Annotated in this window: 57 protein-coding genes and 2 pseudogenes (2 of these 59 only partly in view); 47 read left to right on the top strand and 12 right to left on the bottom strand. The window is 63.5% G+C overall.

The window, feature by feature from the left end; genetic code table 11:
• From BLR66_RS09280 to hslU, 10 genes are all read left to right on the top strand, one after another.
• On the top strand, positions 1-1323 hold the 3' portion of the coding sequence (locus tag BLR66_RS09280; RefSeq protein ID WP_093283921.1) for a prolyl oligopeptidase family serine peptidase. The gene continues 810 nt to the left of window position 1, outside the view; only the last 1323 of its 2133 coding nucleotides appear in the window; its start codon lies off the left edge, out of view; the stop codon is at positions 1321-1323.
• Between the two features lie 464 nt (positions 1324-1787).
• Positions 1788-3917 (top strand): S9 family peptidase, encoded by a 2130-nt coding sequence (locus BLR66_RS09275; RefSeq protein ID WP_093283916.1) that lies wholly within the window; start codon positions 1788-1790, stop codon positions 3915-3917.
• 96 nt (positions 3918-4013) lie between these two features.
• A complete protein-coding gene (locus BLR66_RS09270) occupies positions 4014-4403 on the top strand; it encodes a YbaN family protein (protein WP_093283912.1) in 390 nt (129 codons plus the stop codon).
• A gap of 88 nt (positions 4404-4491) precedes the next feature.
• On the top strand, positions 4492-4932 hold the full coding sequence (locus BLR66_RS09265; protein WP_093283907.1) for a hypothetical protein: 441 nt from the start codon (positions 4492-4494) through the stop codon (positions 4930-4932).
• Positions 4933-4991: 59 nt separating this feature from the next.
• Positions 4992-5219, top strand: a complete 228-nt coding sequence (locus BLR66_RS09260; protein ID WP_093283903.1) for an LPS translocon maturation chaperone LptM — start codon at positions 4992-4994, stop codon at positions 5217-5219.
• The gene (dapF, locus tag BLR66_RS09255) at positions 5212-6069 is read left to right on the top strand and encodes a diaminopimelate epimerase (protein ID WP_255402353.1); all 858 of its coding nucleotides are present in this window, start codon (positions 5212-5214) and stop codon (positions 6067-6069) included. The genes BLR66_RS09260 and dapF overlap by 8 nt, the downstream gene beginning before the upstream one ends.
• Positions 6066-6740: a DUF484 family protein gene (locus BLR66_RS09250; protein ID WP_093283898.1), complete on the top strand. Its 675-nt coding sequence runs from the start codon at positions 6066-6068 to the stop codon at positions 6738-6740. Before dapF ends, BLR66_RS09250 begins: the two co-directional genes overlap by 4 nt.
• 112 nt (positions 6741-6852) lie before the next feature.
• Positions 6853-7725, top strand: a complete 873-nt coding sequence (gene xerC / locus BLR66_RS09245; protein WP_176943808.1) for a tyrosine recombinase XerC — start codon at positions 6853-6855, stop codon at positions 7723-7725.
• 163 nt (positions 7726-7888) lie between these two features.
• Complete coding sequence (gene hslV, locus BLR66_RS09240) at positions 7889-8440, top strand: ATP-dependent protease subunit HslV (protein ID WP_093283891.1); 552 nt, start codon at positions 7889-7891, stop codon at positions 8438-8440.
• 81 nt (positions 8441-8521) lie between these two features.
• Positions 8522-9883 carry an ATP-dependent protease ATPase subunit HslU gene (gene hslU / locus BLR66_RS09235; RefSeq protein WP_093283887.1) on the top strand — a complete coding sequence of 454 codons (1362 nt, stop codon included), beginning with the start codon at positions 8522-8524 and terminating at the stop codon, positions 9881-9883.
• Between the two features lie 81 nt (positions 9884-9964).
• Here hslU and BLR66_RS09230 read toward each other — a convergent pair whose 3' ends face one another.
• Together BLR66_RS09230 and BLR66_RS09225 are read right to left on the bottom strand one after the other, a co-directional pair.
• A complete protein-coding gene (locus tag BLR66_RS09230; protein ID WP_093283877.1) occupies positions 9965-10414 on the bottom strand; it encodes an OsmC family protein in 450 nt (149 codons plus the stop codon).
• Positions 10415-10462: 48 nt separating this feature from the next.
• Entirely contained in the window at positions 10463-10915 is a 453-nt protein-coding gene (locus BLR66_RS09225) for a nucleoside deaminase (RefSeq protein WP_093283872.1), read from the bottom strand.
• A 157-nt stretch (positions 10916-11072) separates the two neighbouring features.
• Between BLR66_RS09225 and BLR66_RS09220 the strand changes: the two genes are divergently transcribed.
• The 7 genes from BLR66_RS09220 to BLR66_RS09190 all read left to right on the top strand — a co-directional run bounded on the left by BLR66_RS09220 (position 11073) and on the right by BLR66_RS09190 (position 19128).
• Entirely contained in the window at positions 11073-12671 is a 1599-nt protein-coding gene (locus tag BLR66_RS09220) for a metallopeptidase domain-containing protein (protein WP_143014595.1), read from the top strand.
• Between the two features lie 109 nt (positions 12672-12780).
• A complete protein-coding gene (gene ubiE / locus BLR66_RS09215; RefSeq protein WP_093283862.1) occupies positions 12781-13557 on the top strand; it encodes a bifunctional demethylmenaquinone methyltransferase/2-methoxy-6-polyprenyl-1,4-benzoquinol methylase UbiE in 777 nt (258 codons plus the stop codon).
• A gap of 67 nt (positions 13558-13624) precedes the next feature.
• Positions 13625-14356, top strand: a complete 732-nt coding sequence (locus BLR66_RS09210; RefSeq protein WP_255402352.1) for a 3-keto-disaccharide hydrolase — start codon at positions 13625-13627, stop codon at positions 14354-14356.
• Positions 14357-14631: 275 nt separating this feature from the next.
• A complete protein-coding gene (locus BLR66_RS09205; protein WP_093283852.1) occupies positions 14632-16557 on the top strand; it encodes a M1 family metallopeptidase in 1926 nt (641 codons plus the stop codon).
• Between the two features lie 3 nt (positions 16558-16560).
• Positions 16561-17541, top strand: coding sequence for an alpha/beta fold hydrolase (locus BLR66_RS09200; RefSeq protein WP_093283848.1), 981 nt, complete (start codon positions 16561-16563; stop codon positions 17539-17541).
• Positions 17538-18272, top strand: coding sequence for a hypothetical protein (locus tag BLR66_RS09195; protein WP_093283843.1), 735 nt, complete (start codon positions 17538-17540; stop codon positions 18270-18272). Before BLR66_RS09200 ends, BLR66_RS09195 begins: the two co-directional genes overlap by 4 nt.
• Positions 18273-18660: 388 nt before the next feature.
• Positions 18661-19128, top strand: a complete 468-nt coding sequence (locus BLR66_RS09190) for an aminoacyl-tRNA deacylase (protein ID WP_093283840.1) — start codon at positions 18661-18663, stop codon at positions 19126-19128.
• Between the two features lie 102 nt (positions 19129-19230).
• Here the strand turns inward: BLR66_RS09190 and BLR66_RS09185 are convergent, their stop codons facing one another.
• The gene (locus tag BLR66_RS09185; protein WP_093283835.1) at positions 19231-20163 is read right to left on the bottom strand and encodes a carbohydrate kinase family protein; all 933 of its coding nucleotides are present in this window, start codon (positions 20161-20163) and stop codon (positions 19231-19233) included.
• 553 nt (positions 20164-20716) lie between these two features.
• On the opposite strand from BLR66_RS09185, the gene BLR66_RS09180 reads away from it, so the two are divergent.
• The 16 genes and pseudogenes from BLR66_RS09180 to BLR66_RS09105 all read left to right on the top strand — a co-directional run bounded on the left by BLR66_RS09180 (position 20717) and on the right by BLR66_RS09105 (position 37450).
• Positions 20717-21766: a rod shape-determining protein gene (locus tag BLR66_RS09180; RefSeq protein WP_093283831.1), complete on the top strand. Its 1050-nt coding sequence runs from the start codon at positions 20717-20719 to the stop codon at positions 21764-21766.
• Between the two features lie 164 nt (positions 21767-21930).
• Positions 21931-23037 carry a rod shape-determining protein MreC gene (gene mreC, locus BLR66_RS09175; protein ID WP_093283826.1) on the top strand — a complete coding sequence of 369 codons (1107 nt, stop codon included), beginning with the start codon at positions 21931-21933 and terminating at the stop codon, positions 23035-23037.
• Positions 23034-23513, top strand: coding sequence for a rod shape-determining protein MreD (gene mreD / locus BLR66_RS09170; protein WP_093283821.1), 480 nt, complete (start codon positions 23034-23036; stop codon positions 23511-23513). The genes mreC and mreD overlap by 4 nt, the downstream gene beginning before the upstream one ends.
• A 2-nt stretch (positions 23514-23515) precedes the next feature.
• Positions 23516-25354 (top strand): annotated as a pseudogene (mrdA, locus tag BLR66_RS09165) (penicillin-binding protein 2); the annotation flags it as partial.
• A gap of 251 nt (positions 25355-25605) precedes the next feature.
• Positions 25606-26724, top strand: a complete 1119-nt coding sequence (rodA, locus tag BLR66_RS09160) for a rod shape-determining protein RodA (RefSeq protein WP_093283812.1) — start codon at positions 25606-25608, stop codon at positions 26722-26724.
• A 235-nt stretch (positions 26725-26959) separates the two neighbouring features.
• Positions 26960-28111 carry a lytic murein transglycosylase B gene (gene mltB / locus BLR66_RS09155; protein WP_093283807.1) on the top strand — a complete coding sequence of 384 codons (1152 nt, stop codon included), beginning with the start codon at positions 26960-26962 and terminating at the stop codon, positions 28109-28111.
• Positions 28108-29418, top strand: a complete 1311-nt coding sequence (locus tag BLR66_RS09150; RefSeq protein WP_093283801.1) for a septal ring lytic transglycosylase RlpA family protein — start codon at positions 28108-28110, stop codon at positions 29416-29418. The genes mltB and BLR66_RS09150 overlap by 4 nt, the downstream gene beginning before the upstream one ends.
• A gap of 86 nt (positions 29419-29504) precedes the next feature.
• Positions 29505-30719, top strand: coding sequence for a D-alanyl-D-alanine carboxypeptidase family protein (locus BLR66_RS09145; protein ID WP_093283795.1), 1215 nt, complete (start codon positions 29505-29507; stop codon positions 30717-30719).
• 282 nt (positions 30720-31001) lie between these two features.
• Positions 31002-31973 (top strand): CsgG/HfaB family protein, encoded by a 972-nt coding sequence (locus BLR66_RS09140; protein WP_093283790.1) that lies wholly within the window; start codon positions 31002-31004, stop codon positions 31971-31973.
• Positions 31974-32195: 222 nt separating this feature from the next.
• Positions 32196-32489, top strand: coding sequence for a DUF493 family protein (locus BLR66_RS09135; RefSeq protein WP_093283785.1), 294 nt, complete (start codon positions 32196-32198; stop codon positions 32487-32489).
• Positions 32486-33148, top strand: coding sequence for a lipoyl(octanoyl) transferase LipB (gene lipB / locus BLR66_RS09130; RefSeq protein WP_093284650.1), 663 nt, complete (start codon positions 32486-32488; stop codon positions 33146-33148). Before BLR66_RS09135 ends, lipB begins: the two co-directional genes overlap by 4 nt.
• Before the next feature lie 100 nt (positions 33149-33248).
• Positions 33249-33599 (top strand): VOC family protein, encoded by a 351-nt coding sequence (locus tag BLR66_RS09125; RefSeq protein WP_093283780.1) that lies wholly within the window; start codon positions 33249-33251, stop codon positions 33597-33599.
• 156 nt (positions 33600-33755) lie between these two features.
• Complete coding sequence (gene dusA, locus BLR66_RS09120; protein WP_093283775.1) at positions 33756-34754, top strand: tRNA dihydrouridine(20/20a) synthase DusA; 999 nt, start codon at positions 33756-33758, stop codon at positions 34752-34754.
• Positions 34755-34844: 90 nt separating this feature from the next.
• Positions 34845-35099 carry a hypothetical protein gene (locus BLR66_RS09115; RefSeq protein WP_093283771.1) on the top strand — a complete coding sequence of 85 codons (255 nt, stop codon included), beginning with the start codon at positions 34845-34847 and terminating at the stop codon, positions 35097-35099.
• A gap of 44 nt (positions 35100-35143) precedes the next feature.
• On the top strand, positions 35144-36832 hold the full coding sequence (locus BLR66_RS09110; RefSeq protein WP_176943807.1) for a type IV secretory system conjugative DNA transfer family protein: 1689 nt from the start codon (positions 35144-35146) through the stop codon (positions 36830-36832).
• Positions 36833-36916: 84 nt separating this feature from the next.
• Complete coding sequence (locus tag BLR66_RS09105; RefSeq protein ID WP_176943806.1) at positions 36917-37450, top strand: GNAT family N-acetyltransferase; 534 nt, start codon at positions 36917-36919, stop codon at positions 37448-37450.
• Here the strand turns inward: BLR66_RS09105 and BLR66_RS09100 are convergent.
• Positions 37407-38372, bottom strand: coding sequence for a M61 family metallopeptidase (locus BLR66_RS09100; RefSeq protein WP_093283760.1), 966 nt, complete (start codon positions 38370-38372; stop codon positions 37407-37409). The genes BLR66_RS09105 and BLR66_RS09100 overlap by 44 nt on opposite strands.
• Before the next feature lie 143 nt (positions 38373-38515).
• Here BLR66_RS09100 and BLR66_RS09095 point away from each other — a divergent pair, with 143 nt between their 5' ends.
• A complete protein-coding gene (locus tag BLR66_RS09095; protein WP_093283755.1) occupies positions 38516-39031 on the top strand; it encodes a DUF1993 domain-containing protein in 516 nt (171 codons plus the stop codon).
• Positions 39032-39046: 15 nt separating this feature from the next.
• On the opposite strand, the gene BLR66_RS09090 is transcribed toward BLR66_RS09095, so the two are convergent.
• Positions 39047-39565, bottom strand: coding sequence for an adenine phosphoribosyltransferase (locus BLR66_RS09090; RefSeq protein ID WP_093283752.1), 519 nt, complete (start codon positions 39563-39565; stop codon positions 39047-39049).
• 132 nt (positions 39566-39697) lie between these two features.
• Here BLR66_RS09090 and BLR66_RS09085 point away from each other — a divergent pair, with 132 nt between their 5' ends.
• From BLR66_RS09085 to BLR66_RS18885, 3 genes are all read left to right on the top strand, one after another.
• Positions 39698-41029, top strand: a complete 1332-nt coding sequence (locus BLR66_RS09085; protein WP_093283744.1) for a PQQ-dependent sugar dehydrogenase — start codon at positions 39698-39700, stop codon at positions 41027-41029.
• Positions 41030-41445: 416 nt separating this feature from the next.
• Complete coding sequence (locus BLR66_RS09080; protein ID WP_143014594.1) at positions 41446-42210, top strand: hypothetical protein; 765 nt, start codon at positions 41446-41448, stop codon at positions 42208-42210.
• 17 nt (positions 42211-42227) lie between these two features.
• Positions 42228-42671: a hypothetical protein gene (locus BLR66_RS18885; protein WP_143014593.1), complete on the top strand. Its 444-nt coding sequence runs from the start codon at positions 42228-42230 to the stop codon at positions 42669-42671.
• Between the two features lie 381 nt (positions 42672-43052).
• Here BLR66_RS18885 and BLR66_RS19400 read toward each other — a convergent pair.
• The 3 genes and pseudogenes from BLR66_RS19400 to BLR66_RS09065 form a co-directional block, all read right to left on the bottom strand.
• Positions 43053-43382 (bottom strand): annotated as a pseudogene (locus tag BLR66_RS19400) (terminase family protein); the annotation flags it as partial.
• Positions 43383-43414: 32 nt separating this feature from the next.
• A complete protein-coding gene (locus BLR66_RS09070; protein ID WP_093283735.1) occupies positions 43415-43924 on the bottom strand; it encodes a DUF1993 domain-containing protein in 510 nt (169 codons plus the stop codon).
• 132 nt (positions 43925-44056) lie between these two features.
• A complete protein-coding gene (locus tag BLR66_RS09065) occupies positions 44057-44461 on the bottom strand; it encodes a hypothetical protein (protein WP_093283730.1) in 405 nt (134 codons plus the stop codon).
• Positions 44462-44690: 229 nt separating this feature from the next.
• Between BLR66_RS09065 and BLR66_RS09060 the strand changes: the two genes are divergently transcribed.
• The 6 genes from BLR66_RS09060 to BLR66_RS09035 all read left to right on the top strand — a co-directional run bounded on the left by BLR66_RS09060 (position 44691) and on the right by BLR66_RS09035 (position 48832).
• Complete coding sequence (locus tag BLR66_RS09060; RefSeq protein WP_093283726.1) at positions 44691-44903, top strand: hypothetical protein; 213 nt, start codon at positions 44691-44693, stop codon at positions 44901-44903.
• Positions 44904-44994: 91 nt separating this feature from the next.
• Complete coding sequence (locus tag BLR66_RS09055; RefSeq protein WP_093283721.1) at positions 44995-45213, top strand: hypothetical protein; 219 nt, start codon at positions 44995-44997, stop codon at positions 45211-45213.
• Between the two features lie 132 nt (positions 45214-45345).
• A complete protein-coding gene (gnd, locus tag BLR66_RS09050) occupies positions 45346-46251 on the top strand; it encodes a phosphogluconate dehydrogenase (NAD(+)-dependent, decarboxylating) (protein ID WP_093283716.1) in 906 nt (301 codons plus the stop codon).
• A gap of 165 nt (positions 46252-46416) precedes the next feature.
• On the top strand, positions 46417-47667 hold the full coding sequence (locus BLR66_RS09045; RefSeq protein ID WP_255402351.1) for a sensor histidine kinase: 1251 nt from the start codon (positions 46417-46419) through the stop codon (positions 47665-47667).
• Entirely contained in the window at positions 47660-48427 is a 768-nt protein-coding gene (locus tag BLR66_RS09040) for a LytR/AlgR family response regulator transcription factor (protein ID WP_093283711.1), read from the top strand. The genes BLR66_RS09045 and BLR66_RS09040 overlap by 8 nt, the downstream gene beginning before the upstream one ends.
• Before the next feature lie 117 nt (positions 48428-48544).
• Positions 48545-48832, top strand: a complete 288-nt coding sequence (locus BLR66_RS09035) for a DUF3247 family protein (RefSeq protein ID WP_093283707.1) — start codon at positions 48545-48547, stop codon at positions 48830-48832.
• Positions 48833-48897: 65 nt separating this feature from the next.
• Here BLR66_RS09035 and BLR66_RS09030 read toward each other — a convergent pair whose 3' ends face one another.
• Both BLR66_RS09030 and BLR66_RS09025 read right to left on the bottom strand, forming a co-directional pair.
• A complete protein-coding gene (locus BLR66_RS09030; RefSeq protein WP_176943805.1) occupies positions 48898-50031 on the bottom strand; it encodes a DKNYY domain-containing protein in 1134 nt (377 codons plus the stop codon).
• Positions 50028-50606 carry a hypothetical protein gene (locus tag BLR66_RS09025; RefSeq protein WP_093283698.1) on the bottom strand — a complete coding sequence of 193 codons (579 nt, stop codon included), beginning with the start codon at positions 50604-50606 and terminating at the stop codon, positions 50028-50030. The genes BLR66_RS09030 and BLR66_RS09025 overlap by 4 nt, the downstream gene beginning before the upstream one ends.
• Before the next feature lie 508 nt (positions 50607-51114).
• On the opposite strand from BLR66_RS09025, the gene BLR66_RS09020 reads away from it, so the two are divergent.
• Entirely contained in the window at positions 51115-51585 is a 471-nt protein-coding gene (locus BLR66_RS09020) for a hypothetical protein (protein WP_093283693.1), read from the top strand.
• A 204-nt stretch (positions 51586-51789) separates the two neighbouring features.
• Here BLR66_RS09020 and BLR66_RS09015 read toward each other — a convergent pair whose 3' ends face one another.
• Positions 51790-52836: an oxidoreductase gene (locus BLR66_RS09015; protein ID WP_093284639.1), complete on the bottom strand. Its 1047-nt coding sequence runs from the start codon at positions 52834-52836 to the stop codon at positions 51790-51792.
• A 152-nt stretch (positions 52837-52988) separates the two neighbouring features.
• Here BLR66_RS09015 and BLR66_RS09010 point away from each other — a divergent pair, with 152 nt between their 5' ends.
• Positions 52989-54551 carry a carboxylesterase/lipase family protein gene (locus BLR66_RS09010; RefSeq protein WP_093284636.1) on the top strand — a complete coding sequence of 521 codons (1563 nt, stop codon included), beginning with the start codon at positions 52989-52991 and terminating at the stop codon, positions 54549-54551.
• An 18-nt stretch (positions 54552-54569) separates the two neighbouring features.
• On the opposite strand, the gene BLR66_RS09005 is transcribed toward BLR66_RS09010, so the two are convergent.
• On the bottom strand, positions 54570-55034 hold the full coding sequence (locus BLR66_RS09005) for a hypothetical protein (RefSeq protein ID WP_093283689.1): 465 nt from the start codon (positions 55032-55034) through the stop codon (positions 54570-54572).
• Positions 55035-55289: 255 nt separating this feature from the next.
• On the opposite strand from BLR66_RS09005, the gene BLR66_RS18880 reads away from it, so the two are divergent.
• Positions 55290-55883 carry a hypothetical protein gene (locus BLR66_RS18880; protein WP_143014592.1) on the top strand — a complete coding sequence of 198 codons (594 nt, stop codon included), beginning with the start codon at positions 55290-55292 and terminating at the stop codon, positions 55881-55883.
• Between the two features lie 91 nt (positions 55884-55974).
• Positions 55975-56067, top strand: the 5' end (the start) of a protein-coding gene (locus BLR66_RS08995; protein WP_093283679.1) for a lytic transglycosylase domain-containing protein. The gene runs 726 nt beyond the window's last position; only the first 93 of its 819 coding nucleotides appear in the window; its start codon is at positions 55975-55977; its stop codon lies beyond the right edge, outside the window.

Genomic DNA, 56067 nt, shown 5'->3' with positions numbered 1-56067 from the left:
ATCGCCTTCTACAACGACGAACTGTATCTGCGCGGCAGCGACGGCAAGCTGACCAAGATCGATGTCCCCAACTCCACCGGAAAAGGGGTGGTGCGCGATTGGCTGACCGTGGAACTGCGCGAGCCCTGGGAAGTCGACGGCAAGACTTACAAGGCCGGCTCGCTGCTGGCGACCCGGTTCGACGATTTCATGGCCGGCAAGCGCAAGTTCGACGTGCTGTTCGAACCCACCGACTCCACGTCGCTGGCGGGCGCCACCTGGACCAAGAACCATGTGGTCCTGAACGTGCTGGACGACGTCAAGAACAAGCTGATCGTACTCACCCCTTCGAGCGGCGGCTGGAAGAAAAGCGAATTCGCCGGCGCCCCGGCGTTGGGCACCATCGGCGTCGGCGCGGTGGACAGCGACGACAGCGACGCGGTGTGGTTGACCGTCACCGATTACCTGACGCCCACCACGCTGATGATGGCCGAAGCCGGCGGTCCCGCGTCGGCGGTGGAAGCGCTCAAGACCATGCCCGCCTTCTTCGACGCCTCGAAGGACGTGGTGGAGCAGCACTTTGCCACTTCCAAGGATGGCACCAAAGTGCCTTATTTCCTGGTGCGGCCCAAGGGCCTGAAGTACGACGGCAGCGCGCCCACCTTGCTGTACGGCTATGGCGGCTTCGAGATTTCGCTGACCCCGGGTTACTCCGGCGGCGTGGGCATGGGCTGGCTGGAAAAGGGCGGCGTGTACGCGGTGGCCAACATCCGCGGCGGTGGTGAATACGGCCCGCGCTGGCACCAAGCGGCGCTGAAGCAGAACCGGCACAAGGCCTATGAGGACTTCGCGGCGGTCGCGCAGGACATGATCGCGCGCAAGATCACTTCGCCCAAGCGCCTTGGCATCCAGGGCGGCAGCAACGGCGGCCTGCTGACCGGCAACATGCTGATGCAGTATCCGGAGTTGTTCGGCGCGGTCGTGGTGCAGGTGCCGCTGCTGGACATGAAGCGCTACAACCATCTGCTGGCGGGCGCTTCGTGGATGGCCGAATACGGCAATCCGGACACCGCCGATTGGCAGTTCATCCAGAAGTTCTCGCCGTACCACCTGTTCGACCCGGCCAAGACCTATCCGCCGACGATCTTCATGACTTCCACGCGCGACGACCGCGTGCATCCCGGCCATGCGCGCAAGATGATGGCCAAGATGCTGGACGCCGGCAAGGACGTGCGCTACTACGAGAACATCGAAGGCGGCCACGGCGGGGCGGCCAACAACAAGCAGTCGGCGCACATGAGCGCGCTGGCGTACACCTTCCTGTGGCAGCAACTCAACAAGTGAGCTTGGAAAAGCCGGCGGGAATCTTTCAGAAGTAGCCCTTCCCCTGCTTGCGGGGGAAGGTGCCGAAGGCGGATGGGGGCGCTCTTGGCGTGGTCCATCCGACTAGAGCAGAAGCGTTTCGCGCTTTGCGCGAGTCACTTTTCTTTGAACGGCAAAGAAAAGTAACCAAAAGAAAGCCGCCCTACAGCGCGCCCAACGATGAAGCTGTTGGGTCTGCAGGCGAATCGGGAATTTCCGTAAGGCGCATCCTGCGCCTCCGGAAACGGCGCACATCCTTGTGCGCCGCCCTTCGGGTTTACCCGATTCGCCTGCCGCGCCTCACGGGAGGGCAAGAGCCAGAAGCACAAGCACAAGCACAAGCAAAAATCGTTCCTCCAGGCTGCTTTTCCCTATCGCAAGACGACGATTGATAGTTCAAGATCGCCCCCGACCATTGCGCAGTGCCCAACAAGGACACACTTGTAATGAAACCAACCTATTTCCTGCTTGCGGCCACCCTCCTGATGACCACTTTTCCCAGCTCCGCCCTTTCTCCGGTCGCCACTGCGCCCGATGCCGCCAAGAAGCCGCATGAAGTCAAGGCTCCTTTCGGCGCCACGCGCAACGACGACTACTACTGGTTGCGCGACGACGATCGCAAGAATCCTGAGATGCTGGCCTATCTGAATGCGGAGAACGCCTACGCCGACGCGGTGCTGGCGCCGACCAAGCCGCTGCAGGAGAAGCTCTATAACGAGATCGTCGGGCGCATCAAGCAGGACGATGCCAGCGTGCCGTACCGCGAGCGCGGCTACTGGTACTACACGCGCTTCGAGACCGGCAAGGACTACCCCATCCATGCGCGCCGCAAGGGCAGCATGGAGGCCCCGGAAGAGGTTTTGCTGGACGTCAACGCGATGGCCGAAGGCAAGGGCTACTTCAGCGTCGGCGATGCGCAAGTCAGCCAGGACAACAAACTGCTGGCCTGGGCCGACGATGCCGTGGGCCGTCGCCAGTACGTGATCCGCTTCAAGAACCTGGAAACAGGGGAGCTTTATCCGGATGCGATCAGCGGCGTATCCGCCAACGTGGTCTGGGCCGACGACAACAAGACTTTGTTCTACGTGGAGAACGATCCGGAAACCTTGCTCACGGTGCGGGTGAAGTCGCATGTGCTGGGCACGCCGGTGTCCGCCGACAAGCTGGTTTACGAAGAAAAGGACGACAGCTTCTACATGGGCATCGGCCGCAGCCGCGACGACCAATTCATCTGCATCTCCGTCGAAAGCACGGTTTCCTCCGAACAGCGTTGCGCGTCGGCCAGCGATCCGTCGCGATTCGCCGTGCTGGCGCCGCGCGAACGCGATGTGGAGTACAGCGCCGACCACCTAGACGGACGCTGGGTGATCCGCACCAACTGGAAAGCGAAGAACTTCCGCATCATGACCGCGCCTTCCGGCTCCACCTCGCGCGAGGAGTGGAAAGACTGGGTCGCGCACAGCGATGAGGTCTACATCGAAGGCTTCGAGCTGTTCGACGGTTTCACCGCCGTCAGCGAACGCTCCAACGGCCTGGAACGCCTGCGCCTGCTGCGCGCCAACGGCAAGGAGGAATACGTCAAAGCCGACGAACCGGCGTATTCGATGGGCCTGGACGTGAACTCCGAACACGACACTCCGTGGCTGCGCTACAGCTACACCTCGATGACCACCCCGGCCACGACCTACGAACTCAACGTGGACACCGGAGAACGCAAGCAGCTCAAGCAGCAACCGGTAATCGGCTACGACCCGGGCAAGTACACCACCGAACGGTTGTGGGCGACCGCCCGCGACGGCACCAAAGTGCCGGTATCGCTGGTCTACAAAAAGGGCTTCCAGAAGAACGGCAAGGGCGCGCTGTTCCAGTACGCCTACGGCAGCTACGGTTCTTCGACCGATCCGGGTTTCAATTCGACCATCGTCAGCCTGCTGGACCGCGGCGTGGTGTACGCCATCGCCCACATCCGCGGCGGCCAGGAAATGGGCCGCGACTGGTACGACAACGGCAAGCTGCTGCACAAGAAGAACACCTTCACCGATTTCATCGACGTTACCGACGCGCTGGTCAAGCAGGGCTACGCAGCGCCGGACCGCGTCGCCGCGTCCGGCGGCAGCGCCGGTGGCCTGCTGATGGGCGCCATCGCCAACATGGCCCCGGAGAAATACCGGGTGATCGTGTCGCAGGTGCCGTTCGTGGATGTGGTCACCACCATGCTGGACCCCTCCATTCCGCTGACCACCAACGAGTACGACGAGTGGGGCAATCCGGAGAAGAAGGAATACTACGACTACATTCTCACCTATTCGCCTTACGACAACATAAGCAAGCAGGCGTATCCGGCGATCTTCGTGGGCACCGGGCTGTGGGATTCGCAGGTGCAGTACTGGGAGCCGGCCAAATACGTGGCCAAACTGCGCGATGAGAACACCGGCACGCTGCCGCTCTTGTTCCGCGTCAACATGGAAGCCGGCCACGGCGGAAAATCCGGTCGTTTCCGTCGCTACCGCGAGGCAGCGGAGTATTACGCCTTCGTGCTGGACCAGCTGGGTGTGGCCGAACCGGCGACGAACTAGCTGCCTCTCTTGTAGGAGCGCGCCCTGCCCGCGACGAAGCTTTCCATGTAGAGCTTCGTCGCGGGCAGGGCCCGCTCCTACAGCTATCATGTGGCGATGACCGAAAGTTCGCGTTTCCGCTGGGCTTGGTGGCTGCTGGCTTATGTCAGCCTGGGTCTGGGCATCGTCGGTATTTTCGTGCCGGGCCTGCCGACCACCGTATTCATCCTGGTGGCCGCATATGCGGCCTCGCGCGGGTCCGACCGCCTGCATCGCTATCTGCAGCAGCACGTCCGCTTCGGCCCGATGATTCGCGACTGGCAGGCGCATGGCGCAGTGTCGCGGCGGGCCAAGTGGGCGGCAACCGGGGCCATGCTGGTGTGCGCAGCGGTACTGCTGGCGATCATGCTCTCGACCGGAGCGCATCGCTGGTGGATGGCGGCACTGCCGATCGTCTGCATGGCAGCGGTCGCGGCATGGCTGTGGTTGCGGCCGGAACCGCGCTAGCCGCTGTCGCTGCCGCGCATGGAAATTGTGAGGTGATCGGAGTCGGCGCAATCGCTAGACTGTCTCGCTCAAATATAGGTGAGTCGATATGAAGCCTCGCGGTTATTTCCTGGTGTTGGCCTTGTTGCTTGCCAGCAACGGAGTCTGGGCCGGCAGTGCCGCACAGGAACAGGCGCAGCGCAAGATCGTTTCCCGTTTTTACCAAGCCACCGACGGCATGCTGGAATACTGTCGTGGCGTTCCGGAAGCGCAATGGCTGGCGCACGCGGCCACTGTGCGGGCCTTCTGGCTCAAATACCCCGAATTCGGAAAAAGACTGCGGGACTCGCCCTACTATCCAGCCGCAGTCGCCAGTCAGGCGCAAGCGCAAACGGCAGAGCTGTCGGGCATGGATCCGCATTTTCACAGCAACGAATGCGGCTACTACCAGCAGCTGATCCAGGAATATCTGGATGACCCGGACGGGGACCGGCAGGCCGAGGTCAGGGAGATGACGGAAACGCTGGCCGGCCCAGCAGCTGCCGATTGAACATAATCGGACTTAAATGGAGCTGCCTCGGGGCGGAGGCAACTGACTATACTTCGGCCATGAACAGTTCCCATCGCCTCGCCCTCGCTGCCCCCCTCCTTTTGTTGCTTGCCGCTTGCGGCGCCAAAGGCCCGCTGATCCTGCCGGAGAAGGCGGCGCCGATCGAAGCGCCCGCGGAAACCGCTCCGGAAGCGTCCGTGCCCACCGACGAGACTTCCACGACCCCCGCCGACCAGCAAGCCGAAGAAGCGGTCGACGATCCCGCGCCGCCGGCCGAGAATGACTGACAAGGCTGCCCCGGGCGTGCCAGCGTTGCGTTTCTCCAAGATGCACGGCGCCGGCAACGATTTCGTCGTCATCGATCTGCGCGACGGCACGCCACCGCCGGATGCGGAGCTCGCTTCGCGGCTTGCCGACCGCCATTTCGGCGTCGGTTGCGACCAGATCCTGACCATCGAGCCTCCGCGCAGCGCCGGGGCGGTGGCCTCCTATCGCATCTGGAATTCCGATGGTTCGCCTTCGCAACAATGCGGCAACGGCGCGCGCTGCGTAGCGGCGTGGCTGGTACGCGATGGCGTGGCCCGGGGAAACCGTTTCCGTGTCGATAGCCCGCTGGCGACGCATGAAGTGGAACGGCTGGAAGGCGATCGCTATTCCATCGCCATGGGCGTGCCGCAGTTCGAGCCGAAGCTGATTCCGCTGGCGGGATTTCCCAAGGCCGACAGCTATCGCCAGAACCTCGATGGCGAGGTCGTGGAATTCGGTGCGGTGTCCATGGGAAATCCGCACGCAGTCATCGAAGTGGCCGACGTCGATCTTTCCCCGGTGCTGGTGCAGGGACCGGCGCTGCAGAGCAGCGGGGCGTTTCCGGAGTCGGCCAATATCGGTTTCGCCCAGGTCGTTTCGCGGCAGCGTCTGCGCCTGCGCGTGTTCGAGCGCGGTGTCGGCGAAACGCTGGCCTGCGGCAGCGGAGCCTGCGCGGCGGCAGCCGTGTTGATGCGGCGCGGGCGCATAGACCGCAGCGTGGACATCACCCTGCCGGGTGGCGACTTGCATATCGACTGGCCCGATGACGCCGCCGAGGTCATCATGTCCGGACCGGCGGCATTCGTATTCGAAGGGGAATGGAAACAATGAGCGAAGCACAAGAGAAGCTGGGTGCCCACGAGATCGCGGCCTGGCTGCGCCGGCACCCGACCTTCCTCAAGCAGTTCCCCGATCTGGCCTTGACCCTGATCGTGCCGCGCGAGGAAGGCCCCACCGCCTCGCTGGCCAGCTACCAGCTGGAAGTGCTGCGCGACAAGAACCGCGAACTGTCCAAGCGCCTCAACGACCTGTTCGCCAACGCGCAGGAGAACGAACGCCTGGCGGTGCGTACCCACCAGCTGACCCTTTCGCTGTTGAAGCAGAACACCGCGCAGGACACCTTGCGTGCGATGGCCGCTTCGCTGGCGGAGGATTTCAACGGCGACCTGGTGCGCATCGTGCTGTTCGAACGGATCGCCGGCCTGGACGATGCCGAATGGCTGCAGGTGGTGGCGGAGAACAGCACGCACCTGAATTCGTTCCGCGACTGCCTGAAGGACGGCGAGCCGTTGTGCGGCCGTCTGCAGCCGGAGAAGAACGCCTTGCTGTACGGCGCGCGCGCCGAGGAAGTGCAGTCGTCCGCACTGCTGCCGTTGCCCGGCCTGGGACTGGTGGCGGTGGGCAGCCGCGACGGCAACCGGTTCTATCCGGGCATGGGCACGTTGTTCCTGCGCATGATGGGCGAGGCGCTAGCGGTGGCGATGAAGCGGTTCGATGGCTGACATGTAAGAGCGGGCCATGCCCGCGACGAAGCTGTACCGGTAACGCCCGGTCGCGGGCATGGCCCGCTCCTACAAGATTCCCGTATTTGTTGAGGTCCCGGAGTGGGGAAATATGATCGAAGACTTCCTCTTTCACCTCCAGGTCGAACGCCGCATGTCGGGGCATACGCTCGATGCCTATCGGCGTGACCTGACCGCGCTGGCCGAATGGACTGCGGGGCAGGGCAAGGAAAGCCTGGCCGAACTCGACGCAGAACAACTCCGCGCCTTCGTCGCCGCCGAACATCGCCGCGGCCTCTCCCCTAAAAGCCTGCAGCGCCGGCTTTCGGCATGCCGCAGCTATTTCAACTGGTTGCTTCGGCACGGCCGCATCGCTGCCAGCCCCGCTGCTGCATTGCGTGCGCCCAAGTCGCCGCGCAAGCTGCCGCAGGTGCTGGATGCCGACGAAGCCTCGCGCCTGGTGGAAGTGCCCACCGACGTACCGTTGGGGTTCCGCGACCGCGCCTTGCTGGAATTGTTCTATTCCTCCGGCCTGCGTTTGAGCGAACTATGCGGCCTGCGCTGGAACGACCTGGATCTTTCCAGCGGTTTCGTCACCGTACTCGGCAAGGGCAACAAACAGCGCAAGGTGCCCGTGGGTTCGCATGCGCGCAAGGCGCTGCAGGCGTGGCGCGACGAACAGAAAACGGCGGGCGATGTCCCGGTGTTTCCGGGGCGCGGCGGCGGCCCGATTTCGCAACGCGCCGTGCAGATCCGGATGAAGCTGCTGGCGCAGAAGCAGGGCATGTTCAAGAACGTGCATCCGCACATGCTGCGGCACAGTTTCGCCAGCCATATCCTGGAATCCTCCGGCGACTTGCGCGGGGTGCAGGAATTGCTGGGACATGCCGACATCGCCACCACGCAGATCTATACGCATCTGGATTTCCAGCACCTGGCCAAGGTCTACGACGCCGCGCATCCGCGCGCCAAGCGCAAGACCTGACCTCTTCCTGTAGGAGCGGGCCCTGCCCGCGACGCTCTTTTTCCCGATACGCGGAGAAGAGCGTCGCGGGCAGGGCCCGCTCCTACAGGGGACTATCTGCCATTGGTCATGCTTGAACCCGCCCAGGCCGTCCCCACCTCCTAGTTACCACTTCGGAGGCCGCATGGACCCCAGTCAGAACCCCAATGTTTTCCACGCCACCACCATCCTGTCGGTGCGGCGCAACGGCCGCGTCGCCGTGGCCGGCGACGGCCAGGTCACGCTGGGCAATACGGTGATGAAAGGCAATGCGCGCAAGGTGCGCAGGCTGGGCCGCGACGGCCAGGTGCTGGCCGGTTTCGCCGGTGCTGCGGCCGATGCGTTCACCCTGTTCGAACTGTTCGAAGCCAAGCTCGAAAAACACGGCCAGCTGCAGCGCGCCGCGGTAGAGCTGGCCAAGGACTGGCGCACCGAGCGCCGTCTGGGCAAGCTCGAGGCGCTGCTGGCGGTGGCCGACAAGGACACCTCGCTGATCATCAGCGGCACCGGGGATGTGATCGAGCCGGAAGACGGCATCATCGCCATCGGCTCCGGCGGCTCCTACGCCTTGTCGGCGGCGCGCGCGTTGATGGCGCATACCGAGATGGACGCCAAATCCATCGCGGTAGAGTCGTTGAACATCGCCGGCGATATCTGCATCTACACCAACCGCAACGTGGTGGTAGAGGAATTGTGAGCGCGTAGGAGCGACGTGAGTCGCGACCGATCCGTGCCGTTTCCATTCGCGACTTACGTCGCTCCTACGAAAAGCCTATCCATGAACGACAACAACTCCACCATGACCCCGCGCGAGATCGTGCAGGAACTCGACCGCCACATCGTCGGCCAGCACGGCGCCAAGCGCGCGGTGGCCATCGCCCTGCGCAACCGCTGGCGGCGCATGCAGCTGCAGCCCGACCTGCGCGACGAGGTGATGCCGAAGAATATCCTGATGATCGGCCCCACCGGCGTGGGCAAGACCGAGATCGCACGCCGGCTGGCCACGCTGGCCAACGCGCCGTTCGTGAAAGTGGAAGCCACCCGTTTCACCGAAGTCGGCTACGTGGGCAAGGACGTGGAGCAGATCGTGCGCGACCTGGCCGACACTGCCGTCAAGATGTACCGCGAACAGGCCAAGGTGCGCGTACGCACCCAGGCCGAGGAGCGTGCCGAAGACCGCATCCTGGATGCGCTGTTGCCGCGGCGTAGCGCCGGCATCGGTTTCGACGCCGAAGCCGCCCGCAACGAACCCTCGGCGCACGACGGCGATACCCGCATCAAGTTCCGCAAGATGCTGCGCGCCGGCGAGCTGGACGACCGCGAGATCGAACTCGAACTCTCGGCCAACGTCAGCATGGATATCATGACTCCGCCGGGCATGGAGGAAATGGGCCAGCAGCTGCGGCAGATGTTCTCCAGCATGGGCGGCGCCAAATCGCATACGCGCACGCTGACCATCAAGGCCGCGCGTCCCCAGCTGGTGGAAGAGGAAGCAGCCAAGCTCGTCAACGAAGACGATATCCGTACCGCGGCCATCGAGGCCTGCGAACAGAACGGCATCGTGTTCATCGACGAGATCGACAAAGTCGCCAAGCGCGGCGGCAACATGAGCGGCGGCGACGTAAGCCGCGAAGGCGTGCAGCGCGACCTGCTGCCGCTGGTTGAAGGTTCCAACGTCAGCACCAAGTACGGCACGGTCAAGACCGACCATATCCTGTTCATCGCCTCCGGCGCGTTCCATCTGGCCAAGCCCAGCGATCTGATTCCCGAACTGCAGGGCCGCTTCCCCATCCGCGTGGAGCTCTCGGCGTTGTCCAAGGACGATTTCGTACGCATCCTCACCGAACCCAAGGCCGCGTTGACCCGCCAGTACGAGGCGCTGTTGCTGACCGAGGGCGTGACCGTGGAATTCACCACCGATGCCGTCGATCGCCTCGCGGAGATCGCTGCGCAGGTCAACGAGCGCCAGGAGAACATCGGTGCGCGCCGCCTGCACACCGTGCTGGAACGGCTGCTCGATACCTTGAGTTACGAAGCCCCCGACCGCGATGGGCAGAAAGTCAGCATCGACCGCGCCTATGTCGACGCGCATCTGGGCGAACTGGTGCAAGACCCCGACCTGAGCCGCTACATTCTCTGAGTCCCTTGTAGGAGCGGGCCCTGCCCGCGACGCATTACCACCAACAGCGTCGCGGGCAGGGCCCGCTCCTACAAATCCGGGTCATTGCGGTTCGATGGTGACCTCGGTCTTCACCGAATTGGCGATGAAGCAATGCTCGTGCGCCGAATGGTGCAGGCGTTGCAGTCCTTCGGCATCGGGCGCGCTGCCTTCGGCGAACACGATCTTGGGCCGCAGGGTGACGCCGGTCAGGGCGATCCTGCCGGCATCGTTCTTGCCCAGCGTGCCTACGGCCTCATCGGCGTAACTGTCGATGACCCAGCCCTTCTTGGCGGCGATCGCCAGCAGGGTCAGCATGTGGCACGACGACAGCGCCACCACCAAAGCTTCCTCCGGGTCCACGCCGTGCGCGCTGCCCAGGTAGGCCGGTGCCGCGGAGCCGGTGAGACGTTGCCCGCGTTCGAAATTCCATTCATGGTCGCGGCTGTAGCCATCCGGGGTGAAGGGCTTGCCGTCGCGTTTCCATTGGATAGTGGTCTTATGTTCGGACATGGCGTCGCTCGACAGAGTTGAGAGTGCGATCTTACTCGCCGACCAAGTTCAATCCTCGCCGATATCCTCGTTCCACACTTCCGGATTGGCCGCGATGTAATCGCCCAGCATGCTGATGCATTCCTCGTCGTGCAGATCGACGACCTTGACCCCGTTCTCGCGCAGCCAATCGATGCCGCCGCCGAAGTTGACCGACTCGCCCACCACCACCGTGCCGATGTTGAACTGCCGGACCAGGCCGCTGCAGTACCAGCAGGGCGCCAGGGTGGTGACCATGATGGTGTCGCGGTAGCGGCGCTGGCGGCCGGCTTTGCGGAAGGCGTCGGTTTCGCCGTGGACCGAAGGATCGTTTTCCTGAATGCGCCGATTGTGGCCGCAACCCAGCAGTCTGCCGTCGTTGTGGAAAAGAGCCGCGCCGATGGGGATGCCGCCTTCGGCCAGGCCCCGGCGGGCCTCGGCGACAGCGGTTTCCAGCAGGGAGCGGTAGTCGATGGTGTCCATGCAAATCCGGAAGGGGCGGCGCGGTAGGATGTTGCCACGTGCGCAGGCGATTCGGGAAATGCGGCCTGGGTCACCCCAGCGCCGGTGCTTGTCGTCTATCTAGTAAGGGCGGGAATCGGAGGCGTAGGGTTGCTTCCGCAAAGATCAGGGGGCTGACGTGGCAATAGGGAAAAGCGCATCGCTCACGCTCGGCATGCGGGCCATGCTGGCGTGCGGTCTGGGAGCGGTGCTGATGATGGGCGCTTTGCAGGCCCGGGCCCAGATCGTCCAAGGACAGCTGCAACTGCAATGGGGCGACCCACGTGGAGATGACGGTCAGGCGAAGCGAACCGGCAAACTCCGGGTCGCTCTGGTGACCGACGACGGCAAGCGCCAGGCGCTGGACCCGGCGCAGGCGCGCATTGCCGCCGGCGATCTGTATGCGCTGGCCAACCGCCGGGTGGCGGTCGATTTCGGCACCGATCCCCGCCGTGCGGCGCGCGGGAAAGTCGAAGCCATCGTTCCGGCCGACAATCTTGGCCAGAGTTACGACCCGGCGGTTCCGCTGAAGACCGGTCCGGTGGCCAAGGCGGTCGCGGGCACCACGCGCTGGGTGACGGTGGCCTGCAAATTTTCCGACATCGCTACCGAGCAGAAGACGGTGGAGTTTTTCCGCGGCCAGTACGGCACGCTGGCCGGCCAGCTGGGCCATTACTGGCCAGAGGTGTCGTACGGAAAAGTAACCCTCGCGGGCAGCGACGCCTATGGCTGGTTCACCTTGCCCCAGCCGCGTTCGTACTACATCACTGGCGAAGGCGATGGAAAAGCCGACCTGGACAAGCTGTTCGAGGACTGCGCGGCCGCGGCCGATCCGGTGGTGAATTTCAATGCGGTTCAGGGCATCAACATGATGTTCAATGGCGACCTGGACGGTTTTGCATGGGGCGGCGGCGCTTGCGGTCCCCTGGAAGGCGCCAACCGGTGCATCCGCAACACCTGGAATCCGCCCTGGGCGTTCAACAACCTGGCGCCGCTGGCGCATGAAATGGGCCACGGCTACGGCCTGCCGCACTCGAACAATTCCGACGGCGACGACGACCCCTACGACAATCCCTGGGACGTGATGAGCGATGGATGGCGCAACGCCGTCGCCAATGCGACCTACGGCACCCTGCCCAAGCACATCAACATCTACCAGCGCGATCGCCTGGGCTGGGTGGATGCGGCGCGCAAGCGGACGGTGGCGGCCGGCGGACCACGGGTGACAGTCAACCTGGACGCGGCCAGTCTGGCGGGTTCGCTGAACACGCAGATGGTCGTGTTCACCATTCCGCAGGAAGCCGGGGTCCTGTACACATTGGAGGCGCGCAAGCGCACCGGCGCCTATGAAGCCAACCTGGCCGGAAACGCGGTCATCATCCATCGCGTCGTCAATGGCGACATGGCTTACAGCATCGATGCTGCCGTGCCCCCGGCCAATGTTTCGAACAACGAGGAGTCGATGTTCAAGGTGGGGGAAACCTGGGTGTCGCCCTACAACGCCTATTGGGTCACGGTGGAGTCGGAAACCGCGACAGGCTTCGTGGTGTCGCTGGGGCCACAGCCGCGCTACATGGGCGGTCCCGCACCGGTGCGCCGCTCGACCGGCGGCACCGCCAGCGCCTCGCAGCCGGCGCTGCTGTCGACCCCGGCGAGCCGCAAGCCCCGCCAGGCAGGCGATTGCGCGACAGGACGTGGGGTCTCCACGCAGAAGCAATGCGGCGGGCGCATCAAATAGCCGATCTCAAGGGGCTTTGGCGCGTGCGCCGCCGGGCGTGCGCGGTTCTTTCCGCACCGAATGGACGGTTCGCGGGCGACCTCCGCGCCTGTAGTGCGATAATCGCGGCATGAGCGAATCCCCCTACAAATCCGGCACCACCCATTTCGGCTTCAAGGACGTCGCCGCCAAGGACAAGCAGAAGCTGGTCGGCGAAGTGTTCTCTTCGGTCGCGGGCAACTACGACCTGATGAACGACCTGATGAGCCTGGGCGTGCACCGGGTGTGGAAGCGCTATTTCGTCGGCACCGCGCAGGTCAAGCGCGGCGACCGGGTACTGGACCTGGCTGGCGGCACCGGCGATATCGCGGCGTTGCTGAAGGACCGGGTGGGTCCGGAAGGCGCCGACTCTGATGGACGCGTGGTGCTGGGCGACATCAACGCCGGCATGCTTTCGGTCGGCCGAGACCGCATGACCAACCGCGGCCTGGTCGCCGGGCTGGACTACGTGCAGTGCAATGCCGAAGCGTTGCCGTTTCCCGACAACAGCTTCGACCTGGTCACCATCGCTTTCGGCCTGCGCAACGTCACTGACAAGGACGCCGGCCTGCGCGAGATGTTCCGCGTGCTCAAGGTCGGCGGGCAGGCGCGGGTGCTGGAATTCTCGGAAGTGACGGTGGACTGGTTCAAGCCGGTCTACGATTTCCACTCGTTCAAGATCCTGCCCAGGCTGGGCCAGTTGTTCGCCAAGGACGCCGGCAGCTATCAATACCTGGCCGAAAGCATCCGCAAGCATCCGCCGCAGGAAGAACTGAAGACGATGATGCAGGAAGCCGGTTTCGAGCGCTGCAGCTACAAGAATCTGTCCGCCGGCATCGTGGCGGTGCATACGGGTTACAAGGTCTGATACAGGCGACTCCTCGCAGGCAGAAAAAATGGGAAAACTTCCGGCTATCGCTTTCGTCATTCTCTCCATGAACGCAGCATCGGCCCAGGAAAGCAAAGACCCGAAAGCCACCGAGGTCTGGCAGCCCGAACCCGAAGTCGTAACGCCCGCCGCGGCCGGCAATACGGCGCCGCCGGCCGATGCCATCGTTCTGTTCGATGGGACGAACCTGGATGAATGGGCGTCGGCCGCCGATGCGAATGCTCCTGCGCAATGGACGGTTTCTGGCGGCGCGGTCACGGTGAAGAAAGGCACCGGAAACATCCGCACCAAGCGCTCGTTCACCGACTACCAGTTGCATCTCGAATGGCGAATCCCCGGGAACATCAGCGGCGAAGGGCAGGCGCGCGGGAACAGTGGCTTGTTCCTTGCTTCCACCGGCCCTGGTGACGAAGGTTACGAAATCCAGATCCTGGATTCCTACAACAACAGGACCTATTCCAACGGCCAGGCAGGCGCGATCTACAAGCAGCATGTTCCGCTGGTCAATGCCAATAGAAGGCCCGGGGAATGGCAGGCCTACGATGTGGTCTGGACCGCTCCCAGGTTCAACGACGATGGGTCGCTGAAGAGTCCGGCAAGGGTGACGGCGTTCCTCAACGGGGTGCTGGTGCAGAACAATGTCGAGCTGCAAGGCGTTACCGTTTATATCGGTAAACCGTTTTACAAGAAGCATGGTCCGGCACCCATCAAGCTTCAGGATCACGGAGATCCGAGTGAGCCCATCAGCTTCAGGAATATTTGGATAAGAGAGATCTAAGCGGAGCGGCATCCGCTGGAGCAGGGTTCAGTAAAAGGAGAGCCTGTGGGAGAGGCGTCCTGTGGGGGCGGCGTCCCGCCGCGAGCTTTGAGCTTTCAAGATTGGGCTCAAGCCTTCTTACGCGGTTCATAGGTCGAAAGCTCGCGGCGGGACGCCGCTCCCACAGGACGCCGCTCGCACTTTGCCGTTCCCGCATGCGTTGGGGCCTGTACGTGGCCAGGAACCCTACCTGCGAGCGGGGTAAACTAGGCCATCCCCTGACCCTGGATTTACTGATGCGTTCCACCTTCCTGTTGCTGTCCTGCGCCGCCATGATGGCGGCCGGTTGTTCCCGCGAAGCCGCCCCCGCCCCCGAAGCCGCTCCCGCCAAACCCAAGCCTACCGTCGTGAAAGTGGACCGCAGCCAGGACGAAAGCTCCTATGCCGAGCCCGGCAAGGTCGTCATCACCGATCTGGCGCTGGATCTGGCCGTCGATTTCGACAAGAAGACCATCGGCGGTACCGCTACCTACAAGCTGAATTGGAAAGACAAAACCGCCACCCAACTGGTGCTGGATACGCGCGCACTGACCTTGTCCAAGGTGGAAGGCGATGACGGCAAGGGCAACTGGACGCCGCTGAAATACGAACTGGCCGCCAACGACAAGATCTTCGGCAGCAAGCTGACCATCGAAACCCCGGCGCGCAACCCCAGCGTGCGCATCGCCTATCAGACCTCGCCTGAAGCTTCCGGCCTGCAATGGCTGGAACCGTCGATGACCGAAGGCAAGAAGCTGCCCTTCATGTTCAGCCAGTCGCAGGCCATCCACGCGCGCAGCTGGGTGCCGCTGCAGGACACGCCCAGCGTGCGCTTCACCTATAGCGCGCACGTCACCAGCCGCCCCGACGTGATGGTGCTGATGAGCGCCGACAACGACCCGGCCGCGCCGCGCGATGGCGACTACAGCTTCAAGATGCCCAACCCCATTCCTTCGTATCTGCTGGCCATCGCCGCGGGCGACCTGGTGTTCAAGCCCATCTCCGCACGTAGCGGCGTGTGGGCCGAGCCGGCCATGGTCGACAAAGCGGCCAAGGAATTCGAAGACACCGAGAAGATGATCGCCACCACCGAGGCGCTGTACGGCCCTTATCAGTGGGGTCGTTACGACATGCTGGTGCTGCCGCCGTCGTTCCCGTTCGGCGGCATGGAGAACCCGCGCCTGACCTTCGTCACGCCCACCGTCATCGTCGGCGACAAGTCGCTGGTGTCGCTGATCGCGCACGAGCTGGCGCACAGCTGGTCCGGCAACCTGGTGACCAACGCCAGCTCCAAGGACATGTGGTTGAACGAAGGCTTCACCACCTACGTGCAGTCGCGCATCACCGAGGCGGTGTACGGGCAGGAAGCGGCGGAGATGGAACGCCAGATCGACCAGGCCGACCTGGCCACGGAGATCAAGAGCGCCGCGCCCGCCGATCAGCTGCTGGTGCTGGCGCCGCTGACCGGCCGCGATCCGGATGAGGCCTTGTCCGGTATTCCGTACAACAAGGGCGCCTGGTTCCTGCAGTTCCTGGAGCAGCGTTTCGGCCGCGAAGTATTCGATCCGTTCCTGCGCGGCTGGTTCACCGACCACGCGTTCCAGAGCGTCAACAGCGACCAGTTCGTCGATTACCTGCGCAAGAACCTGTTGCCGAAGAATCCCAGCGCGGTCACCGATGCCGAGCTGAACACCTGGCTCAATGAGCCGGGCATTCCGGATTTCGCGCCGAAAGCGCAGTCGCGCGGCTTCGCCATCGTCGATACCGCGCGTATCGCCTGGCTGGGCAGCAAGACCCTGCCGAATGCGCAGATCACCTCCGTCTGGACCACCCAGCAGTGGGTGCATTTCATCGGCGGTCTGGGCGAAAAGCTCGGCGCCGAGCAGTTGAAGCAGCTGGACGAGGCCTACAAGTTCACCGGCACCCAGAACGGCGAGATCGCCATGCGCTGGTATCCGCTGGCCGTGCGCAGCGGTTATGCCGAAGCGCAACCGGCGATCGGCGCGTTCCTGGAACGCGTGGGTCGCCGCAAGCTGATCATGCCGATCTACGAAGAACTGGTGAAGACGCCCGAGGGCCTGGCCTTCGCCAAGCAAGTCTTCGCCAAGGCGCGTCCGGGTTATCACCCGATCACCACCGCATCGGTCGAAGAGTTGCTGGCCAAGACGGAAGCCGGCAAGTAAGCGATGCGTTCGCATCGCCGTACCCTGAAGACGGTCGCCTTGCTGGCGGCCGTTTTCGTTGGTGCGATGGCGGTGTGGCTGTGGCGCGATCCGCTGGCGTTGGTCCATGCGGAGTTCGCACGGCAACGCTGGGCAGCGGGCCTGTCGTTGCGGCAGGCGCAGGTGGCCGGCCATCGCTGGGTGTATGCCGTGCGCGAAGCGGACCGGGCCAACGCGCCCACCGTGGTGATGATCCACGGCTTCACCGGCAGCAAGGAGAACTGGTATCCGCTGGCCGAAAGGTTGCGCGGCCGTTATCGGCTGGTGATCCCGGATCTGCCGGGCTGGGGCGACAGCGAGCGCATCAAGGGGCAGGACTACGGGTTCGTGGCGCAAAGCGAAAGGGTCGCCGCCTTCATCGATGGGATAGCCAAACGGCAGGGCAGCGAAGTCGTTCTGCTCGGCCATTCGATGGGCGGCGGCATCGTCGCCCTGACCGCGGCCGACCATCCGCAAAGCGTGGCGCGCGTGGGCCTGTTCGACGCTGCCGGGGTACGTTTCAAGGACAACCAGTTCGGCACCGAGGTACTGGCGGGCAAGAACCCGTTCGGCGTGGAAGACGAAGCGTCGCTCAAGCGCTATCTCGATACGGTGTTCTATCTCGACGACGCCAAGCCCTCGATCCCGTGGCCGGCATCGCGCGCGGTGATCGATTGGCGCAAACAGCAGGCCCCGTTCGAACAAAGCGTGCTCGACAGGATAGGGCGCAGCGACGAACGTTTCCTGCCGGGCGAAGCCGCCGCGAATATCCGTCAGCCAGCATTACTGTTGTGGTGCCGGCAGGACGCGGTGATCGACGCCAGCGCCATGGACCTTTATGCCGCGCAGATGCCGCAGGCCCGCAAGGTATTGCTTGACGGTTGCGGGCATATGTCGATAGTGGAAAAACCCGATGAGATCGCCGCCGCGGTCGAAATTCTGATCAACAAGGGAGCACCCCGATGAAAACCACTTCCTCCAAGCGCGCCGTCCTGCTGTTTTGCTGCGCGCTGGCGTTGGCCGCGTGCGGCGACCGCGAGGCCGAACAGCGCGCCGCCGCGCAGGCGCAGGCCGCCGCGCAGGAAGAGGCGGCCACCGCGCTGGCGCGAGAATACGACAGCGCGGTCACCGCCCAGAACTGGGATATGGCGCGCGTGCACGGCGCGGCGCTGCTGTCGCAGTATCCCGACAGTCAGGCCGCCGCGAAGATGAAGGCTGGCTACGAAGACGTGAAGGCCAAGGGCGAAGCCGCGCGCGAACAGCGCCGGCTCGCGGCGCTCTGGAACTATGCGCAGGTCGTCGCTCCCGGCGGCACCCAGAAGTCGGCGATGATCTACAGCAAGGATCCGGTCGATCTGGACGGCAGCGGCGCCAGGCCCGTGCAGCTGGTCTTCCGCGACCATCCCAAGTGGAAGCGCAGCGCGTATCTGGTGCTGCAGGCCAGCGATTTCCGCTGCGCTGGCGGCTGCAACGTCAAAGTAGCCGCCGATGGGGCAGCGGCGAAATCGATGGCCGCGTGGCGCCCCGACACCGACGAAGCCATCGCCATGTTCGTGACCGATTACAAGGGACTGTGGCGATTGGCGGGCAAGACGAAAACCCTTTCGATCGAATTCCCCGTCAAGGGCGGCGGCACTCGTACCGCGACGTTCGAGACTGGTGGCCTGGACGGCGCGCAGATGCCGGGTTGGAACTGATCCCCCATTGGTAGCAAGTCGATGCATCTCGTAGCAAGTCGACGCATCGACCTCCCCCTTTGAAAAAGGGGGATCGAGGGGGATTTGCTTTTGCTTTGCCCTTGATCTTGCCCTCGCCCTCGCGAAGATCAAGAGCAAATCCCCCGTAGCCCCCTTTTCCAAAGGGGGCGCTCCGTGTTCTGCTTCTTGTCCCTGCCATTCAATCGCTCTGCAGCAGCAGGCATGACCATCACGCCATCCTCGGCTGACGGGAGTATGCTCGGCCCCAAGACGAGCGCGTGCGTATCCAGCGCGCCGCCAAGGCGACGCGACGCCGGAAGCGCGCGCCCGGTAACCCAGCGACGCATCGCCGCAGCGGACGGCAGGCGTGCGTCACGCGGAGGCGACCATGCTCTCCCCACGACTGCACCACTTTCTCGACGAGCGCCACGGCCACTACACCGCGCTCACCCACGAACGCACCATCACCGCCGACCAGACCGCGGCCGCGACGCACATCGGCAGCCGCCATTTCGCCAAGACCGTGATGCTCAAGGTCGACGGCAAGCTGGCGATGATGGTGATGCCCGCGTCCTACCGCGTGGACCTGTTGCGCCTGTCGCGCGCGTTGGCCGGCAGCGAGGTGGAACTCGCACAGGAAGACGAATTCCGCGATGCGTTCCCCGATTGCGAACTCGGCGCGATGCCACCGTTCGGCAATCTCTACGGAATGCCGGTCTATGTGGATTCGCGTCTGACCGGACAAGCCGAGATCGCCTTCAACGCCGGTTCGCACACCGACGCCGTGCGCATGCCCTATAGCGAATTCGAGCGCCTGGCGCAGCCGGAATTGCTATGGCTGGCGCATGTGATGTGATCGGCTCGTGGGAGCGGCGTCCCGCCGCGAGCTTTTGCGTTGTGATCAGAAGCCAAGAGCTCGCGCCGGGACGGCGCTCCCACGTGCGTAGGATGATGGCCTTTACAGCGTGTAGCCGAACTGCTGCTTGAACTGCTCGGCGAATTCGGCGTAGTCGAAGCGCTGGTTCTGAGTGCCCGGGTGCTCCACCTTCAGCGCGCCCATCAGATTGCCCATGCGGCCGATGGTCAGCCAGTCGTAGCCTTTCTCGATGCCGAAGATCAGGCCGGCGCGGAACGCGTCGCCGCAACCGGTGGGATCGGTGACCCGGCGTTCGTGCGCCGGCGGGATTTCGAAGGTTTTTTCCGGGGTGTGGATCTGCGAGCCGTGCGGGCCGCGGGTGGTGATGTAGGCCTTCACCCGCTGCATGATCTCGTTCTCGCTCCAGCCGGTGCGTTCCTGCAGCAGGTTGGATTCGTAGTCGTTGACGGTGACGTAGTCGGCCTGTTCGATGAAATGGCGCAGCTCGGCGCCGTTGAACAGCGGCATGGCCTGTCCGGGATCGAAGATGAATGGGATGCCGGCCTCGGCGAATTCGGTGGCGTTCTGCAGCATGCCCTCGCGGCCGTCGGGGCTGACGATGCCGAAAGTGACGCCGGGCACGTTCTTCACATGGTTTTCGTAGCTGCGCATCATCGCCCCGGGGTGGAAGGCGGTGATCTGGTTGTTGTCCAGGTCGGTGGTGATGAAGGCCTGGGGGGTGAACAGCTCGTCGATCACCTTGACCTGGCTCATGTCGATGCCCTGCTCGACGAACCATTCGCGGTAGGGGCCGAAATCCTGGCCCACGGTGGCCATGGGGATCGGTTCGCCGCCCAGCAGCTTGAGGTTGTAGGCGATGTTGCCGGCGCAGCCGCCGAACTCGCGGCGCATGCGCGGCACCAGGAAGGACACGTTGAGGATGTGCACCTTGTCCGGAAGGATGTGGTTCTTGAACTGGTCCGGGAACACCATGATGGTGTCGTAGGCGAGGGAACCACAGATCAGTGCGGACATTGGGCAGTCTCTTCAATGAGGAAAGTCGCTGCCAGCGGGCCGGGCAACGGCCAGGCGGCGTCACCTTGGCGGCGCAAAGGGTAACGGCTAGGGCCTGTTAACGCTATTGGGATAGGCCACGCCGCCCCTGAGTGTGTACGGGGCAAGGAAGAATGAGGAAATGTATGTCGATACATGCCCGAATGATGACGCGGCCCCGTGCGCACTCAGGGGCAGCCCTTCGGGTTGTGTCGCCGCGGCCGCCAGACGCTCGCGCGCGGCTTGAACAGGCCACCAGCCTGCAGCTGCGCCACGCACAAACGCCTGGCGGCCGCGGCGACACAACGTGACCTATCCCAATAGCGTTAACAGGCCCTAGGACAGGTGCAGGCCAGCGCGAACGAACTGCGGGCCGTATGAACGATCGCGGTGGATGTCGCGAAACGCTGGAATAGTACGGTTTTACAGAGATTTTCCCTTGCCGCCCCCCGGGGCGGTTGTTAGTCTAGCGAACCCCCGAATTCCCCACCGCGCGGACTTTGCGCCGCGTCGGCACAGCAGGACTCTTCCCTCGATGTTCTTCAAGAAACTCCGCGGCATGTTCTCCAACGACCTGTCCATCGACCTGGGCACGGCCAATACCCTGATCTACGTGCGTGGCCAAGGCATCGTCCTCAACGAACCTTCGGTGGTCGCCGTGCGCCAGGACCGCGCTTTCGGCGGCACCCGCACCGTGGCCGCCGTCGGTGCCGAGGCCAAGCAGATGCTGGGCCGCACCCCGGGCAACATCACCACCATCCGCCCGATGAAGGACGGCGTCATCGCCGACTTCACCTACACCGAGGCGATGCTGAAGTACTTCATCAAGAAAGTGCACAAATCGCGCTTCCTGCGCCCCAGTCCGCGCGTGCTGGTGTGCGTGCCGGCCGGTTCCACCCAGGTGGAGCGCCGCGCGATCAAGGAATCGGCCGAAGAGGCCGGCGCCCGCGACGTCTATCTGATCGAAGAACCCATGGCGGCGGCCATCGGCGCCGGCATGCCGGTCACCGAAGCGCGCGGCTCGATGGTCATCGACATCGGCGGCGGCACCACCGAAGTGGCGGTGATCTCGCTGAACGGCATCGTCTACTCGCAGTCGGTGCGCATCGGCGGCGACCGCTTCGACGAGGCCATCACCAACTACGTGCGCCGCAATCACGGCATGCTGATCGGCGAGGCCACCGCCGAGCGCATCAAGCTGCAGATCGGCTGCGCCTATCCGCAGCCGGAAGTGCAGGAACTGGAGATCTCCGGCCGCAACCTGGCCGAGGGCGTGCCGAAGATGATCAAGATCACCTCCAACGAGGTGCTGGAAGCCCTGCACGAGCCGCTGGCCGGCATCGTCAGCGCGGTCAAGCTGGCCTTGGAGCAGACCCCTCCCGAGCTGTGCGCGGACGTGGCCGAACGCGGCATCGTGCTGACCGGCGGTGGTGCGTTGCTGCGCGACATGGATCGCCTGATCTCGGAGGAAACCGGCTTGCACGTGCAGGTGGCCGACGACCCGCTGACCTGCGTGGCCCGCGGCGGCGGCCGTGCGCTGGAGCTGGTGGACATGCACGGCAACGAGTTCTTCGCTCCGGAATGATGTAACCGGGATTCGTGATTCGGGATTGGGGATTCGCAAAATACCGGTAGGGCTTCGATGTTTGGGATGGCGATGAGTGCATGCTGGGGTGGCGGCGAAAGCGAAAGGCCCGCGCTGCCGCGCTTGTTCCCAATCCCGAATCCCGAATCCCGAATCCCCGCCTGATGCCCTCCTACGCCGGTCCTCCCGTCACTGCCCGTCCAGGCGAAGTCGCCAGCACGCTCAGGCTGTTGGGGTATCTGGCGTTGGCCATCGCGCTGATCATCTTCGATCACCGCGGCGGCTGGCTTTCCCAGTTCCGCGTTCAGGCCAACATGGCTACCCAGCCGCTGTGGTGGCTGGCCGGCCTGCCCGGACGGCTGGGCGCGCGCATGCAGGACGATGCTGGTACCCGCACCCGCCTGACCACCGAAAACCGCAACCTGCGCAATGAGCTGCTGATCGCCAACGCGCGCCTGACCCGCCTGCAGACAGCCGCTGCCGACAACGCGCAGCTGCGCGCGCTGCTGGGCGCCGCCGAAAGCCGTGGGCTGGATGTGCAACTGGCCCCGATCCTCAACATCGACCTCGACCCGACCCGCCAGCGCCTGGTGCTGGATGCCGGCAGCAGCGAAGGCGTGCACGTGGGTCAGGCGGTGATCGACGCCGGCGGTCTGATGGGACAGATCATCGAAACCACTCCGTCCCATTCCACCGTGCTGCTGCTGACCGATCCCGACCATGCGGTGCCGGTGGTGGTGTCGCGCAATGGCGTGCGTCTGATCGTGTACGGCCGCGGCGATCATCTGGAACTGTCCGACGTGCCGCTGAACACCGACGTGAAAACCGGGGACGTGATCGTCAGTTCCGGTCTGGGTGGACGGTTTCCGGCCGGGTTTCCGGTGGGAACGGTGACCGGCCTGCGTCCCGACGACAGCCGCGCGTTCCTGATCGGCGAGCTCAGGCCTGCCGCCCAGTTGAACCGTGGCCGCGACGTACTGTTGTTGCGATCGGCGCCGAAGGCATTGGCAGTCGGCGGAGCCGCTGCATCTAGCCCCTCTCCCCCCGGCAGAGGGGTTGGGGAGAGGGTACGGGGTGAGGCGGATGCCGGCGCTGGCGTTGGGCCCACTTTGCCCGCTGTCGAAAATACGAATGCGCCGACGCCTGCAGCTTCCCGTGTAAACCGTACCCTCACCCCAACCCCTCTCCCGCCGGGAGAGGGGCTTGAAACCGCGCCTGCGCAAACTACAGCAAACCCAGCGCCGGCAACCTCGCAGGAGCCCCGCCCATGAGCCGTCAGCGCCGAGGCTGGATCCTGCCAGTCAGCATCATCCTGGCGCTGTTGCTGGGCCTGCTGCCCTTGCCGGGCATGCTGCAGCCGCTGCGCCCTTACTGGCTGGCGTTGGTGATGGCTTACTGGGTCATCGAAGCGCCGGACAGCGCCGGGCTGGGTTTCGCCTTCGTGGTCGGGGTCATCGCCGACCTGATGTTCGGAGGGCTGCTCGGCGAGCAGGCGCTGCGTCTGGTGATCATGACCTTCATCCTGCAGCGGTTCCGCGCGCGCCTGCGCTTTTTCCCGACCTCGCAGCAGGCGCTGGCGATCGGAGTGCTGCTGCTCAACGATCGCGTGGTGACCGGCGCCGTGCATCTGGCGCTCGGTGAACCGGCATTGCCCTGGAACTACTGGTGGGCGCCCGTGCTGGGCATGCTGCTGTGGCCGCCGCTGTTCCTGATGCTGGATGCGCTGCGCCTGGGCAAGCGCCAGTAGCCATGCGGCCCGCCCGCCGACCGTCGAAGAATCCGCATGCGGAAGCCGAGCAGTTCCGCCGTCGCGCGGCGCTGGGCTTCGTGGTGGTTGCGGTCGCGCTGCTGGGACTGGCGGGGTGGTACTTCAAGCTGCAGGTGATCGACCACACCGAGTACGTGACGCTGTCGGAAGCCAACCGCATCAAGCCCAAGCCGGTGGTGCCGGCGCGCGGCAGTATCTTCGACCGGGAGGGCCGGCTGCTGGCGGAAAACGTGCCCGCGTTCCGCCTGGAAGTGATGCCGGAAAAAGCGGGCGATCCGAAAAAACTGGTGGCCGAACTCGGCAAGATTTTCGTGCTCACCCCGGAAGACATCGAACGTTTCGAAGCCACCCGCAAGGCGACCCGGGGCTTTCGGCCGATCACGCTGAAACTGCGCGTCGGCGAAGAAGAAATGGCGCGGTTCGCGGTGGATCGCTGGCGCTTCCCCGGCGTGGAGCTCGAGCCTTATCTGACCCGCCGTTACCCGTACGGCGATCTGTTCGCGCACATCGTGGGTTACGTGTCGCGCATCGACGACAAAGACCTGGAAACCCTGGGCGAAGGCAACGCCGCGCTGACCCATATCGGCAAGACCGGCCTGGAGCGCTATTACGAAGAAACGCTGCGCGGCAAGATCGGCTACGAGCAGGTCGAAACCAATGTCGAAGGCCGCGCCCTGCGCACGGTGGGACGCGTGCCGGCGCAGGCCGGTTCGGACCTGCGCCTGAGCGTGGACGCCAACCTGCAGCTGGCCATGGTGCAGGCATTTGGCGACCTGGAAGGTTCGGCGGTGGCGCTGGACCCGCGCACCGGCGAAGTGCTGGCCATGGTCAGCCTGCCGAGCTACGACCCCAATCTGTTCGTCAACGGCATTTCGCATGCCGATTTCAACGCGCTCAACAGCAATCCCTCGCGGCCGCAGTTCAACCGCCTGGTGCTGGGCGGCGTGGCCCCGGGTTCGACAGTCAAGCCGTTGACCGCGCTGGCCGGCATGGACAGCGGCCTGCGCAAACCCGAGGACAAGACGCTTTCCACCGGCATGTTCCGCCTGCCCGGCATGACCGGGCGCGGCTGGGGCGACTCGCATCGTGGCGGTCATGGTTGGACCGACGCGCGCAAGTCGATCTACGAATCGGTCAACACCTACTACTACCGGCTGGCGCTGGACATGGGCGTACAGCGCTACGACGAATACATGGCCAGGTATGGTTTCGGCCAGAAGACCGGCATCGACCTGATGGGCGAAATCGAGGGCATCGTGCCCTCCCCGGAAAGCAAGCGGAAATACGCCGGGGACCGCTGGTACCCCGGCGATCTGGTCAATTCGGCGATTGGCCAGGGCCTGTGGAAGGCGACCCTGCTGCAGCTGGCGCGCGGCACCGCGGCGATCGCCGACGGCGGCATGCTGCGGCGCCCGCACCTGGCGACCGAACAGCGCGCCGGCTTCGACGCGCCGTGGCAGCCGCTGCCGCAGCCGGTGCCGCGGCGCATCAGCGACCGCGCCGACCACGTGCGCGTGGTCCAGGAAGGTATGGAAATGACCGTGACCATCGGCACCGCAGCCAGCGTATTCCGTGGCTCGGCCTATCGTTCGGCCGGCAAGACCGGTACCGCGCAGGTGGTCAACCGCAGCACCGTTGCGATCAACCCGAAATCGTTGCCGCTGTGGAAGCGCCACCGCGCGCTGTACATCGGCTATGCGCCGGCCGAGAACCCGACCATTGCGGTGGCGGTGGCGGTGGAAGGCGGCGGTTACGGCGCATCCACCGCTGCGCCGATCGTGCGCAAGGTCTTCGATGCGTGGTTGTTGGGCAAGATGCCGGAAGTTCCGGAAGTGCAGGGGTCGGAAAAGATCGACGCGCCGAGCCCCTCTCCCGCCTTGAGCCCCTCTCCCGACGGGAGAGGGGTTGGGGAGAGGGTACGGGGCGAGGCTAGTGCTGGCGCTGGCGTTGAACCAACTCCGCCCGCACGTGCAACTGCGGCAACTGCACAATCTGGTACTGCACGTGTAAACCGTACCCTCACCCCAACCCCTCTCCCGACGGGAGAGGGGCTAAAGCAGGAAGCCCAGCCATGAGCGAGATCCTGCGCTGGCTGGCCGACCTGGTCCGTTACTTCCTGCGAACCCTGGATTGGCCCTTGCTGCTGGCGCTCAGCGCACTGATGGGCATCGGCCTGACGGTGCTGTACAGCGCTGGCGGCGATGCGCAGGGCATGCGGCTGATGCTGGCGCAGGGCGCGCGTTTCGTAGTCGGGCTGGCGGCGATGTGGGGCCTGTCGCGGGTCACGCCTTCGCGCCTGCGTGCCTGGACGCCGGGCGTGTTCCTGATTTCGCTGCTGCCGTTGATCCTGGTGCTGTTCATCGGCAGCGGCAAACACGGCAATCACTGGATCGACCTGAAGCTGTTCTATTTCCAGCCCTCGGAACTGATGAAACTCAGCCTGCCGATGATGATGGCCTGGTACCTGCACCGCGAGCCGTTGCCGCCGCGCATCCGTACCGTGCTGGCGGCGGGCGTGCTGATCGGCGTGCCGACCGGACTGATCCTGCTGCAACCCGATTTCGGCACCGGCATGCTGGTTGCGGCCAGTGGCGTATTCGCGCTGCTGCTGGCCGGCTTGCCGTGGTGGTGGGTGGGCGTCGCTGTGGGCGGAGCGGCGGCCGCGGCGCCGGTGGCCTGGTTGTGGTTCCTGCGCCCGTACCAGAAGGACCGCATCCTGACCTTCCTCAATCCCGAGAACGACCCGCTGGGCACCGGCTGGAACATCATCCAGTCCAAGATCGCCATCGGCGGCGGCGGCATGACGGGCAAGGGCTGGGGCGAGGGCACCCAGTCGCACCTCAACTTCCTGCCCGAGCACACCACCGACTTCATCTTCGCGGTGCTGTCGGAGGAATTCGGCTGGCTCGGCGTGGCGCTGGTGCTGGCGTTGTATCTGTTCGTGATCGGCCGCTGTCTGTGGATCGCCATCGATGCGCGCGACACCTATTCGCGCCTGATCGCCGGCACCATCGGACTGTCGTTCTTCGTCTATGTGATCGTGAACGGCGGCATGATCTCCGGCCTGCTGCCGGTGGTGGGCGTGCCGATGCCGTTGCTGAGTTACGGCGGAACTTCCGCGGTATCGCTGTTGGCGGGATTGGGATTGGTGATGTCGGTGCGCGCGCATCGGCCGGTGCATGGATATTGATGTGAATAGGGAAGAAGCGCATTCGCTCTTGCTTTGCCCCCTTTGACAAAGGGGGCTACGGGGGATTTGCTTTTGATCTTGCTTTCGTTGAGCAGAGCGAATGAGCGAGATCAAGAGCAAATCCCCCTCAATCCCCCTTTTTCAAAGGGGGAGGCCAAGCCGCTTTTTGCTAAAGGTAAGTTTGCTCCCGCACGATTCACTCTTCACTGCTTTACGCATGCTACCCTCGGCGCCGATGACCCGAACCGCTCTTTTCTGCTTGTTTACCCTTGGCCTGGTCGCATGCGCGACGCCAGTGAAGTCTCCGACTCCGGCGCAGCAAACGGCCGCCGAGCCGGCGACGCCGAAGCCCGCGAAAGGCCCCGCGGAGACTTCCGTCGAAGCACTGCCGCCCGGTGTGCCGATCGACTTGGCGCCGGTTCCCTTCGAAGTCGCGCGCGCCAACTTCGTGCGCGACACCGCCGCCCGCTACGCCATTGCGCCGGCCACCATCGAAGCGGTGCTGTCGCGGGCCCAGTTCCTGGACAGCGTGGTCGCGTTGATGTCGCGTCCGGCCGAACGCACCAAGACCTGGGCCGAATACCGCCCCAACTTCATCACCGAATCGCGCATCGAAGGCGGGCGCGCTTTCCTGGCCACGCACCGCGACGAACTGCAGCGCGTGCAGGCGCGCACCGGCGTGCCGGCCGAGATCATCGTCTCCATCATCGGCGTGGAAACCAGCTACGGCGGATTCACCGGCAAGACGCGGGTGATCGATGCGCTGTACACGCTGGCGTTCCGTTATCCGCGCAGCGGCAATCCAGAGCGCGCCGCTTACGAATACAAGCGCGAGCAATTCTTCCGCGACGAACTGGCGCAGTTGTTCGCGCTGGGCCGCGAGGAGAATCTGGACATCGCCAACCTGACCGGCAGCTACGCCGGTGCGATGGGCCTGGGCCAGTTCATGCCCTCCAGCTATCGCGAATTCGCGGTGGACGGCAATGGCGACGGACGCCGCGATCTGTTCAACAGCTACGACGATGTGTTTTCCTCCATCGCCAATTACTTCCTGAAGAAGGGCGGCGAGCGCGGCGGCTGGGTGCGCGATGGCGCAGTAGTGGCCCGCGCCGAACTGCAACCTGGTTTCGCCGAGTTCAATCCCGAAACCTGGACGCCCGACTACACGCTGGCCGACCTGGCTCAGCGCGGCTACCGTCCGCTGGATCCGGTCGCGCCCGATGCCACCGCTACCCTGGTCTCGCTGGAAGGTAGCGCCGGCAAGCAGTACTGGCTGGGCTTCCAGAACTATTACGCCATCACCCGCTACAACAACTCCAAGATGTACGCGATGGCCGTTTACCAGTTGTCGCAAGCCATCGCCGGCAAAGAGATCCCACCGGCATGAAGTGGCTGGCGCTGCCTTTACTGGCGCTAACGCTCGCTGCCTGCAGCAGCGCACCGAAGAAGTCTCCGCCTCCTCCCGCATCGGCCGAAGCCGGCCGGCACACGCAGCGTCCGGCGCCGACGCAAGCCGTCGCCGCCGGATGTTCGCAGAAGTATTCGCCGGCGCAGGAAGACCTGAGCAAGCGCGGCGACTACAAGGCAGGCGGGCTGTATGCGCCGCATGTTCCCGATACCACACCCGACCATGTGCCCGATGTGGATTGCATCGCCGAGCCGCTGGTCACCAGCGAGCCGCGTTCGGCCGTCGGCAACCGTTCGCCCTACAGCGTGCTGGGCAAGAAGTACGAAGTGATGCAGCGCGTCGATGGCTACGTGGAACGGGGCACTGCCTCTTACTACGGCAACAAGTTCCATGGCCGCCGCACTTCCAATCAGGAGGTGTACGACATGTACGCCTTCACCGCCGCGCACAAGACCTTGCCGCTGCCCAGCTTCGCGCGCGTCACCAATCTGGATAACGGCAAGTCGGTGGTGGTGCGCGTCAACGACCGCGGCCCCTTCCATGAAGGCCGCGTCATAGACCTCAGCTATGCCGCCGCAGTCAAGCTGGGCATTACCCAGCGCGGCACCGGGCGGGTGGAAGTGCGTGCGCTGACCGGTAACGACGACGGCGGCACGATGCTCGCCGCCGCGCCGGCAGTGAAGACCACGGTCGCCACCGGCGTTCCTACCCGCATCGCCACCGGCAAGCCCACGCCGATGGATCAGCTGGTGGATCGTCTGCCCAGGCAGGCAACTACTGGCCAGACGCAAGCTTCCGATTCCGCGCCGGCTGCTTCGGACCCTGGCGACCCTTGGCGCTACCACGTCAGCACCGAGCCCAAGCAGAAGGCCAGTTCCGAGGCATTCGACGCCTGGATGAGCTCGCGCGGCGTGCGCGTGGCCACGGGCAAGCCGGCGCCGGTGCAGAAGTCCGCCGATAGTCCGCGCGGCGTGGCCGTACCCGTGCCACGCGCTGTCGCACCGGCTCCGGCGTCGGCACCGGTCCCGTCCTCCAATCCATCGTCGGTGTCCGGCAACGACGTGCAATTGCAGGTCGCAAGCTTCGCCAGCCGCGAAAATGCCGACCGCGCCCTGGCGCGGCTCAGCGCTGCCGGCATCGCCCGCGCCAGCCTTAGCGATGTGGCCAGCAACGGCCGCACGCTGTGGCGCTTGCGCGTGCAGGCGTCCGATTCGGACTCGGCGACGGAACTGGCCGGGCGTATCGCAGGTCTGGGATTCGGCCAGCCGCAGGTGGTCCGCGAGTAAACCCCGCGCCCGCCCCTTACAATTCGCCTCTTTTCTTCGTTTTTCCCCTTTCGAACGGGCCCCGGCCTTCCTGGAGTTAGCAGCAAATGAAGTTCCGTTTCGCAATCGCCGCGCTGGCCACCGTTTCGGTCGGCCTGGCTTTCGCCCAGACCCCCGCGCCGCAGCCGGCTACTCCGGCGCCGGCCGCCGCCGCGCCTGCGCCCGCTGCAGTGGCCATTCCGCCTGCGCCCAAGCCCGTGGGCAGCGCCTGGGTGCTGATGGACTACACCACCGGCCAGGTGCTGGCGGGCGAGAACTACAACGAGCGCGTGGAGCCGGCCAGCATCACCAAGGTGATGACTTCCTACACGCTGGCGGCCGAACAGAAGAACGGCAAGATCAAAGCCGACGACCCGGTGATGCTGAGCGAGCGCGCCTGGCGCGAAGGCGGCGCGGGCACCGACGGCAGCTACAGCGGTTTCGCCGTGAACCAGACCGCCAAGCTGATCGATATGGAAAAAGGCATGGCGGTGCAATCGGGCAACGACGCCGCTATTGCGTTGGCCGAACACGCAGCCGGCAGCGAGGAAGCCTTCGCCGCACTGATGAACAACTACGCCGCCAAGATCGGCATGAAAGGCTCGCACTTCGTCAACGCCCATGGCCTGTCGGCGCCGGAGCATTACTCCACCGCTTATGACCTGGCGTTGCTGGGCCAGGCGCTGATCCGCGACTACCCCGACACCTACGCCTTCAACAAGATCAAGGAATTCACCGTAGGCACCATCACCCAGCCCAACCGCAACCTGTTGTTGTGGCGCGATTCGGCGGTGGATGGCATCAAGACCGGCCACCATTCGGGCGCGGGCTATTGCCTGATGAGTTCGGCCAAGCGCGGCGACCAGCGCCTGATCGCGGTGGTGATGGGCTCCACTTCGGAGAAGCAGCGCGCCGACGACAGCATGGCGCTGTTGAACTGGGGGTTCCGCTTCTTCGAAACCCACCGCCTGTACGAAGCCGGCAAGCAGGTCGCGCAGCAGAAGGTGTGGAAGGGCACCACCAAGGAAGTGCAGCTGGGCGTGGCCACGCCGCTGCTGGTGGGCGTGCCGCGCGGTCGCTATGCCGACCTGAAGCCGACCATGGACGTGCCCAAGGTATTGGTAGCGCCGATCAAGAAGGGCCAGGCCATCGGTACGGTCAAGGTCAGCCTGGACGGCAAGCTGGTGGCGCAGGCGCCGCTGGTCGCACTCAACGAAGTGGAAGAAGGCGGCTTCTTCCGCCGCCTGTGGGACAGCTTCTGGATGTGGTGGGAGTCGGAGTGATCCGATCCGGTTGACGGGTCCGGTCTACCGGACCGCCATGACCCACGAAAAGCCGGCGCAAGCCGGCTTTTTCGTTTCCGTCGCTGGCCGCCGGCGACCGGATTCGCCGTTTTCATAATGAATTCGATGCGGACTTCGCCAATCCCGGTAGCGGGAGTCGGCGACGTTTGATTTACCATGCCGGCTCGGGGTTTCGGAGAGGGGGATCCGCTCCAGGCCGCGAGTCAGCAAAGGAGAATGCCACCGGCATTCACGCACGTTTATCTCAATAGGGAAAGTTCGATGAGCATCAGCATTATTTCGAAACACGCGGCCTTGGCCGCAGGCGTGTTCGGCCTGGCCGTGGCGGTCGCCTCGGCGCCGGCATCGGCCCAGCGCAAGAGCGCGCAGGAACAGCGCAAGGAACAGGTGGCCCAGATTCCGACCTGCGCCAAGCCGCTCGGCACCATTTCGGTGATCGAGCCCGAAGACGCCACCAACTGGTGGACCGGCCAGCAACTGCCGGCGCCGTCCAAGCTGATCAAGGTGTTCGTCAACAAGTCGCGCTGCTTCACCCTGGTCGACCGCGGCGTAGGCCTGGACGCGGCCATGGGTGAACGCGCGCTGGCTTCCAGCGGCGAACTGCGCGGCCGTTCCAACATCGGCAAGGGCCAGATCAAGGCGGCCGACTACGTGCTGGTGCCCGACCTGATCGCCAACAACAACGACGCCGGCGGCAATGCCCTGGGCGGCCTGTTGGGTGGCCTGGTCGGCGGCAATGCCGGCGCCCTCATCGGTGGCCTCAACTTCAAGAAGAAGACCGCCGACGTGGTCCTCACCGTCACCGACGTGCGTTCCTCCGAGCAGGTGGCCATGGCCGAGGGCAACGCCAAGAAGACCGATATCGGCTGGGGCGCCAGCGGCGGCCTGTTCTCCGGCAGCGGTTTCGGCGCGGCGGGCGTTTCCGGCTATGCCAACACCGAGCTGGGCCAGGTCATCACCCTGGCCTATCTGCAGGCCTACACCGACATCGTCGGCCAGCTGGGCGGCCTGCCGGGCAATGCTTCGGCCGCCAACGCCACCCAGGCGCTCTCGGTGACCAAGTCAGCGCGCCTGCTGGCCAATTCCAAGGGCACCGGCAAGGCCGTGCGCACCCTGGACCCGGGCATGATGCTGTACCCCACCGGCAACAAGGACGGCCTGATGTGGGAAGTGGAAGACGAGCTGGGCAACAAGGGCTGGGTCAATTCCACCATGACCGAGTTGGCGCGCTGATCCAGCTCAATCAGCTCCGAGTTCCACCGGAAGGGCCGCATGCGAATGCGGCCCTTTTCTTTTGTCTGTTGAGAATAGTCGTGGGAGCGGCGTCCCGCCGCGAGCTCTCGCTTCTGCTTTGAAGCTGGAATGGCAACTGGCTAAAAGCTCGCGGCGGGACGCCGCTCCCACGCAACTTCCGCAATGCTTGGGTTTCAGCGGCAACGGCCCAATAATCCCCGCATGAGCATCAAACCTGACAACCTCAAATCCGACAACCCCGACCACGGCTTCCAGTTCCCCGGCACTTTCGAGCTCAGCGCCATGGGCTCGGCCGACAGCGGGCTGGAAACCGAGCTGCCGCGCCTGCTGACCGTCGCCGGCATCGAAGTGCTGGAGGAAAGCATCAGCTGGAAGCATTCCTCCAGCGGCAAGTACGTCTCGGTGCGCATCGGTTTCCGTGCCGAAGACCGCGCGCAGTACGACGCCGCCCACCACGCCCTGCGCTCGCACCCGGAGGTGAAGTGGACGATCTGACCGTGCTGCCGGGCCGCGTGCGAGAACTGGGCCGACAGGCCTATGAGCCGGTGTGGCGCGCAATGCAGCGCTTCACCGATGCGCGCGGCGAGCAGACCGAAGACGAAATCTGGATGGTCGAACACGATCCGGTGTTCACTCTGGGCCAGGCCGGAAAACCCGAGCACGTACTGGCGGCTGGCGATATCCCTGTGATCCATGTCGATCGCGGCGGCCAGGTGACTTACCACGGCCCCGGGCAGATCGTGGCCTATCCGCTGTTCGACCTGAAACGCATGAAGGTCGGCGTGCGCGAGTACGTCAACCGTATCGAACAGGCCATCATCGATACGGCGGCCGAATGGAACATCCACGCCGAACGCAAGGAAGGCGCGCCCGGCGTCTACGTCGCCGGCGCCAAGGTCGCCGCGCTGGGCATCCGCGTGCGCCGCGGCTGCACCTTCCATGGCCTGGCCTTCAACATCGGCATGGATCTGGAGCCGTTCCACCGCATCAATCCCTGCGGCTACCAGGGCCTGGAAGTCACCACGCTGTCCGATCTGGGCGGGCCGTCCGGCATGGACGCGGTGAAGCCGGTGCTGTTGGACAAGCTGGCCGAACAGTTCGGACTTCGACTGCGGACAGAAGCGGAATTGCCGGACCTGTCGCTGGCCGCGTAGCCGCCTGTTCATATCTCCGGGAAAAGGCCGCTCGGGTTTCACCGGCAAATAACCGCGTCTTCTGTATCCAGTTGCTTATCCCCAGCGAAAGGTGAACGTCATGTCCATCGTCAATGCACTGGCGGGAATCGCAGTCAAGGACATCGATACCGCCGTGGTCTGGTACGAGCAGATACTGGGGCCGGCCTCGCGCCCGATGGACGAAATGGCCGAATGGCAGCTTCCCAATGGCGGCTGCGTGCAGGTGTTCGAGGACGGCAGCCGTGCGGGGCTGTCGTCGGTGACGCTGGTAGTGGAGGACCTGGACCGCGAAATCGCCGGCCTTGAATCCAAGGGCATACGCATCGGCGAGAAATCCAGATCCGATCTGGTGGACGTGGCGATCGTGCAGGACCAGGACGGCAACCAGGTCGTGTTCGCGCATGCCAAGAGCGACGTGCTGGTCAGCTAGCGCCGGTTCTTCATTCAGCACCAGGCAAAGCCCCTTTTTTCGATTGCAGTTGCCTTTCCCTGCGCCCGACCGTCAGGTTGGAGCCCGCAGGGAAGGGCGACGGCTTGCAATGCGCCCCCGGGATGAGGTCGATTGGCCCACCCTTTACAATGGCGCATGTCCTACGCCTTGCCTGCCTCCGATTCCCTGCGCCTGTCCGTCGCTCCGATGATGGACTGGACCGACAGCCATTGCCGCGTGTTCCACCGGCTGCTGGCGCCGCGTGCGCGCCTTTATACCGAGATGGTGCACGCCAATGCGGTGCTGCAGGGCGATCGCGCGCGCTTGCTGGCGCGCGATACGGTCGAGAATCCGGTTGCCCTGCAATTAGGCGGCAGTGACCCCGTATTGCTGGCTGGCGCTGCGCGGGTAGGGCAGGAGCATGGTTTCGACGAGATCAACCTCAATGTCGGCTGCCCTTCCGATCGCGTGCAGGCCGGTCGCTTCGGCGCCTGCCTGATGAAAGAGCCGGCACTGGTGGCGGACAGCGTCGCGGCGATGATCGCCGCGGTGGATATTCCGGTCACCGTGAAGTGCCGCCTGGGCGTGGACGAGGAAAACGACTACGACCGCTTCGCCGCCTTCATCGATACCGTAGCCGCCGCAGGCTGCCGCGTCTTCTTCGTGCATGCGCGCAATGCGTGGCTGAAAGGCCTCTCGCCCAAGGAAAACCGCGAAGTGCCGCCGCTGCGCTACGACTGGGCGTACCGGATCAAGCGCGAACGCCCGGAGTTGACCATCGCGGTCAATGGCGGTATCGCCACCCTCGAAGATTCGCTGGAGCACCTGCAGCATACCGACGGTGTGATGCTGGGCCGCGCGGCTTATCACGATCCCTATCTGCTGCATCGGTTGGATGCGGCGTTGTCGGGCGGGGAAATCCTGCCGCGCGCGCAACTGCTGCGCGCATTGCGCCCTTATGTGGAGAGCAAGCTCGCCCAAGGTTTGGCGCTGAAGCACATCGCACGGCATGTGCTGGGCCTGTTCCATGGACAGCCCGGCGGCCGCGCCTTCCGCCAGGTGCTGAGCGAGGGCGCGCACCGCCCTGGCGCGGACTGGGCATTGGTGGAACAGGCGATCGCGGCGACCCGATCGCCGCTGCGATCGGCAGCCTGATCCGTTCCACGGACCTTCGGCTGCCCGCAGGGACTTCAATTGGGCAGGCGGTACGTACTATGATCGGAGCACAAGCCAGGAGGCCAGGCCATGACGGAATACAGCCACACGATGCTCGTCAGGGGACGCTATCTGATCGTCGCTCTCACCGATGAAGCGCAATTCGATCCGTCCGAGGTGACCGGCTACGCCGTTCTGTCGCCGACAGGCGAGAAACTGCGGTACGACCCCAGTCTTGAAAACGCGCGGGATTGGGCGGACAGGCTGATCGAAGAAGAAAACGCGCAACGCGGCGATCCGCCCGCGCCGGCAAGAGCGGTCAAGACGGCCAAACCTCGGCGCTGAAGCGGCGAGCCTCAAGGAAGAATGGATACGGCAAGGAGTTGCAGGTGAACCCGAAAAAGCTCGTCTTCGCATTGATCGTTTTGCTGGCACTGTTGCTGGCGGGGCTGTACCTGTCCGGCTACCTGGCGCTGCTGCTGCTCAAGCTCGATACGGGCCTGTTGAAGTGGAATACCTACCTCGAATACTGGAACGCATTGGACCTGCCCCAGGTGCGGCGTTACGCCGGCAAGATCAAAGTGGCCGGTTACCTGGGTTTCGGTATTCCCCTGCTGGCGTGGCTGGCGTTGCTGTTCCTGATATTCCGGCCGTCCAGGCAATCGATGCACGGCGATGCGCGCTTCGCCGGTGCGGGCGATCTGGCCAAGCATGGCCTGTTCAAGCAGTCCGACAACGGCATCGTGGTCGGCAAGTTCAACGGCAAGCTGGTGCGCCTGAGCGGGCAGCAGTTCGTGATCCTGGCCGCGCCCACGCGCTCGGGCAAGGGCGTGGGCATCGTCATTCCCAACCTGCTGGACTACCAGGAATCGATGGTGGTGCTGGACATCAAGCAGGAGAACTTCGACCTGACCAGCGGCTGGCGCGCCAGCCAGGGCCAGGAAATCTATCTGTTCAATCCCTTCGCCGAAGACCGCCGCACGCACCGCTGGAACCCGCTGAGCTACGTATCGCAGGATCCGGCCTTCCGCATTTCCGATCTGCAGAGCATCGCGGCCATGCTGTATCCCGATGGCGCGGACGACCAGAAATTCTGGGTCAGCCAGGCGCGCAATGCGTTCACCGCCTTCGCGCTGTATCTGTTCGAGAATTTCGATGAGCAGCACCGGCAGGGTTACCCCAAGGAATTCCTGTCTTTCCCGACCCTGGGCGGCATCTACCGGTTGTCCTCGGGCGATGGCAGCGAGTTGAAGGCCTACCTGCAGAACCTGTCCAAGCAACCGTTCCTCAGCAATCACGCCAGGACCGCCTTCGCCAACCTGCTGTCGCAGGCCGAGGAGACCTTCGCTTCCATCCTGGGCACCTTCAAGGAACCGCTCAACGCCTTCATCAATCCGGTGCTGGACGCGGCCACCAGCGCCAACGATTTCCTGCTCACCGACGTGCGCAAGAAGAAGATGACCATCTACATCGGCATCCAGCCCAACAAGCTGGCCGAGAGCCGGCTCATCGTGAATCTGTTCTTCAACCAGATCATCAACCTCAACACCAAGGAGCTGCCGCAGAGCAATCCGGCGCTCAAGCACCAGTGCCTGTTGCTGATGGACGAATTCACCGCCATCGGCAAGGTGGAGATCATCTCCTCGGCGGTGTCCTACATGGCCGGCTACAACATCCGCCTGCTGCCCATCATCCAGAGCATGTCGCAGCTCGATGCCACTTACGGCAAGGACGTCTCGCGCACCATCATCACCAACCACGCGCTGCAGATCATCTACGCCCCGCGCGAACAGCAGGACGCCAACGACTATTCCGACATGCTGGGCTACACCACGGTGCGCAAGCGCAACCGCTCGCAGTCGCACGGCGCCCAGGGCAGCGTGTCGTTCAGCGAATCGGAAGAGAAGCGCGCGCTGATGCTGCCGCAGGAACTCAAGGCGATGGGGTTCGACAAGGAAGTGTTCTTGTACGAGGGCATCCCCTACCCGGTGAAGTGCGACAAGATCAAGTACTACCAGGACAGGTACTTCACCCAGCGCCTGATGCCCAAGGTGACCGTTCCCACGCTAACGCTTTGAAGGATCGCGCGCGGGATGCGCATGTCCTGGCCCGCAACAGGTTTGCGTTTGCGTTAAGGTAACGCTTCCGATATGCAAGAACCGATGAGAACCAACGCCGTAATCCGTCCAGCCCGTCCGGCCGATGCCGCCGCCCTGTCGGCGTTGATGCGCCGGACTTTCCTGGCTGCCAACGGCCATTGCAGCAGTCCGGAGAACGTGGCCCGTTTCCTGGACACCGTGTACACGCCTGAATTGCAGTCGAGCGAGATTCGCGACCCCGACACGCTCACCGTAATCGTGGAGCAGGATGGGCAATGGGCCGGTTTTGCGCAGTTGCGCTGGGGTTCTGCGCCGCCACCGGTGGTGAACCCGCTACCGACGGTGGAGCTGGGCCGAATCTATCTGGACTCCGCATTCCATGGCCGTGGCCTGGCTGCGCAGCTGGTCGCCAATTTGCTGGCTGCCGCCAGTCTGCGCGGTTCGCGTTCGGTCTGGCTCAACGTCTGGCAGGAAGCGGCCCAGGCGATCCGTTTTTATCAGAAGCACGGTTTCCAGATCGTCGGGAGTTCCCTTTTCAAAGTCGGCGACGACGTCAAGGACGACTGGGTGATGACGCAGGCGCTGCCCACCGGGTAGAAGACGATTGCTGGCGCGGCGCCATGATGGCGTCGCGCAGCTGCCTGGCTTTTGCGTCGCCGGAAAACGCGAGCCCATCGCCGTTCCTGCTGATGCCGAGTTGCGCATAGGCATCGTCCAGAGAAGGGAACCCGCGCATGGCCGCGTAGCGGCGATACAGCGCCGAGAAAGTGTCGTTGCCCGCAAGATTATCCAGCGCCGCGGCGAAATCCTGCGGCATCACCGAATCCGTGCCGCGCAGGCAGCACTCGGCATAACGGTCGAGGATCGCATCGAGAGTGGTGCCGGAGCCGCGTCGCAGCGCCAGATCGGCTTCCAGCCAGTACGCGGCGCCGGCCCAGTACACGCGCATGGTGCCGCCGCGCCCGCGCCCCATCGCATCCAGCCGCGCGCTGGTGGCGGCGGCTTCGCCGCGACGGAATCCGGCATCCAGCCGCCGCCACGCCTCTTCCTCGTTCAGCATGCCGGCGCGGGCGCGCGCGACGTTCTGGTAGTAGCTGGCCAATCCTTCCGCCAGCCAGCGTCCGCTGTCGCCCAGGTAGGGATGGAACAGGTGCGATAGTTCATGCACCGCCGTCCAGTCCGCACGCAATTGTTCGTAGCTGGCATCGCGCCGCACATACAGCAGCACGCCGGTTTCGCCGCGACGGCGCGTCTGCCCCCAGGGCACCGGGCTGTCGTCGTCGCTGTCGGTCTGCTGTATGCGCACGTAAGCGTCGCGCAACGGAAAACGGCCCGATCGGGTCTTGGCGGCATCGGCGGCCTCTTCGATCCAGCGCTGCAGCATCCGCAGGCGCGCAGGATCGTCCTCATCGACTATTTCCACCCGCAGGCGCGTATCGCCCGCCTGCAGCACGCGCGTATGCGTGGCCGCCAGGCACGTGGTCGGCAGCAGAAAAAGCGATAGGAGCCAGATACGCATGCGGCATTGGACGCGCTGGGGTCGGCAAGGTTCCGTGAAAACCCGATGGCGGCGCGCGGGATGCACTCTCCCGCAATTTCGGGCTAATCCGCCGCCGCCATGGTGCGTAGACTCGCCGCTCTCATCCTTCAGGCGGCAGCACCATGAGCGATACCCTTTCCATGTACCAGGCCACCGTACCGGTCGGCCAGCGCGCGCTGCGCAATCTGCGCCAGTTGCTGGCCAAGGGCGAGGCCCATGCGCAAGCGCAGGGCTATGATGCGGGCGTGCTGCTGCAGACGCGGCTGTATCCGGACATGTTTCCGCTGCTGCGCCAGGTGCAGATCGCCACCGACGGTGCCAAGAACGCCGCCGCACGGCTGGCGGGTGTGGAAGCGTTGCGTTTCGAAGACAACGAAACCACGTTCGCCCAGCTTTACGATCGGCTGGATCGCGCTATCGAATACCTGGGCACCTTCACGCCGGAACAGTTCGCAGGTAGCGAGACGCGGCCGATCTCGGTTCCGCGGCGCGACAAGGAGCCGCTCAGCTTCGATGGCCGCACCTATCTACTGAGTTTCGTCACTCCCAACCTGTATTTCCATGTCGCCACTGCGTACGCGATCCTGCGCCACGCCGGCGTGCCGCTGGGCAAGGCGGCCTATCTTGGAGGAAGCTGAGGCTTCCGAACGGTCTTAGAACACCGCCGCCGCCCACAGCGGCGCCGGATCGTTCCAGCCCTTGCGCGCGTCCAGGAAACCGAGCTCCAGCAGCACGGCAGCGCCGACGACTTCGGCGCCTTGTTGCCGGGTCAAAGCGAGCGCGGCTTTCAGCGTGCCGCCGGTAGCCAGCACATCATCGACCACGATCACGCGTGCGCCGGGCGGCAACGCATCGGTATGGATATGCAAGCGGTCGCTGCCGTATTCCAGCGCGTATTCCAGCGACAGCGTGCGCGCCGGCAATTTTCCCGGTTTGCGCGCCGGCACGAAACCGGTGCCCAACTCCAGCGCCAGAGCGGCGCCGAGAATGAAGCCGCGCGATTCTACGCCGACCACGGCATCCAGGTTTTCTCCGCGCCATGGTGCGGCCATTTCCCTAATCGCGGTGGCGAATGCATCGGCGTCGGCCAGCACCGGAGTGATGTCCTTGAACAGGATCCCAGGCCTGGGGAAGTCGGGAACATCGCGCAACAGCGTTTGCCAGGAAGACATCGGAAGGTCCGTTAGGGCGGCAGACGATGCTAAACCGTTGCCGCTCCGTTTTCGCGTCCCCAGGCCGACGATCACACCGGATTGACCTTCCGGGTAGCAAACTTCCGTCACTGCCACGCTGGACGCCGAACCATGAAACATGCGTGCTGTGCCGTCTGTCTGTCCGCGTCGACGCTGCTGTCGGCTTGCACGAACGGCCATACCGAAACACCGGTGGCGCAGGATACGGGCCCCTCGCCGGTGCTGGCCGAACCCAGGACCTCGTTGATCCCCACCGTGGATATCGCCCCGGCCGTGGGTTGGCCGGCGCAGGGAAAGCCCGTGGCGGCCCAGGATTTCGCAGTCAACGCCTTCGCCAGCGGCCTGGATCATCCGCGCACCGTGTACGTACTGCCCAACGGCGACGTGCTTGTGGCCGAAACCAACGCGCCTCCCAAACCCGATGACGGCAAGGGCATCAAAGGCGCGGTGATGAAATCGACGATGAAAAAAGCCGGGGCAGGCGTGCCCAGCGCCAACCGCATCACATTGCTGCGCGACGCCGATGGCGATGGCGTGGCGGAAACGCGCAGTGCGTTCCTGCAGAACCTGAATTCCCCGTTCGGCATCGCCCTGGTCGCCGAAACCCTGTACGTGGCCAATACCGATGCGGTGGTGGGTTTTCCTTATCGCGAAGGCGATACGCAGATCACCGCCGCTCCCGCGAAGGTCGCGGATCTGCCGGCGGGCACGCTCAATCATCACTGGACCAAGAGCATGGTCGCCAGCGCCGACGGCAAGCGTTTGTATGTGGGCGTAGGTTCCAACAGCAATATCGGCGAGAACGGCATGGACAAGGAGGTCGACCGCGCGGCCGTGCTGGAGATCGATATCGCCGCCGGCACCCGCCGCGTATTCGCCAGCGGCCTGCGCAATCCCACCGCGCTGGCCTGGCAACCCCAGGACGGAAAACTGTGGGCGGTGGCGAACGAACGCGATGAGTTGGGCAACGATCTGGTGCCGGACTATCTGACCTCGGTGCGCGAAGGCGCGTTCTACGGTTTTCCCTACAGCTACTACGGCCAGCATGTGGACAAGCGGGTGAAACCGCAGAATCCCGCACTGGTGGCCAAGGCCATCCCGCCTGACTACGCGCTGGGGTCGCACGTCGCGCCGTTGGGCCTGGCGTTCTACACCGGTCAGGCGCTTCCGCCGCGTTTCCACAACGGAGCCTTCATCGGCTTGCACGGCTCCTGGAACCGCAAGCCGCTCAGCGGCTACAAGGTGGTGTTCGTGCCTTTCAACGAAGGCGTACCGTCCGGGCCGATGGAAACCGTGCTGGAGGGTTTCCTCAACGACAAAGGCCAAGCGCAAGGACGTCCGGTCGGCGTGGCCCAGGACAAGGCAGGTGCGATTCTGATCGCCGACGACGTGGGAAACACGGTCTGGCGATTGTCGTCCCGGTTGGCGCCAGGCAAGCCCTGAACCGCTTTTCCGGGGTGGTTACCATAATTGCCTGTTTCCGATGGGCACCTGCTTTGGGAGCGGTTCGCCGACCCTTGGAGCGCTAATCCAAATAGGCCGCGCCTACATCACGCCGCGTCGATCACGTCGCGCTGTAAGGCTGCTGGCGAGCATTGGCCGGCGCGGCTCGCGGCGCTTCCCGCTGGGGGAAGTCAAAAACAACGCGCAAAGGCCTCAGGCCTGGCGGGGTCTCGACCGCGCGCACCGAGCTGCAACCACGCATAACCATACGGGGAAATAAAATTTGGTACGGAAAGGCGGTGCGCCTCAGGTGCTTGTAAACGCGTACGGTATCGGTTCAACTTGGTTCAATCACTGACGGCGCGATTGTCCATGTCGGTCGCCATCGAACCAAGGATCGGAAGGGGGCAAGCAGGATGAAGATTGTGCGAACGGGTTTGCTAATAGCCGCTGCACTTACGGCGCTGGCCTTTCTATATTTCGGGGCCTCATACCGCACCAGCAAGACGGAGCTCGCGGCAGGTGATCCGAATGAAGCTGCGGGCACTGTGGCCGAATCTCCTTCATTAAAAACGGCTTCCGCACAGGCAAATGATCAGCGCGTTGCAAACGCTATTTCTGCGTCTATGTCGCCGGAACGCGCCTACGCAGATGCCGAATCGATAGTGAGATGCACCCGGGCAGCCGACTCCGACCTTATGCTGCCCGAGGACATGACACCAAACGAAAAGCGACAATTCCAGGAGTCGCGTGTGAGGGGGCTGGATTGTTCAGCGCTAGATTCTAAGGTTTCCGCTTATGATCTTGCGAAATTTGCCGCTGAGAGGGGGAATTTGCAAGCGCAGTTGAATTTTCCTGGCATTGCGTCTTCAGTATTTAATGAAGAGAAAAATGCACTCGACCCCAAATTGATCGCCCAATATAAGTCCGACTCGATGAGGTTTCTCAACATGGCGGCCTCTAGCGGAAGCCCCGAAGCTTATGGAAGGCTGGCAGAGAATTATCGGGTGGGTTTGTTTAGCGAAAAGGACAAAATAAAGGCGTATGCGTATGCGTATGCGAAAGGTCAGCTAAGTCCGACAGTGTCACGCAGTTGGACCGAACTTTTTTCTCGCGGCCTCTCTCCGAGCGAATTGTTGGAAGCGCAACAACTTGGACAAAGACTCATCATTCGGAAGTAAACAAAAAGGAATTGCGTGTGAAGACAAAAGCTAAGATTTTTCTTGTTCTGGCTCTGCTGGTTTCCGGCGTCGCACTAGCCAAGTACGTGGGTAGATTTTACTGCTCAACAGGCTGTGAGGTAGGCACAGGATACGCTGGAGGAAGCACCCACGAATTCATCTTCACCGTAATCAACCAAACCGTTGATAGCTGGGTCGACAGCCAAGGTCGACCAAACCAGGTCATTATTTGCAACGGTACAAAGTGCTCGTTGTACACCTATATCAAGGCTTCTGGCATGTTCATTGCGGAAGGCTATTACTACAGCAGCTGGACTGGTGGTGGCAGTGGCGGCGGAAGTGGCGGAGCCGGTGGCATCGTCTATACGAATCCGGGATCGCCAGGCTGTATCTACGGCTGCGGTGACTTGTGGGGCACCGTAGGACCGATTCAGCCTGTACCACCCACTGATGAACATTGAATCTGAGCTTCACCCGGGCAAGGGTGGGGTTGTGCTTATTTGCTTACCAGAATTGCTAAGTAAACCATTGCTCCCGTGCTGGGAGAGGCGGTGGAAGCCTAATCGCTGATTGTTGCTTGGTGGGAGCGAAGAGCCGTAAATGCGGCTCTTCGCACATTATGGAAGTCAGCCAGAACATGTTGAGTCCTGAGCCTCAAGTTAATACTCGTCGAAGCGGATCACCTCTTCGCCGATCCAATCGTTCAAGGCGAGAAATCGGTTCTGGAACGGTATCAGCTCATTCTTCGCGGACACCTTTGCCGTCGGCACCATGCCGCCGAATCCGGTCGCGTTCTTGGGCACGATACCCAGAAGCTGCGGTGGCACACGGTGGGCGGCGTTCCACTCTTCCTGCGAATCGACCATGCAACGCTGCATGTAGGAAAGCGTGAATATCGACGCGCTATCGTCAATGAATCTGCACATGAGCAGGTTTTCCCACTCATCCGCGCTGTACTCCAGGCGCAGCTGGTCTAGGTCGAACAGGTTGTATCCGCCAGCCACGGCGTCTTCAACCGTGACGATCTATCGCCACTGTCCGTCTTCGCACATGCGGCCATTCGCCGGGGCACCGTGGCTGATGTCCATGGCGATGCGCTGATCCTTGGACTTTCCGCGATTGAACAGCTGTCCGGGCCGGAAGGGGTAAGCATCGTGCGTGGCGCCGTTCGGTAGAATGATCGGATCGCCCTTTATATTTCCGATCAGGCGAACGGCCCCAGATAATCCAGCTTTCCGATCTGCACGCCCTGATGGCGCAGGATGCCGTGCGCGGTGGCGAGGTGGAAATAGAAGTTGGGCAGCACGAAGGTCAGCAGGTATTCCTCGCCGGTGAGCGTGGCCTGCATCTTGCCGAATTTCAGGACGACCTCGCGAGCCGCGCTTTCTTCGAGTTGGGTGGGCTCCACGCTCGCGAAGAAATCGAGCGTGTCGCCGATGCGCTGCCGCAACTCGGCGAAGGTGGTTTCGGTATCGGGAAAGCTGGGCGCGGGGATGCCGGCCAGACGCACGATCGCATTCTTGGAGGTATCGCTGGCGCGCTGCACCTGGCCGGCCAGCGGCAGCATGTCGGGCGACAGCCGCGCCTGCACCAGTATCTCCGGTTCCAGGCCGTTGGCCTGCGTATGCGCGTCGGCTTTGTCCAAATAAGCGGAGAGCACGCCGAAGCCGCGCACGAAGGCGGGGATCGACAGACGGTACATGGAAAGGGACATGGCATTCTCCGGGCCGGAAAAGAGGAATACGCGACCTGCCGGCCGCGCGCTTTCCCGCCAGGATACTAGGGCCTGTTAACGCTATTGGAATAGGTCCCGTTGCGTCGCCACGGCGGTCAGGCCCCGCGCCGATCAGGCATGCGCCACGTTGCGGACTTTGCGCGCTTCCGTGGCGCGCGGCGGTGGCAGCGGCGTGCCCATTATCTTGCGCGACCCAAGGCAGGGCTCTCCGGACTGTATCCGTTGCCACACCGCTTTGACGATTCTTTCCACCGAGCGCCATTCGATACGCTGCGGCAGTGGAAATTGCCGCAGGTAGCGTTCCTTCAGGGCGGGGAACAGAAATTTCAATTCGTCGCGGTGGTGGTACAGATAGCAGTCGTAGGCGAACTTAATCGCCGGCACGTAGACTTCGTACGCAAGCCCCTGGCGATGGAACGGCATCCTGCGGTAGCAGCGCCGCCAGTATTCGAGCTCTACTTCGATGTCCAGGGCTACCTGCTGCGGAGCCACGTGCGTATCGAGGAACGGACCCATGGTCTCTCCTTCACATGCGCACTCGTGTCCTTCGCTTTTCAAGGATTTCGTGTGGCATCGTGATGTTCACGATCCCCCCTGTACTCAATCAAAACGGAAATAGCACATACACCGGCCAAATTCCGTTACCAGCCGACGAACGGGTGGACATGCCGTTGCAACAACCGCGCGCGAACATGCCAACGCAAGCCGCGATGCCTGCGCTTGCATGCCGTTGCGGGAGGAAAAAATGCAGAGAGTACTGTTCACCACCACCGCCAGCTATAACGGCTGGCAAGTGCGCGATGAGCTCAGAAACCGTGACTGGTTCGAACAATTGGAAGACGCGGTCGCTTCCGCCAACACCCTCGCCCACACTCGTTACGTGCTGACCGGCCATTCGACCGGAGTATTGGTCGAGGTAGGGCAGGGCGATACCGTCATGCGCGTGCGGCACGGCTGAATTCCGGCGCGTTACGCTAGGGTGAAGGGGTTTTCACCTGGCGATGAGGTTTGCGCGGGTACGGTTGGGCATCCTGATACGGGAGCACAAGATGAACGCCGAACATTCTTTTTTCGCGCAGGATCAGGCCGGCAGTCTGCAGCGGGTCCATGTGGTCCGTCATTCCGGCGCCACGCACGGGAACAACGACGCCAACGCGAAGCGGGCCGCCGCTTACGCGCTGGACGACGGCAGGCCGCTGCGGCGGATCGACAACGACACCTTCCAGATCCTGGATACCGGCGCACTGGTCACCCTGGTGCGCGACTGAGGCACGGGCCGCGTCCCGCGCGGTCCGTACGATGCCGGCATTCATCGTTTCATTCGGGCCAGCTGGCCGCCGGTGATCTTCGGGCAGCGGCATGCGAAGCTATGCGCATAACCCCGGAACGAAGGAATGCGTATGCAATTTGGAATGGTGGGCCTGGGCCGCATGGGCGCCAACATGGCAGAACGGCTGGTGCGGGGCGGGCATGCTGCGGTCGGGTTCGACCCCAGCCCGGAGGCGCGCGCGCTGGCCGCCGGCAAAGGCATTTCACCGGCGGCGTCGCTGGCCGAACTGGTCGGCCAGCTTGCCGCACCGCGCGTGTTCTGGCTGATGGTGCCGGCCGGAAAGATCGTCGACGATACCCTGGCGCAACTGCTGCCATTGCTTTCGCGCGACGACGTGGTGGTCGATGGGGGCAATTCCTTTTACAAAGACACCATGCGCCGCGGCGAGATGCTGGCCGCGCAGGGTGTGCATTACCTCGATTGCGGCACCAGCGGCGGGGTGTGGGGGCTGGCCGAGGGCTACAGCCTGATGATCGGCGGAGAAACCGCTGCGGTGGAACGGTTGCGGCCCATCTTTGCCACTTTGGCGCCAGCGCCCGACCACGGCTGGGGCAGGGTGGGGCCCGGCGGCGCCGGGCACTTCACCAAGATGGTCCATAACGGCATCGAATACGGGCTGATGCAGGCTTATGCCGAGGGTTTCGCGATCATGCAGCACAAGACCGATTTCGCGCTGGACCTGCACCAGATCGCCGAGATCTGGCGCGAAGGCAGCGTGGTGCGTTCCTGGCTGCTGGACCTGACCGCCGACGCCCTGGGCAAGAACCCGGGCCTGGCCGGCATAGCGCCTTACGTGGAAGATTCGGGCGAGGGCCGTTGGACCGCGGCGGAAGCCATCGATCTCAACGTCTCCGCGCCGGTCATTACCCTGTCGCTGCTGGAACGTCTGCGCTCGCGCGACAGCGATTCTTTCGCGGACAAGCTGCTGGCGGCCATGCGCAACGAATTCGGCGGGCACAAGATCAAGGCGGGATAGGCGCGCTGCGGAGCGCTTTTCAGCCCTTTTCCGGCCGCCAGCGGACCCGGCAATGACCTGGGTTGCCGGGTTTCATCGCCGCATCCCGGGTTTCGTCGCAGTGGACAATACAGGCGCGCGGTGGGGGATTACTCTCCACCGCACTCCAGAACGTCGGGACTTTCCGTGAAAACCAGCTTCTTCTTCGTCTTCCGCATCGCCGCCGCCTGGACGTTCGCGTACATCCTGTTGCTGATGGTCTGGAACGGCGTCTTCAACGGCAATGCGCCGGAAGGATTGTTCTTCCTCCTGTTCGTCGTAACACTGGGGTTCGTGATCGCCGGGGCGGTCTCCCATATCCGCCGCATCCGTCTGATCGCCGGCCGCATCGATCCGGGCACGTTGGCCAATCGCCATTCCCGCCAGGTGGAGATTCCGCTCGAGGCCGGCGAGGCTTTCGACCTGGTCGATGCCGCCGTCCGCGAACTGCCGCGTTCGGAAGAGATCGAGAGCGCACGCGACAGCTTGCAGGTGCGCTCCAAAGTCACTCGCCTCAATCCCTACAGCACCAAGAGCCCGGGCCGCTTCAATCCGCTGTACTGGATCCACATCAAACGCAACCAGATCCTGGCCACGGTGACGCCACGCGACGGCACCAGCAGCGTAAGCCTGGTGTGCGAACCGGAAAGCGGCGCGTGGAGCGACTGGTTCAAAGTGGACGACGGCACCAACCTCGAGAACGCCGAGGCCATCACCCGCGCCATCACCCGCCGCGTGGCCGAGCACCGCCGCAACGAACAGGCCGCCGCGCAGCAGACCGTCACCGAGAAGGAACTGACCGTCGCCAAGCTGAGCCTGCTGCACGCGCAGGTGGAACCGCATTTCCTCTACAACACCCTGGCCAGCGCGCAGTACCTGACCCGCAGCGATCCGGCGCGCGCCGACGAGATGCTGGGCAATCTGATCACTTACCTGCGCCATTCGTTGCCGCGCACGGAAGATTCGCTGTCCACGCTGGGGGAGGAACTGGAACGCGCACGCGCCTATCTGGAAATCCTCAAGATCCGCATGGGCACGCGCCTCAACCTGCAGATCGAAGTGCCCGATGCGCTGAAATCCATTCCGTTCCCCGCGATGATGCTGCAGACGCTGGTGGAGAATGCGATCAAGCACGGTCTGGAACCGAAGTCGGGCGGCGGCACGGTGTGGATCATCGCCCGCATTATCGACGGCATGCTGGCGGTCACGGTGGCCGACGACGGACAGGGTTTCAATGCGGGAAGCAGCGGTACCGGCATCGGTTTGAAGAACGTACGCGAGCGTTTGCGCCTGGCCTATGGCGGAGCCGCTTCGTTCTCCATCGTCGCCAATTTCCCCAGCGGTGTGGCCGCGACCATCAACATTCCCAGCGACGCGCAGGGAGGAGACCATGCTTAAATGCGTTATCGCCGAAGACGAAGAGCTGCTTCGGAACGAATTGTCGAAACTGCTTTCCGAAGCATGGCCCGGGCTGAGCATCGTCGCCGAATGCGAAGACGGCGGCGCAGCGCTGGAAGCCATCGCCGAGCATCAGCCGGAGGTGGCTTTCCTCGACATCCGCATGCCCGGCCTGACCGGCCTTGAAGTCGCTGCCGCGGCCGCCGAAGCCAGCCCGAAGACGCAGATCGTATTCGTGACCGCCTACGACCAGTACGCGATCGACGCCTTCGACAAGGGCGCCGTGGACTATCTGCTCAAGCCCATCGCGCCCGAACGCCTGGCCGCGACCGTGCAGCGCCTGCAGGCGCGCATCGCGCAAGGCAATCCGGATGCCGATGCGCTGGCCGCACTGGTCAGGCAATTGGGGGCGCGCCTGCAACCTGCGGCGACCGAACCGCTGGTCTGGATCACCGCCAGCGCGGGCAAGGACACGCGGTTGATCATGGTCGACGACGTCGCCTACTTCCAGGCCGACCACAAGTACACCGTGGTGATGACCGCCGAAGGCGAGTCGTTGTTGCGCAAACCCATCCGGGAGCTGCTGGAAGTGCTGGACCCGGCGATCTTCAAGCAGATCCACCGCTCCACCATCGTCAATCTGAAAGCGATCGCTTCCATCGCGCGCGACGATACCGGGAAGGGCACGGTGAAGCTGAAATCGCGGCCCGAGACGCTCACGGTCAGTCAGCCGTTCATGACCCTGTTCCGCAACATGTAGCGGCCAAGCCGCCGCCTTCGTATCCGTCGCAGAGGAATCCCACGCGCTTCGAAGCGCCTTCACCTTCCGCTACGACCCATGATCTAACCTGCGCTTCCCACTTGCCGGAGCACGGGGATGACGCAGATCGCCGAACGAGTGCATACGGATCAGGCGCAGATCGCATTGATCGAGTCGCGCATCATGGAATTGAACGATGCGGTCGCCGTTGAGCTGAGCTTGTCGGACGGAAGAAAACTGAAGGGAGTGGTGACGGTACGCCCCAGCGTGCAGACCTTCCGCGATGCGGAGGGAAGGGAGGGGATCAATTCGCTGCTGCGCCTGGACGATCTGCAAAATCCCGGGAAAACGCATCATGTCTGGCTCGACCAGGTGACCGGTATTTTTCCGCTGGGCAGCGATTGAGTACAGAACTCGCAGGATGGGTCGAGCCAAAGGCGATACGCATCGTACGCTGGACCGATGGGGGCTCACCAAATCAGGTCGTTTACTCTCCCTGACAGAGGATCTTCATACTTCATCGATTTGGTCGATGGAACTCGCCCGTTTTCAACTGAAATCAAGTGTGTTCGGGTGATGACGCCGAACCTACTTCCATCGTCTGCGGTAAGAAACAAGGCCGCATTGCCGGACTCTGCTGGAACCTCAGGATGTGCCTCGTCTACCCAGAAGCGCAATATCTCATCGTCGACATAAACATACTTCTTGTCCTGCCCGAAAGATTTCTTTCCGAACCAACGATCCGAGGTCGAAGTGCTTTCTTCGTTGAATCGGCCGGGATCACGGCATTGCAGCCCCGGATGTCCGGGAATGGGACACACAGCCCTCATCACGTGGAATGAAGCGGGGTCTGCGCCGTCGATGATTCTCCCGCGGAAGTAAACGTGTCGCTTGTCTGCGCTGTAAACCCAATTGAGCGGGTGCAATGACGCGTCCATGTCCTGTCGCTCCAGTACTTCAGAACTACCGATTCCGAGCTCGAATATGCGCCCATTGCTGGCGAAAAGGTTCTTGTTGATAAAGCGCAGGTCGTGAGGGTTCGCATTCGGTACTGGCTCATTCCCGAAATACAAATGCTGGTCGTCCCTGGACCATTTGGAGTGCCTGTCATCATCGCTTGCTTCGGTAGATAATTCCGTGTTGAGCGCCTCGAAGGTCGCAGGATCGGCTCCCTTGATTTGTTGGGCCTCATGGAAGACAGAAACGCCATCGGTCGCAAAACGTGGCGATAAGCGGCCGTTCTTCTGCCAAGTCTGCAGCGCGGCGACATCAATCTGGCCTTCCAGCAGCCAACGATTGCGGGACTCCGCAATGTGGCTGTATCCACGACCCAGCAGGCTGGATCGGGCCGATTGCTCGATAACGGTCACCATGAAATAGGGCTTGCCATCGATCACGCCGTAGTACGGGCCGCGGTCGTATACAGCCCGTTTGCGGCATGGCGTAATTAGCACTGGCTCGTCGCTTGTACCCTCGAACCATTGCTCTTTGCATGTGCTCGATGAACGAGCGTAAGCAGGGTATACGGACAATAGCGACAGCGCCACAAGACCAAAAGCGGCGATAGTTTTTCTACCCAAGGTGGGTCCGGCTGGACGGTTCATCCCGGATCCCCCTCTCTTCCCTTCCCAAAGACTCCCGGCTCCCGTGTCAGCCATCGGCGCAGTCGGAATGGCGATTCCTGCACCACTATCGAGGAGCCCTCTTTGGTGCCCTTGAGCTCACCCTTGTCGATCAGACGCTCGACGGCGTCAGGATTGATTATTTCCCCCGTGAACTCATCGCCTTGCAATTGATAGCGCAGAAGCATCACGCTGTTATCGCCTTCGGCTGCCTCGGCACCGCCTTCCGTGTCCAAGGATTGGTTCTGCTCGAGCCTCAGTAGCGCCAGCACGTCTGCCGACGACAGCGTGAGGTAGTGATAACCGTGGTGGTCGAAGCCCAGGGCCTTGAAATGCACCCGCCGGCCATCCTGCAGGTCATGCCATTGGACGGTACACGCGGCGTCCACCTGTATGGAGGAAGCGTTTCTGTCTTCCAACAAGTCACCACCTACTACCATCCAGTTCCCGGCAAGGTTCGGATTGCACTTGGGTTGGTCGACTGGGTTGTGTTCGAAGACCACGCAACCACCCAACAACGGAAGCAGGACGAACAGAGTCCAGGGAATGGCGCGCATAAAGATGGTTCCAATATGAGCCTGACAAATTTCGGCCGGCTTGTTTGAATGATTCGATATGGAAGCCCGCAAGCACGGTTGCTTTCAATCGACCAAGCATAAGAGCCATCGGCCACGCACGTGTTGCCGGATTTGGAACCAACGGTTCGTGTATCAAGAACGATTGCTTGAGTAACACGTTCAGGCTTGCGCACATTTGAGTTCGCGGCGTGCGGCCGCACTCTCTGCCGCCTACTGCAGCAGTGCCATCACCCGCAGCACTTCGTTGGTGGTCATCGGCGGGGGCTGGCGGCCTTCCACGATGGCTGCTTGGACGGTAAGCCGTAGACTGGGTTTGCTCCACCAACCCAGCGCCTTTGGCGTGGACTAAAGCGATGCTGGATTGACGGTTACAACCCAGCTGATGCTGAACGGACGAGATGCAATACTCTGATATTGACCGGCTACGGAGACGATTGAGATCATCCGATGCCCTCAAGCGTGGGTTGCAGCAAACACTGCTCGGATCATGACAGAAAATCCTGAAAATCCTTATGCGGCCCCGGGCACCCAAGTTCTGGACAGCGGCGTCGATGTTGGCCGAACGCGTCTCTATTCGCCTTTCCAGGTCGCGGGTGGAGCGTTGCTTGGAGGTCCTGTGGGCCTGGTCTACTTCCTATGGACAAACTTCAAAGTTCTGAGGAATGAGCGCCTGGCAAAAAGAACGCTGGTATTCGGCGCCTTTCTAATTCTGGCCCTGCTTCTGATCTTGCCGTTGCTGCCGGAGGAATTTCCAAGTGCGCCCATAGCTCTGGCGTACATGTTCGTTGGCCGATACGTAGCCGACAAGCACCAAATGACCAAGATGGGAATCGCGGCATCCACGGGCTTTGCTTTCCATTCGAATTGGCGCGTATTTGGACTCGGGCTGCTTTGTATGCTTGCATCAGTGATCATTGTTGCCGTGCCGCTTGTGTATCTGGCTTTCCTGAGAGGTTAGAATTAAACGATCAGCGAGTGTGATTTTCAAACCAACCCAGCCTACTGGCTCTACAAAGAGCAAGCCAGGCCACGTCGTAGGAATGGGTTGAGCCGAAGGCGATACCTGCCAAAGGCTTGCCGGCCGGTTTGGTGATGTAGCAGATCCCTCACTGCGTTCTGGATGGCAAGGTTCTATTTTTCTGGGGTCACCCAGCCTGTGCTGCTAGACCTGCATGCATGCAAGTTCGCGACCCGTGCCTGCACTTTCCTTCGCCAATTGCAGCAACGTCATCACCTGCAGCGCGTCGTCGGTGGTCACAGGCGGCCGCTGGCCTTCGAGGATGGCTGCGTACATGGCCTGGTAATAGCGCCGGTAGTCGCCGGTCAGGCCGGGCACGGGATTGATGCGCATGCCGTCGGCGCCGACCTGGTGCAGTTCGCCCGGCCGCGGGTCACGGCCCCAGTCCGGGCCGCCTGGAACGGCGTCGTTGCGCAATGCGGCTTCCTGACCATCCATGCCGTACTTGAGATAACTGCCGCGCGTGCCGTGCACGGCGAAACGCAGTTCGTTCGCCGGGACCAGCGAGCCTGCGTGCAGCAGCACGCGCCGCTGCGGATAGCGCAGCAACACATGGAAGTAATCGTCGGCCTGCGCGGCCTCGCGCTGGCGGCCGATGTCGGCGAACACCGCCATCGGCATGCCGAACAGCTGCAGCGCCTGGTCCAGCAGATGCGGCCCCAGGTCGTACCAAAGACCGGAACCCGGCTGGTCGCGCTCGCGCCAGCGGTCGGCGACTTCCGGACGGTAGCGGTCGAAGTGCGAATGCAGTTCGCTGACTTCGCCCAGCGCGCCGTTGTCGACCAGCGAGCGCAAGGTCAGGAAATCCGCATCCCAGCGCCGGTTCTGGAACACGCTGACGATGCGGTCCGCCCGGGCGGCTTTGGCGATGATCTGTTGCGCTTCGGCCAGGTCCAATGCGAACGGCTTGTCCACCACCACGTGCTTGCCACGCGCCAGCGCCGCGCTGGCGAGCGGGGCGTGGGTCTGGTTCGGCGTCGCGATCACCACCAGATCGATGTCCGCATCGGCGAACGCGGTTTCGGCATCGGCGACCACGCGCATGTCCGGCCGGTCGGCCAGCACCTTGGCGGCATCGCTGGACACTATCGTGTGCAGGCGCAACCCGGGTGTGTTGGCGATCAAAGGCGCATGGAAGACCTTGCCGACGAAGCCGTAACCCACCAGCGCCACATTGAGTATCCGTTCCAGCTGCCTGCTCCGCCTGTATCGCGGTCCATACCGCGCGCCTAGTTTAATCCTCCTCATGCAATGGCCGGGCCGTCATCGCCATTGTGGGCTTTTGAATCGGCATGGCCGCGAACTGGCATGATGTGGCCGATCCCCCGTGCCGAGGCGGCCGCATGAAAGTCCTGTATACCGTCGTGCTGTTGTTGGCCGGAAGCCTGTTGTCGGGCGCGTCCGACCGCGTCGCCGCCGCAGAGCCGTCTTCGTCCCCGCCTGTCGTCGCCACCGGCAGCGGCAGGCTCGAGGGACGGAAAGAGAAAGGCCTGGAGGTCTTCCGCGGAATGCCTTTCGCCGCGCCGCCGTTGGGATCGCTGCGTTGGCGCGAACCCCAGGCGGTGGCGGCTTGGGCCGGCGTGCGCAAGGCGGACGCCTATGCCGCCTCATGCATGCAGAAGCCGGGAATCCCGGTGGCGGCCGGCGGCACCGACGGTCCATTGAGCGAGGACTGCCTTTACCTCAACGTGTGGACGCCGGCCTCCGGAACCGCGGGCAGGCGGCCGGTGATGGTGTGGATACACGGCGGCGCGCTGGTGCTCGGTTCGGGCAACGTTTCGTTGTACGACGGCACCGCGTTGGCGCAGCGCGGTGCAGTGGTGGTGACCATCAACTACCGCATGGGCGCGCTGGGTTTCTTCTCGCACCCGGCGATCGACGGCAGCGATTCCTCCAGTCCGGTCAACTATGGCTTGCTCGACCAGATCGCCGCGCTGCGCTGGGTGCGCGACAACATCGCGGCTTTCGGCGGCGATCCCGGCAACGTGACGATCTTCGGCGAATCGGCCGGCGCCCAGAGCGTGCTCGCGCTGTACGCCTCGCCGCTGGCGCAGGGGCTGTTCCACAAGGGGATCGCGCAAAGTCCCTACGGTATTCCCAGCCATACCCGCGCAAAAGCGCGCGAAGTCAGCGAACAGGTGGCGACCGCGGTAGGCCTGGCGGGCGCGGACGCCACCGCGGCGCAACTGCGCGCGGTCCCGGCTACGCGGTTCTTGCAGCTCGGCGAAAAAGGTCCGACGCTTGCGCCGGGTTTCATCGTCGGCGACCGGGCGCTGCCGCAGCCGATCCTGGAGACCTTCCAGCAAGGAAAGCAGGCGCGCGTGCCGCTGATCATCGGCAGCAACAGCGACGAAGCCACCGTGGCGGAGGCATTCGGCGTGGACCTGGCCAAAGTGGTGGAGAAGTTGCGCGCCGCCAAATTCCTGCTGAGGAAGTTCTATCCCGGTGTCGCCGACGACGCGCAGCTGGGCCGCGAAGCGATGCGCGACCTGGTGTTCACCGCCTTCGCGCGCCGCATCGCCTATCTGCATTCGCAGTCCACGCCTAGCTGGCGTTATTACTTCAGCCATGTGCAGCAGGGATTGCGAGGCAAGGTGCCGGGAGTGGGACACGGCGGCGAGATTCCATTCGTGATGGGCACGGGCGAAGACTGCGATTGCCTGGTGGTTCCGTTCACCGCAGCCGACCGCCGATTCTCGCGGCAGGTCGGCGACTACTGGTTCGCGTTCGCACGCTCGGGCAGGCCCGATGCGGCCAACGCGCCGGTTTGGAACCAGGACGGTGTGCGCGAAGCCAGGACGCTTGAGTTCGGGGATGAGGCGGTGCTGAGAAAGGATTTCATGAAGGCGCGTTTGAACGCTTTCATCGCGATCCTGAAAATGACAGGCGCGCTGACTGCGCGGTAGCGGAGGTCGACAACGCGATCAACGCACCTGTTGCTTCACCGCGCTAGTGCGCTTGATCTGCGATTCGATGTTCGCACGGGCCACGTCCAGATAGTGGGCATGCGACCCGTTGTCCGATCCATGGATCTCTCCCAGGTACACGGTGCCGCTCCATAGCTTGGCCGCCCATTCGGCGCCCTCGTCCGACAAGGTCAGGACGACCGTGTAACGTACGTCCTGGTTGTGTTTGTCCAGGCAGTGATAGACCACGGGGAACTGGCCGGCGAAGGTGGGATCGGCGCAGCGGCGTTTCAGGTGCAGGCGCGCTTCTTCGGCCAGCCGTTCCTTCTCGCTCTCATGGATCATCGGCATCTGCGAACGGACGAAATCCGACTCGCTGAAAAAGGGATCGATGCCGTCGGCAGGGTTGTACCCCTGCGCGCGCAGCCATTCGATAAAGGCGGCTTCCAGCTCCATGGAACCGGCTTTGAGCTTGACGCTCATGAACGTCCCCTCTACGTGATATTCCTGCCCCAAGCGGGAGCTTAGCAGGCTTGGCATTTTACGGCTGGTGTTCCCGCTTCGGGTGGTTCGATACCCCGCGGGCGCTCCTTGCGTGGACCCGGGAACCACCGCTTCCGCGCTACTATCCGGGCGCCGGGTATGGAATCCGGCCGATGTGCCCAGGCGTCATGCTTCCGAGCGCTTCCCCGGCTTGGCGCAAGCAGAACCGTGGCGCTCCACAACCGGAGGTGTTCAGTGAATAAATTTCTTCTCGGCGTTACGTTAGCCTCTCTTTTACTCAGCGGCTGCAACGAGCCTGCCGATGCTCCGGCTTCCGAAGCATCCCGCCCTGAAGCGTCGACTCCCGAAACGGCGGGCGATACGGCCGCCGCTTCCGCACCAGCGGATACACCCGCGCCGGTAGCGCCGGAGGTCACCGTTGCATCCGCCGAAACCGACGACAAGGCCACTGATGACGCCATCGATACGTTGCTGGGCGACCACGCCAAGTACCGGATCGTGATCGACGCCTACCAGAAAGCCGTCGCCGAGGGAGACAAGGAAGCGGTCGCCGCGCTGATCGACTATCCCTTCTCCACGACCATTGATGGAAAGCGGACCTCGCTCAAGAGCGCGTCGGGCTTCGTGAGCAATTACGACAAGATCGTCACCCCGGCCATCGCCAGCGTGATCAAGGCGCAGAAATACTCCGAGCTGATGGTCAACAGCAAGGGCGTGATGTTCGGCAGCGGAGAAACCTGGATCAACGGCATTTGCAAGAAGGGCAGCGCCGATTGCAGCGAGTTCGAAGTCAAAGTGGTGGCCATCCAGCCGGGCGGTTCCAGCTGATGCGCACCGGATAGGCCGCCCGGTGTCCCGGCGGGCGGCGGCTGCACGCCGGTTATGCGCCGGTTAGCCTGCCAGCGTTTACGATCCGCGCATGTTTCCGCTCCGTTCCCGCCTGGCTGTCTTGCTGATCGGCCTTCTGGCATTGGCGCCGCTCCTGTCCGCGCAGGCGCGCACGGTGTACCGC

The organism is Pseudoxanthomonas sp. CF125 (genome assembly GCF_900104085.1).
Taxonomy (GTDB): domain Bacteria; phylum Pseudomonadota; class Gammaproteobacteria; order Xanthomonadales; family Xanthomonadaceae; genus Pseudoxanthomonas_A.
Note: the sequence above shows the minus strand (reverse complement) of the source record. Positions and strands in the feature narration are given on the sequence as shown.

Bases quoted from the DNA above. Each gene is read 5' to 3' on its own strand.
- BLR66_RS09100 (WP_093283760.1), bottom strand. From the start codon at position 38,372: ATGCGTATCTGGCTCCTATCGCTTTTTCTGCTGCCGACCACGTGCCTG.
- BLR66_RS09090 (WP_093283752.1), bottom strand. From the start codon at position 39,565: ATGTCTTCCTGGCAAACGCTGTTGCGCGATGTTCCCGACTTCCCCAGG.
- BLR66_RS09085 (WP_093283744.1), top strand. From the start codon at position 39,698: ATGAAACATGCGTGCTGTGCCGTCTGTCTGTCCGCGTCGACGCTGCTG.
- BLR66_RS09005 (WP_093283689.1), bottom strand. From the start codon at position 55,034: ATGAGCGTCAAGCTCAAAGCCGGTTCCATGGAGCTGGAAGCCGCCTTT.
- BLR66_RS09020 (WP_093283693.1), top strand. From the start codon at position 51,115: ATGACAGAAAATCCTGAAAATCCTTATGCGGCCCCGGGCACCCAAGTT.
- xerC (WP_176943808.1), top strand. From the start codon at position 6,853: ATGATCGAAGACTTCCTCTTTCACCTCCAGGTCGAACGCCGCATGTCG.
- BLR66_RS09080 (WP_143014594.1), top strand. From the start codon at position 41,446: ATGAAGATTGTGCGAACGGGTTTGCTAATAGCCGCTGCACTTACGGCG.
- BLR66_RS09070 (WP_093283735.1), bottom strand. From the start codon at position 43,924: ATGTCCCTTTCCATGTACCGTCTGTCGATCCCCGCCTTCGTGCGCGGC.
- BLR66_RS09225 (WP_093283872.1), bottom strand. From the start codon at position 10,915: ATGGACACCATCGACTACCGCTCCCTGCTGGAAACCGCTGTCGCCGAG.
- BLR66_RS09125 (WP_093283780.1), top strand. From the start codon at position 33,249: ATGTCCATCGTCAATGCACTGGCGGGAATCGCAGTCAAGGACATCGAT.
- ubiE (WP_093283862.1), top strand. From the start codon at position 12,781: ATGAGCGAATCCCCCTACAAATCCGGCACCACCCATTTCGGCTTCAAG.
- BLR66_RS09150 (WP_093283801.1), top strand. From the start codon at position 28,108: ATGAAGTGGCTGGCGCTGCCTTTACTGGCGCTAACGCTCGCTGCCTGC.
- BLR66_RS09105 (WP_176943806.1), top strand. From the start codon at position 36,917: ATGAGAACCAACGCCGTAATCCGTCCAGCCCGTCCGGCCGATGCCGCC.
- BLR66_RS09210 (WP_255402352.1), top strand. From the start codon at position 13,625: ATGAACGCAGCATCGGCCCAGGAAAGCAAAGACCCGAAAGCCACCGAG.
- BLR66_RS09185 (WP_093283835.1), bottom strand. From the start codon at position 20,163: ATGTCCGCACTGATCTGTGGTTCCCTCGCCTACGACACCATCATGGTG.
- BLR66_RS09010 (WP_093284636.1), top strand. From the start codon at position 52,989: ATGAAAGTCCTGTATACCGTCGTGCTGTTGTTGGCCGGAAGCCTGTTG.
- BLR66_RS09270 (WP_093283912.1), top strand. From the start codon at position 4,014: ATGACCGAAAGTTCGCGTTTCCGCTGGGCTTGGTGGCTGCTGGCTTAT.
- BLR66_RS09180 (WP_093283831.1), top strand. From the start codon at position 20,717: ATGTTCTTCAAGAAACTCCGCGGCATGTTCTCCAACGACCTGTCCATC.
- dapF (WP_255402353.1), top strand. From the start codon at position 5,212: ATGACTGACAAGGCTGCCCCGGGCGTGCCAGCGTTGCGTTTCTCCAAG.
- BLR66_RS09030 (WP_176943805.1), bottom strand. From the start codon at position 50,031: ATGAACCGTCCAGCCGGACCCACCTTGGGTAGAAAAACTATCGCCGCT.
- BLR66_RS09035 (WP_093283707.1), top strand. From the start codon at position 48,545: ATGACGCAGATCGCCGAACGAGTGCATACGGATCAGGCGCAGATCGCA.
- BLR66_RS09095 (WP_093283755.1), top strand. From the start codon at position 38,516: ATGAGCGATACCCTTTCCATGTACCAGGCCACCGTACCGGTCGGCCAG.
- BLR66_RS09200 (WP_093283848.1), top strand. From the start codon at position 16,561: ATGCGTTCGCATCGCCGTACCCTGAAGACGGTCGCCTTGCTGGCGGCC.
- BLR66_RS09040 (WP_093283711.1), top strand. From the start codon at position 47,660: ATGCTTAAATGCGTTATCGCCGAAGACGAAGAGCTGCTTCGGAACGAA.
- mreD (WP_093283821.1), top strand. From the start codon at position 23,034: ATGAGCCGTCAGCGCCGAGGCTGGATCCTGCCAGTCAGCATCATCCTG.
- BLR66_RS09135 (WP_093283785.1), top strand. From the start codon at position 32,196: ATGAGCATCAAACCTGACAACCTCAAATCCGACAACCCCGACCACGGC.
- BLR66_RS09230 (WP_093283877.1), bottom strand. From the start codon at position 10,414: ATGTCCGAACATAAGACCACTATCCAATGGAAACGCGACGGCAAGCCC.
- BLR66_RS09205 (WP_093283852.1), top strand. From the start codon at position 14,632: ATGCGTTCCACCTTCCTGTTGCTGTCCTGCGCCGCCATGATGGCGGCC.
- rodA (WP_093283812.1), top strand. From the start codon at position 25,606: ATGAGCGAGATCCTGCGCTGGCTGGCCGACCTGGTCCGTTACTTCCTG.
- BLR66_RS09190 (WP_093283840.1), top strand. From the start codon at position 18,661: ATGCTCTCCCCACGACTGCACCACTTTCTCGACGAGCGCCACGGCCAC.
- gnd (WP_093283716.1), top strand. From the start codon at position 45,346: ATGCAATTTGGAATGGTGGGCCTGGGCCGCATGGGCGCCAACATGGCA.
- BLR66_RS09140 (WP_093283790.1), top strand. From the start codon at position 31,002: ATGAGCATCAGCATTATTTCGAAACACGCGGCCTTGGCCGCAGGCGTG.
- BLR66_RS09195 (WP_093283843.1), top strand. From the start codon at position 17,538: ATGAAAACCACTTCCTCCAAGCGCGCCGTCCTGCTGTTTTGCTGCGCG.
- BLR66_RS09250 (WP_093283898.1), top strand. From the start codon at position 6,066: ATGAGCGAAGCACAAGAGAAGCTGGGTGCCCACGAGATCGCGGCCTGG.
- BLR66_RS09265 (WP_093283907.1), top strand. From the start codon at position 4,492: ATGAAGCCTCGCGGTTATTTCCTGGTGTTGGCCTTGTTGCTTGCCAGC.
- BLR66_RS09060 (WP_093283726.1), top strand. From the start codon at position 44,691: ATGCAGAGAGTACTGTTCACCACCACCGCCAGCTATAACGGCTGGCAA.
- dusA (WP_093283775.1), top strand. From the start codon at position 33,756: ATGTCCTACGCCTTGCCTGCCTCCGATTCCCTGCGCCTGTCCGTCGCT.
- hslV (WP_093283891.1), top strand. From the start codon at position 7,889: ATGGACCCCAGTCAGAACCCCAATGTTTTCCACGCCACCACCATCCTG.
- BLR66_RS09065 (WP_093283730.1), bottom strand. From the start codon at position 44,461: ATGGGTCCGTTCCTCGATACGCACGTGGCTCCGCAGCAGGTAGCCCTG.
- mltB (WP_093283807.1), top strand. From the start codon at position 26,960: ATGACCCGAACCGCTCTTTTCTGCTTGTTTACCCTTGGCCTGGTCGCA.
- BLR66_RS09115 (WP_093283771.1), top strand. From the start codon at position 34,845: ATGACGGAATACAGCCACACGATGCTCGTCAGGGGACGCTATCTGATC.
- hslU (WP_093283887.1), top strand. From the start codon at position 8,522: ATGAACGACAACAACTCCACCATGACCCCGCGCGAGATCGTGCAGGAA.
- BLR66_RS09275 (WP_093283916.1), top strand. From the start codon at position 1,788: ATGAAACCAACCTATTTCCTGCTTGCGGCCACCCTCCTGATGACCACT.
- BLR66_RS09055 (WP_093283721.1), top strand. From the start codon at position 44,995: ATGAACGCCGAACATTCTTTTTTCGCGCAGGATCAGGCCGGCAGTCTG.
- BLR66_RS09260 (WP_093283903.1), top strand. From the start codon at position 4,992: ATGAACAGTTCCCATCGCCTCGCCCTCGCTGCCCCCCTCCTTTTGTTG.
- BLR66_RS09025 (WP_093283698.1), bottom strand. From the start codon at position 50,606: ATGCGCGCCATTCCCTGGACTCTGTTCGTCCTGCTTCCGTTGTTGGGT.
- BLR66_RS09145 (WP_093283795.1), top strand. From the start codon at position 29,505: ATGAAGTTCCGTTTCGCAATCGCCGCGCTGGCCACCGTTTCGGTCGGC.
- mreC (WP_093283826.1), top strand. From the start codon at position 21,931: ATGCCCTCCTACGCCGGTCCTCCCGTCACTGCCCGTCCAGGCGAAGTC.